50 protein-coding genes, 2 tRNA genes and 1 pseudogene (1 of these 53 running past the window's edge) are annotated in these 57,671 nt (G+C 71.5%); 38 read left to right on the top strand and 15 right to left on the bottom strand.

From position 1 onward, the window contains the following. Together GCU69_RS27185 and pepN are read right to left on the bottom strand one after the other, a co-directional pair. On the bottom strand, nt 1-674 hold the 5' portion of the coding sequence (locus GCU69_RS27185) for a hypothetical protein (protein WP_156207438.1). Its footprint begins 490 nt before the window's first position; the window shows 674 of its 1,164 coding nt (coding positions 1-674); the start codon lies at nt 672-674; the stop codon falls past the left edge of the window. Between the two features lie 155 nt (nt 675-829). Further along, on the bottom strand, nt 830-3,424 hold the full coding sequence (pepN, locus tag GCU69_RS27180) for an aminopeptidase N (RefSeq protein WP_156207437.1): 2,595 nt from the start codon (nt 3,422-3,424) through the stop codon (nt 830-832). Between the two features lie 162 nt (nt 3,425-3,586). Here pepN and GCU69_RS27175 point away from each other — a divergent pair, with 162 nt between their 5' ends. Next, complete coding sequence (locus GCU69_RS27175; protein WP_098751914.1) at nt 3,587-4,237, top strand: mycothiol-dependent nitroreductase Rv2466c family protein; 651 nt, start codon at nt 3,587-3,589, stop codon at nt 4,235-4,237. A gap of 157 nt (nt 4,238-4,394) precedes the next feature. On the opposite strand, the gene GCU69_RS27170 is transcribed toward GCU69_RS27175, so the two are convergent. Both GCU69_RS27170 and GCU69_RS27165 read right to left on the bottom strand, forming a co-directional pair. Next, nucleotides 4,395-5,036, bottom strand: coding sequence for a superoxide dismutase (locus GCU69_RS27170; protein ID WP_098751913.1), 642 nt, complete (start codon nt 5,034-5,036; stop codon nt 4,395-4,397). Between the two features lie 198 nt (nt 5,037-5,234). Continuing rightward, nucleotides 5,235-6,686 (bottom strand): amino acid permease, encoded by a 1,452-nt coding sequence (locus GCU69_RS27165; RefSeq protein ID WP_098751912.1) that lies wholly within the window; start codon nt 6,684-6,686, stop codon nt 5,235-5,237. A 454-nt stretch (nt 6,687-7,140) separates the two neighbouring features. Between GCU69_RS27165 and GCU69_RS27160 the strand changes: the two genes are divergently transcribed. Beyond that, on the top strand, nt 7,141-7,737 hold the full coding sequence (locus GCU69_RS27160; RefSeq protein ID WP_098751911.1) for a biotin transporter BioY: 597 nt from the start codon (nt 7,141-7,143) through the stop codon (nt 7,735-7,737). A gap of 97 nt (nt 7,738-7,834) precedes the next feature. Here GCU69_RS27160 and GCU69_RS27155 read toward each other — a convergent pair whose 3' ends face one another. After that, entirely contained in the window at nt 7,835-9,256 is a 1,422-nt protein-coding gene (locus GCU69_RS27155; RefSeq protein WP_156207436.1) for an amino acid permease, read from the bottom strand. Nucleotides 9,257-9,440: 184 nt separating this feature from the next. Between GCU69_RS27155 and GCU69_RS27150 the strand changes: the two genes are divergently transcribed. From GCU69_RS27150 to GCU69_RS34115, 3 genes are all read left to right on the top strand, one after another. Further along, on the top strand, nt 9,441-9,929 hold the full coding sequence (locus GCU69_RS27150) for a ribose-5-phosphate isomerase (RefSeq protein WP_098751909.1): 489 nt from the start codon (nt 9,441-9,443) through the stop codon (nt 9,927-9,929). Between the two features lie 238 nt (nt 9,930-10,167). Beyond that, nucleotides 10,168-10,977, top strand: a complete 810-nt coding sequence (locus GCU69_RS27145; protein ID WP_156207435.1) for an Fpg/Nei family DNA glycosylase — start codon at nt 10,168-10,170, stop codon at nt 10,975-10,977. Between the two features lie 396 nt (nt 10,978-11,373). Beyond that, complete coding sequence (locus tag GCU69_RS34115; protein WP_235978726.1) at nt 11,374-11,556, top strand: hypothetical protein; 183 nt, start codon at nt 11,374-11,376, stop codon at nt 11,554-11,556. Nucleotides 11,557-11,791: 235 nt separating this feature from the next. Here GCU69_RS34115 and GCU69_RS27135 read toward each other — a convergent pair whose 3' ends face one another. Further along, a complete protein-coding gene (locus GCU69_RS27135) occupies nt 11,792-13,021 on the bottom strand; it encodes a GNAT family N-acetyltransferase (protein ID WP_098751907.1) in 1,230 nt (409 codons plus the stop codon). A gap of 186 nt (nt 13,022-13,207) precedes the next feature. Here GCU69_RS27135 and GCU69_RS27130 point away from each other — a divergent pair, with 186 nt between their 5' ends. Next, on the top strand, nt 13,208-14,308 hold the full coding sequence (locus GCU69_RS27130) for a PP2C family protein-serine/threonine phosphatase (protein ID WP_235978725.1): 1,101 nt from the start codon (nt 13,208-13,210) through the stop codon (nt 14,306-14,308). 293 nt (nt 14,309-14,601) lie between these two features. Here GCU69_RS27130 and GCU69_RS27125 read toward each other — a convergent pair. Beyond that, a pseudogene (locus GCU69_RS27125) lies at nt 14,602-15,759 on the bottom strand (cation:proton antiporter); the annotation flags it as partial. A 520-nt stretch (nt 15,760-16,279) separates the two neighbouring features. After that, entirely contained in the window at nt 16,280-17,512 is a 1,233-nt protein-coding gene (locus tag GCU69_RS27120) for an acyltransferase family protein (protein ID WP_098751905.1), read from the bottom strand. Nucleotides 17,513-17,928: 416 nt separating this feature from the next. On the opposite strand from GCU69_RS27120, the gene GCU69_RS27115 reads away from it, so the two are divergent. Next, on the top strand, nt 17,929-18,123 hold the full coding sequence (locus GCU69_RS27115; protein ID WP_098751904.1) for a hypothetical protein: 195 nt from the start codon (nt 17,929-17,931) through the stop codon (nt 18,121-18,123). A gap of 185 nt (nt 18,124-18,308) precedes the next feature. Here the strand turns inward: GCU69_RS27115 and GCU69_RS27110 are convergent, their stop codons facing one another. The 3 genes from GCU69_RS27110 to GCU69_RS27100 form a co-directional block, all read right to left on the bottom strand. Beyond that, entirely contained in the window at nt 18,309-18,674 is a 366-nt protein-coding gene (locus GCU69_RS27110; protein ID WP_098751903.1) for an ArsC/Spx/MgsR family protein, read from the bottom strand. 1,475 nt (nt 18,675-20,149) lie between these two features. Continuing rightward, nucleotides 20,150-20,815 (bottom strand): YdcF family protein, encoded by a 666-nt coding sequence (locus GCU69_RS27105; RefSeq protein WP_156207434.1) that lies wholly within the window; start codon nt 20,813-20,815, stop codon nt 20,150-20,152. After that, on the bottom strand, nt 20,815-21,606 hold the full coding sequence (locus tag GCU69_RS27100; protein WP_156207433.1) for a GntR family transcriptional regulator: 792 nt from the start codon (nt 21,604-21,606) through the stop codon (nt 20,815-20,817). Before GCU69_RS27100 ends, GCU69_RS27105 begins: the two co-directional genes overlap by 1 nt. Before the next feature lie 152 nt (nt 21,607-21,758). Here GCU69_RS27100 and GCU69_RS27095 point away from each other — a divergent pair, with 152 nt between their 5' ends. The 12 genes from GCU69_RS27095 (at nt 21,759) to GCU69_RS27040 (ending at nt 28,992) form a co-directional block, all read left to right on the top strand. Continuing rightward, the gene (locus tag GCU69_RS27095) at nt 21,759-22,112 is read left to right on the top strand and encodes an SCO3933 family regulatory protein (RefSeq protein ID WP_098753454.1); all 354 of its coding nucleotides are present in this window, start codon (nt 21,759-21,761) and stop codon (nt 22,110-22,112) included. 5 nt (nt 22,113-22,117) lie between these two features. Further along, a complete protein-coding gene (locus tag GCU69_RS27090; protein WP_156207432.1) occupies nt 22,118-23,476 on the top strand; it encodes an FtsK/SpoIIIE domain-containing protein in 1,359 nt (452 codons plus the stop codon). An 88-nt stretch (nt 23,477-23,564) separates the two neighbouring features. Further along, nucleotides 23,565-23,765 (top strand): hypothetical protein, encoded by a 201-nt coding sequence (locus tag GCU69_RS27085; RefSeq protein WP_156207431.1) that lies wholly within the window; start codon nt 23,565-23,567, stop codon nt 23,763-23,765. Between the two features lie 38 nt (nt 23,766-23,803). After that, entirely contained in the window at nt 23,804-24,520 is a 717-nt protein-coding gene (locus GCU69_RS27080; protein ID WP_156207430.1) for a DUF2637 domain-containing protein, read from the top strand. Nucleotides 24,521-24,537: 17 nt separating this feature from the next. Continuing rightward, nucleotides 24,538-24,729, top strand: coding sequence for a mobile element transfer protein (locus GCU69_RS27075; RefSeq protein ID WP_156207429.1), 192 nt, complete (start codon nt 24,538-24,540; stop codon nt 24,727-24,729). An 11-nt stretch (nt 24,730-24,740) separates the two neighbouring features. Further along, nucleotides 24,741-24,935: a hypothetical protein gene (locus GCU69_RS27070; protein ID WP_098753449.1), complete on the top strand. Its 195-nt coding sequence runs from the start codon at nt 24,741-24,743 to the stop codon at nt 24,933-24,935. 11 nt (nt 24,936-24,946) lie between these two features. Beyond that, a complete protein-coding gene (locus tag GCU69_RS27065) occupies nt 24,947-25,246 on the top strand; it encodes a SpdD protein (protein WP_098753448.1) in 300 nt (99 codons plus the stop codon). 146 nt (nt 25,247-25,392) lie between these two features. Continuing rightward, nucleotides 25,393-25,890, top strand: coding sequence for a GGDEF domain-containing protein (locus GCU69_RS27060; protein WP_235978727.1), 498 nt, complete (start codon nt 25,393-25,395; stop codon nt 25,888-25,890). Between the two features lie 86 nt (nt 25,891-25,976). Then, on the top strand, nt 25,977-26,180 hold the full coding sequence (locus GCU69_RS27055; RefSeq protein ID WP_156207428.1) for a hypothetical protein: 204 nt from the start codon (nt 25,977-25,979) through the stop codon (nt 26,178-26,180). Nucleotides 26,181-26,258: 78 nt separating this feature from the next. Continuing rightward, a complete protein-coding gene (locus tag GCU69_RS27050; protein WP_156207427.1) occupies nt 26,259-27,617 on the top strand; it encodes a replication initiator in 1,359 nt (452 codons plus the stop codon). Beyond that, nucleotides 27,614-27,826 carry an excisionase family DNA-binding protein gene (locus GCU69_RS27045; protein ID WP_156207426.1) on the top strand — a complete coding sequence of 71 codons (213 nt, stop codon included), beginning with the start codon at nt 27,614-27,616 and terminating at the stop codon, nt 27,824-27,826. The genes GCU69_RS27050 and GCU69_RS27045 overlap by 4 nt, the downstream gene beginning before the upstream one ends. After that, nucleotides 27,826-28,992, top strand: a complete 1,167-nt coding sequence (locus tag GCU69_RS27040; protein ID WP_156207425.1) for a tyrosine-type recombinase/integrase — start codon at nt 27,826-27,828, stop codon at nt 28,990-28,992. The genes GCU69_RS27045 and GCU69_RS27040 overlap by 1 nt, the downstream gene beginning before the upstream one ends. 66 nt (nt 28,993-29,058) lie before the next feature. On the opposite strand, the gene GCU69_RS27035 is transcribed toward GCU69_RS27040, so the two are convergent. Further along, nucleotides 29,059-29,132, bottom strand: a tRNA-Gly gene (locus tag GCU69_RS27035). 137 nt (nt 29,133-29,269) lie between these two features. Between GCU69_RS27035 and GCU69_RS27030 the strand changes: the two genes are divergently transcribed. From GCU69_RS27030 to clpX, 5 genes are all read left to right on the top strand, one after another. After that, nucleotides 29,270-29,343, top strand: a tRNA-Pro gene (locus tag GCU69_RS27030). Between the two features lie 225 nt (nt 29,344-29,568). Next, a complete protein-coding gene (gene tig, locus GCU69_RS27025) occupies nt 29,569-30,996 on the top strand; it encodes a trigger factor (protein WP_098751902.1) in 1,428 nt (475 codons plus the stop codon). 423 nt (nt 30,997-31,419) lie between these two features. After that, entirely contained in the window at nt 31,420-32,034 is a 615-nt protein-coding gene (locus GCU69_RS27020; RefSeq protein WP_170315944.1) for an ATP-dependent Clp protease proteolytic subunit, read from the top strand. A gap of 66 nt (nt 32,035-32,100) precedes the next feature. Further along, nucleotides 32,101-32,751: an ATP-dependent Clp protease proteolytic subunit gene (locus tag GCU69_RS27015; protein ID WP_098751900.1), complete on the top strand. Its 651-nt coding sequence runs from the start codon at nt 32,101-32,103 to the stop codon at nt 32,749-32,751. Between the two features lie 181 nt (nt 32,752-32,932). After that, nucleotides 32,933-34,222 carry an ATP-dependent Clp protease ATP-binding subunit ClpX gene (gene clpX, locus GCU69_RS27010; protein ID WP_098751899.1) on the top strand — a complete coding sequence of 430 codons (1,290 nt, stop codon included), beginning with the start codon at nt 32,933-32,935 and terminating at the stop codon, nt 34,220-34,222. 112 nt (nt 34,223-34,334) lie between these two features. Here the strand turns inward: clpX and GCU69_RS27005 are convergent, their stop codons facing one another. Genes GCU69_RS27005 through GCU69_RS26995 form a run of 3 tightly spaced genes read right to left on the bottom strand, consistent with a single transcriptional unit; the run spans nt 34,335 to nt 37,230 of the window. Next, nucleotides 34,335-35,183: a hypothetical protein gene (locus tag GCU69_RS27005; protein ID WP_156207424.1), complete on the bottom strand. Its 849-nt coding sequence runs from the start codon at nt 35,181-35,183 to the stop codon at nt 34,335-34,337. A 29-nt stretch (nt 35,184-35,212) separates the two neighbouring features. Next, nucleotides 35,213-36,229 (bottom strand): hypothetical protein, encoded by a 1,017-nt coding sequence (locus tag GCU69_RS27000; RefSeq protein ID WP_156207423.1) that lies wholly within the window; start codon nt 36,227-36,229, stop codon nt 35,213-35,215. A gap of 26 nt (nt 36,230-36,255) precedes the next feature. Then, nucleotides 36,256-37,230, bottom strand: a complete 975-nt coding sequence (locus GCU69_RS26995; protein ID WP_156207422.1) for a hypothetical protein — start codon at nt 37,228-37,230, stop codon at nt 36,256-36,258. Between the two features lie 119 nt (nt 37,231-37,349). Between GCU69_RS26995 and GCU69_RS26990 the strand changes: the two genes are divergently transcribed. From GCU69_RS26990 to GCU69_RS26925, 14 genes are all read left to right on the top strand, one after another. Continuing rightward, nucleotides 37,350-39,986: a valine--tRNA ligase gene (locus tag GCU69_RS26990; protein WP_098751895.1), complete on the top strand. Its 2,637-nt coding sequence runs from the start codon at nt 37,350-37,352 to the stop codon at nt 39,984-39,986. Between the two features lie 226 nt (nt 39,987-40,212). Continuing rightward, nucleotides 40,213-41,739, top strand: a complete 1,527-nt coding sequence (gene folC / locus GCU69_RS26985) for a bifunctional tetrahydrofolate synthase/dihydrofolate synthase (RefSeq protein ID WP_156207421.1) — start codon at nt 40,213-40,215, stop codon at nt 41,737-41,739. 4 nt (nt 41,740-41,743) lie between these two features. Then, complete coding sequence (locus GCU69_RS26980; protein ID WP_098751893.1) at nt 41,744-42,118, top strand: DUF4233 domain-containing protein; 375 nt, start codon at nt 41,744-41,746, stop codon at nt 42,116-42,118. Between the two features lie 453 nt (nt 42,119-42,571). After that, nucleotides 42,572-42,985: a nucleoside-diphosphate kinase gene (gene ndk, locus GCU69_RS26975; RefSeq protein ID WP_156207420.1), complete on the top strand. Its 414-nt coding sequence runs from the start codon at nt 42,572-42,574 to the stop codon at nt 42,983-42,985. 501 nt (nt 42,986-43,486) lie between these two features. Further along, nucleotides 43,487-44,506: a rod shape-determining protein gene (locus GCU69_RS26970; protein ID WP_098751890.1), complete on the top strand. Its 1,020-nt coding sequence runs from the start codon at nt 43,487-43,489 to the stop codon at nt 44,504-44,506. 168 nt (nt 44,507-44,674) lie between these two features. Further along, a complete protein-coding gene (gene mreC, locus GCU69_RS26965) occupies nt 44,675-45,628 on the top strand; it encodes a rod shape-determining protein MreC (protein ID WP_098751889.1) in 954 nt (317 codons plus the stop codon). Nucleotides 45,629-45,631: 3 nt separating this feature from the next. Further along, a complete protein-coding gene (gene mreD / locus GCU69_RS26960) occupies nt 45,632-46,381 on the top strand; it encodes a rod shape-determining protein MreD (protein ID WP_098751888.1) in 750 nt (249 codons plus the stop codon). Nucleotides 46,382-46,436: 55 nt separating this feature from the next. Continuing rightward, nucleotides 46,437-48,800 carry a penicillin-binding protein 2 gene (gene mrdA, locus GCU69_RS26955; protein WP_156207419.1) on the top strand — a complete coding sequence of 788 codons (2,364 nt, stop codon included), beginning with the start codon at nt 46,437-46,439 and terminating at the stop codon, nt 48,798-48,800. Continuing rightward, nucleotides 48,797-49,990, top strand: coding sequence for a rod shape-determining protein RodA (gene rodA / locus GCU69_RS26950; RefSeq protein WP_098751886.1), 1,194 nt, complete (start codon nt 48,797-48,799; stop codon nt 49,988-49,990). Before mrdA ends, rodA begins: the two co-directional genes overlap by 4 nt. A 203-nt stretch (nt 49,991-50,193) precedes the next feature. Further along, nucleotides 50,194-50,850, top strand: coding sequence for a hypothetical protein (locus tag GCU69_RS26945; RefSeq protein ID WP_235978724.1), 657 nt, complete (start codon nt 50,194-50,196; stop codon nt 50,848-50,850). After that, nucleotides 50,838-51,920, top strand: coding sequence for a hypothetical protein (locus GCU69_RS26940; RefSeq protein ID WP_235978723.1), 1,083 nt, complete (start codon nt 50,838-50,840; stop codon nt 51,918-51,920). The genes GCU69_RS26945 and GCU69_RS26940 overlap by 13 nt, the downstream gene beginning before the upstream one ends. A gap of 215 nt (nt 51,921-52,135) precedes the next feature. Then, nucleotides 52,136-54,055, top strand: coding sequence for a CYTH and CHAD domain-containing protein (locus GCU69_RS26935; protein ID WP_156207418.1), 1,920 nt, complete (start codon nt 52,136-52,138; stop codon nt 54,053-54,055). Between the two features lie 253 nt (nt 54,056-54,308). Next, on the top strand, nt 54,309-56,234 hold the full coding sequence (locus GCU69_RS26930) for a TIGR03960 family B12-binding radical SAM protein (RefSeq protein WP_098751883.1): 1,926 nt from the start codon (nt 54,309-54,311) through the stop codon (nt 56,232-56,234). Nucleotides 56,235-56,478: 244 nt separating this feature from the next. Then, on the top strand, nt 56,479-57,279 hold the full coding sequence (locus GCU69_RS26925) for a TIGR03936 family radical SAM-associated protein (protein ID WP_098751882.1): 801 nt from the start codon (nt 56,479-56,481) through the stop codon (nt 57,277-57,279). The last annotated feature ends 392 nt before the right edge of the window (nt 57,280-57,671 follow it).

Genomic DNA, 57,671 nt, shown 5'->3' with positions numbered 1-57,671 from the left:
GCCGCGTCGGTCAGCCGGGCGGCGGCGTCGGCGAGCGCGCGGGGCAGGGGGGCGACCGGGACGCCGGTGATCTCCAGCGGGCGCGGCAGCCGCGCGGTCCGGACGATCCGCACATGGCCCGTCGAGCGGACCCGGCGGGAGCGCGGCACCAGCACGTCGAACCGGTCCAGGGAGATCAGCGGGGGAGCGGAGGGGAGGCAGTGCAGGGCGAGCGCCGCCTCGCCGGTGATCACCGCGGATCCGAAGGGCTCCCCGGACCCGGTCCCGGACCCGGACCCCGGTGCGCCCGTCGGGCCGTCGGGGCCGTCCGGGCCGTCGGAAAGACAGCCCCGTGTGCGGTCCGGCGCCGGTCCCGGCTCCCGCTCCGGCATCCGTTCCGGGGCCGACGGCACCCGGTTCTCCGGCCCCGGCTGTTCCGGTACGGCACGCCCCGGCGCGGGCCGCCCCGCGTACAGCAGCGCGGCGTGCAGCCGCTCCTCGCTGGTCGGCGGTCCGGGGTGGAGCAGGTAGACGCCGGGCAGGATCTGCTGCCACGGGCCGCCGGGGCGGCACCGCTCGGCGGCGGTGGCCGCCCCGACCCGGTGTTCCCGCAGCTGGCGTGCCGTCAGGACGAGCCTGCGGCCGTCGGCCGGCGGGCGGAGCGGGTGCGGGGAGAGCGGGGTGTTGTGGTTCATGACCGGCACCCTTCCCGACCGCGCGGCGCCTTCCGCCGCCTGTTACAGGCCCGTCGACAAACTCGGACAACATCGCCCCAAAGGGCATATGTTCGAGTGTCGATCACTGGCTCGGCATCTCGGGGCGGGAGCCGGTCGGGCGGCCCGCGCGCGGCTCAGCCGGCCGCCGCGGCGTCGCACTCCTGTCCGCGCAGGGCGCGCGCCAGGTCGTCGTGTGCCTCCAGCACCAGCCGGCGCAGCGCGGGCGCCGCGTCCGGGTGGCCGTCCAGCCAGCCCTGCGCGGCGTCCAGCGTCGCGCGGTCGCCCTGGAGCGCCGGGAAGAGGCCCCGCACCACGGCCATCCCGATCTCGATCGAACGCTCCTGCCAGACCCGTTCGATCGACTCGAAGTACCGCCCGGTGTACGGGGCGAGCAGCTCCCGCTGGTCCGGCTGGTCGAAGCCCGCGATGGTGGCCTCGACCAGGGCGTTGGACAGCCGGTCGGAGTCCACCACGTCGGCCCAGGCGCGGTCCTTGACCTCCCGGGACGGGCGGGCGGCCAGGCAGCGCACCTGGTGCCGCTTGCCGGACGCCGTGTCGTCGCGGGACAGCTCGGCGGCGATCTCCGCCGTGTCCGCGACACCGTGCGCGGCGAGCGGCTCCAGGAAGGTCCAGCGCAGCTCCTGGTCGACGTCCAGGCCGTCGATCTTCGCGGTGCCGGCCAGCAGGCCGCGGAGCAGCTGGAGATCGGCCGCGCTGCCCGCGCACTGCGCGAAGAAGCGCGCCCAGGCCAGCTGGTGGCCGCTGCCGGGCGGGGCCATCCGCAGCTCGCTCAGCGCGCCCTCGGCGAGGGCCCGGCCGCCCCGCTCCCGCCAGTCCGGAGCGGCGTAGTGCACCAGGGCGGACCGAGCCCAGGCGTGCAGCATCTGGAGCACCCCGATGTCGCTCTCCCGGCCCGCGAAGCTCAGCACCATGGCGAGGAAGTCACGGGCGGGCATGAGCCCGTCCCGGGTCAGGTTCCACAGCGCGGACCAGCACAGGGCGCGGGCGAGCGGGTCGGTGAGGTCGCCCAGGTGCTTGCGCAGGGTGTCGAGGGACCCCTCGTCGAAGCGGGTCTTGCAGTACGTGAGGTCGTCGTCGTTGACGAGGATCAGCTCGGGCCGCTCCGCACCGGCCAGCGCGCTGACGACCGTGCGCGGCCCGTCGACGTCGGCCTCGGCGCGGGCGTAGCGCACCAGTTCCGTGCCCTCGCGGCGGTAGAGCCCGACCGCGACCCGGTGCGGGCGCAGCCGCGGGTGCGACGCGGCGGCCTCCTGGAGGACGGCCAGCTCGGTGATCCGGCCGTTGCTGTCGTACACGGCCTGCGGGGTGAGGGAGTTGACACCGGCGGTCTGCAGCCAGGCGCGGGACCACTCGGTCATGTCGCGGCCGGAGGTCTCCTCCAGGACGGACAGCAGGTCGCCGAGGCGGGTGTTGCCGTAGGCGTGCCGGCGGAAGTAGCGGCGGGCACCCTCCATGAACGCGTCACGGCCGGCGTAGGCGACGAGCTGCTTGAGCACCGAGGCGCCCTTGGCGTAGGTGATGCCGTCGAAGTTGAGCTTGGCGTCCTGGAGGTCGCGGATGTCGGCGGTGATGGGGTGGGTGGACGGCAGCTGGTCGGCGCGGTACGCCCAGGCCTTGCGGCGGTTGGCGAAGGTGATCCAGCCTCCCTCGAAGCGGGTGGCCTCGACGAGCGAGAGGGCGCCCATGAAGTCGGCGAAGGACTCTTTGAGCCACAGGTCGTCCCACCACTCCATGGTGACGAGGTCGCCGAACCACATGTGCGCCATCTCGTGCAGGATGACGTTGGCCCGGCCCTGGTAGGAGGCCTCGGTGACCTTGCCGCGGAAGACGTACTCCTCGCGGAAGGTGACGAGGCCCGGGTTCTCCATGGCCCCGATGTTGTATTCGGGGACGAACGCCTGGTCGTACTTCCCGAAGGGGTACGGGAAGCCGAAGTGGTCGTGGAAGAAGTCCAGGCCCTGCTTGGTGACCGTGAAGATGTCGTCGGCGTCGAAGTGCCGGGCGAGCCCCTTGCGGCACAGCGCGCCGAGCGGGATCACCAGCTCCGTGCCGTCCTCCAGCGTGCGCCGGTAGGTGTCGTGGACCATGTGGTACGGCCCGGCGGCGATCGCCGTGATGTACGTCGAGATGGGCCGTGTCGTCACGAAGCGCCAGGTCGCCCCGCCGCCCTCGGCGGGCTCCGGCTCGCCCTCCCGCTCGCCGTTGCCGAGCACCGTCCAGCCGCCTGGGGCCGTGACGGCGAAGCTGTACGGGGCCTTGAGGTCGGGCTGCTCGAAGTTGGCGAAGACCCGGCGGGCGTCGGCGGGCTCGTACTGGGTGTAGAGGTAGGTCGCGCCGTCCTCCGGGTCGGTGAAGCGGTGCATGCCCTCGCCGGTACGGCTGTAGGCGCAACGCGCGTCCACGGTGAGGACGTTCTCCGCGGCCAGGTCCTCCAGGGTGACGCGGGAGCCGTCGAAGACGGCGGCCGGGTCGAGCGCGCGCCCGTTGAGGGTGACCGAGGCGACGGCGGGGGCGACCAGGTCGGCGAAGGACGCGGCGCCGGGGCGGGAGCAGCGGAAGCGGACGGTGGTCACCGAGCGGAAGGTGCGGGATGCGTGCCCGCCCGGTTCGGTCGCCGACCGGAGGTCGAGAGCCACCTCGTACCCGTCCACGGACAGCAGTCCGGCCCGCTCCCGGGCCTCGTCACGGGTCAGGTTCTCACCAGGCACGACGGCTCCTTCGCCTCGTTTGTCTGCACGTTCTGTCTCACAGTTCGAACGCTGGTCATAGTGTCATGCGGCCTCGGCGCCGAGCACGTGGGAATGGACCGGGCACGCCGCCGGTTGCATCCGGGAAAGTCCTGATGACAGCGCCGTTCGAGGAGATCTTTGATGACCGCTTCCGCTTCGCCGTCCGAGAGGACGCCCGTCGACTTCTGGTTCGACCCGCTGTGCCCCTGGGCCTGGATGACCTCGCGCTGGATGCTGGAGGTCGAGAAGGTGCGCCCGGTGGAGGTGCGCTGGCACGTGATGAGCCTGGCCGTGCTCAACGAGCCGCGGATCGACGAGCTCCCCGAGGAGTACCGCGAGATGCTGGCGACCACCGCCTGGCAGCCGGTGCGGGTCGCGATCGCCGCGGAGCGCAAGTTCGGCCACGAGGTGCTGGGGCGGCTCTACACCGCGATGGGCACCCGCTTCCACAACCAGGGCGAGGGCGCGGGCCGCGACTCGATCGCCGCCGCCCTGCGCGACGCCGGGCTGCCCGCCGAGCTGGTGGACGCGGGCGAGACCGACGCGTACGACACGGAGCTGCGCGCCTCGCACAAGCAGGGCATCGACCTGGTCGGCCAGGACGTCGGGACGCCCGTGATCGCGGTGCCCGGGGCCGACGGCGAGCAGATCGCCTTCTTCGGGCCGGTCGTCACCCCGGCGCCCAAGGGCGAGGCCGCGGCGAAGCTGTGGGACGGCACGCTGATGGTCGCCTCGACGCCGGGCTTCTACGAGATCAAGCGGACCCGTACGGAGGGTCCGATTTTCGACTGAGCAGCGGCGCCGCTCCGTCGCCCTCCCGCGACGGGAAGGCCGCGGGGCGGGAACGGGAAGGCCCCCGCGCGGTCCGTACGCGCGGGGGCCTTCCGCTGCCCCGCCGGTGAAGGGTGAGAAGACGATCACGCGGAGGGGCGGTCCGGGGCGCGGAGCGTCACGGCGCGAGCAGCAGCCCCGTGGCGCGCTCCTTCGCGGCGGTGTAGCGGGCGGCGACGTCCTGCCAGTTGACGACGCGCCACATGGCCTCGACGAAGTCCACCTTCTGATTGCGGTACTGCAGGTAGAAGGCGTGCTCCCAGGCGTCGAAGACCAGGATCGGGATGCTGCCCTGGCCGACGTTCCCCTGGTGGTCGTACACCTGCTCGACGATCAGCCGGCCGCTGACCGGCTCGTACGCCAGCACGCCCCAGCCCGATCCCTGGGTGGTCGCGGCGGCCTTGGAGAGGTGGGCCTTGAAGCGGGCGAACGAGCCGAAGTGCTCGGCGATGGCGTCGGCCAGCTCGCCGGTGCCGTCCTTCTCCAGGGGCTCGCCACCGCCGTCACCGCTCATGTTCTGCCAGTAGATGCTGTGCAGGATGTGGCCGGAGAGGTGGAAGGCGAGGTTCTTCTCCAGTCCGTTGACCGATCCCCACCGGTCCTGCTCCCGGGCCTCCGCCAACTGCTCCAGCGTGTCGTTCGCGCCCTTCACATAGGCCGCGTGGTGCTTGTCGTGGTGCAGTTCGATGATCTCCCCGCTGATCACCGGCTCCAGCGTGGAGTAGTCGTACGGCAGCTCGGGGAGTGTGTAGACGGTCATGCCCAACGCCCTTCGACATCGCTTATTGCAACTGTATTGCAAGTGCACGCTATCAGCGAGAGTGCCGGAGCGCTGGTGCGGCGGGCCGGGCCGGAACGACGAACGAGGCGGCCCCCGCGGGGGACCGCCTCGTTCCGTGATGCCGCCGCCGGACGCGCCGGGGCGTCGCCGTCAGCCCTTGCCGTCGGCCCTTTGCCGTCAGCCGTTGCCGTCGGCCGTTGCGGGTTCGCGCCGGGCCCGCCGCTGTCGCAGCAGCCCGGTGATCGCCAGCACCACCGCAAGGCCGCCGGTGAAGTACAGCTGTGTCCGCGTCTCGCCGTCGCGGACCATCAGCAGCAGGATCGCGGCCACACCCGCCAGCGCCAGCCAGGTCAGATACGGGAACAGCCACATCCGCACGGTCAGCCGCTCCGGCGCCTCCCGCTCCAGCCGGCGCCGGGTGCGCAGCTGGGCGACGGCGATGAAGCCCCACACGACCAGCACGGCAGCGCCGACCATGTTGAGCAGCCACTTGAAGACCGTGTCCGGCCACCAGTAGCTGAGCAGCACCGCGAAGAAGCCGAAGGCCGAGGAGCCGACGACCGCCCGCCGCGGCACACCGCCGGAGACCCGGCCCAGCGCCGCGGGACCGTTGCCGCGGGCGATCAGGGAGTACGCCATGCGGGAGGCGCCGTAGATGTTGGCGTTCATCGCCGACAGCAGGGCGGCGAGGATCACGACGTTCATGATCTGGGCGGCCGCCGGGATCTGGATGTGGTCCAGCACGGCGACGTACGGACCCGGGTCGACGACCGAGACGTCGTCCCACGGGATCAGGGTGACGATGACGGCCATCGACCCGACGTAGAAGAGGGAGATCCGCCACATCGCGGTGCGCACGGCCTTGGCCACGCCCTGCCGGGGCTTCTCCGACTCGGCGGCGGCGATGGTGACCGTCTCCAGGCCGCCGTACGCGAACACCGAGGCGAGCAGGCCGACCAGCAGCCCCTCCGTGCCGTTGGGCAGCCAGCCGCCGTTGCCGGTGAGGTTGGCGGTGCCGGGCGCCTCGGTGCCGGGCAGCACGCCCGCGATGGCGAGGACGCCGAGCAGCAGGAAGACGCCGATGGCGGCGACCTTCAGCGCGGCGAACCAGAACTCCAGTTCGCCGAAGTTGCCGACCGCCGCCAGGTTCGTACCGCAGAACAGGGCCATGAACAGCGCGACCCACATCCACGACTCGGTCCCGGGCAGCCAGCCGGTCATGATCGCGGCGGCGCCGATCGCCTCGGCCGCGACCGCCACGCACAGCAGCGCCCAGAACATCCAGCCGACGGTGAAGCCCGCCCAGGGGCCGATCGACCGCTCCGCGTGCACCGAGAAGGAGCCGGAGGCCGGGTGGGCCGCGGACATCTCGCCGAGCATCCGCATCACCAGCAGCACCAGCGCGCCGGAGACGGCGTAGGCCAGCACGATCGACGGGCCGGCCGCGGCGATGCCGGCACCCGAGCCGACGAACAGGCCCGCGCCGATCACACCGCCGAGGGCGATCATCGACAGATGGCGCTGCTTGAGGCCGCCGGGCAGCCGTCCCTCGGTTCCCGGGGCGGATGACGCCTCGGTGCCGGGCGGTGGCGCGGCGCTCCCGGTCGTCACCGGTGATGTCGGATTCATGGGCAATCTCGTCCAGTACGTGGAGACGGAAAGGTCGCCCCAGTGTGAAGTCATGCACCGCTCAGGACAACATCACCAACAAATGTGACCGGTATACGGACAGCGTCCTCACAAGCCCGTCACGACCGGCCGGCCGGGCCCGGCGCCGCCCTCCGGTGTCCCCACCGTCCGCTCCGAGCCGCTCTCTTTGGCGGGATGCGACAGTCGGCGCCCGGTCCGCCTCCCCGTGGCCGGCCGTCCGAAAACTTGCGTTCACCACGCGCTCGCCGTGACGAGCATCACCCCGCCCGCCACCCGTGCCACCCGCCGCCGAGGCCGTACACCACCACGGCTTTGTACGGAACTCACCAAGCCCGTGATCCCGCCTTTGTCACCGGCTGACGGTGAACGAGCGTTGACCCGTCGGCTACCGTCGCGGTGTCCGTCGTCCCTTCCCACCCCCGCGGAGCCCTCGTTGAGCACTGCCGCCGCCACCCGCACCGACCGCCCCGGCGCGGTCCTCGCCGATCTGCTCCCGGCCGCCACCGCCTCCCGCGCCCGGCTGCGCGACGTGGCGCTCGTCGCCGGCGGCGCCGCGCTGACCGGTCTCGCCGCCCAGATCGCCGTCCCGGTCCCCGGCTCCCCGGTCCCGGTCACCGGCCAGACCTTCGCCGCCCTGCTCGTCGGCGCCTCGCTCGGCGCGGGCCGCGGCTTCCTGTCGCTGGCGCTCTACACGCTGGTCGGCATGGCGGGCGTGCCGTGGTTCGCGGGCGGCGCGGGCTCGGCCTCCTTCGGCTACGTCCTCGGCATGCTCCTCGCCGCCACCGTCGTGGGCGCGCTGGCCCGGCGCGGCGGCGACCGAGGCGCCCTGCGCACCGCCGGGACGATGGTCCTCGGCTCGCTGGTCATCTACGCCGTCGGGGTGCCGTACCTGGCGCTCGCCGCGAACCTCTCGGCCGCCGAGGCGGTCGCCGCGGGCCTGGTGCCGTTCCTGATCGGCGACGCGCTCAAGGCCGCGCTCGCCATGGGCGCGCTGCCCGCCGCCTGGAAGCTGGCGGGCCGCCGGGACTGACGGCTCCGGCCGGCTCCCACCGGATCCCACCGCTGAACGGGGCGGGCGCGCGACCGTGACCACGGCCGCGGGCCCGCCCCGTTTCCGTGCGCCGCCCTCAGCCCCCGGCGGCGCGCCGGCGCCGGTTCGGATACAGGCCGCCTGCGAGCACCAGGGCGCCGACGGTCACCGACATCACCATCTGCTCCCGCCCCGTCTCGTCGTAGAACATGTAGCCGATCACAAAGACGATCAGCGCGATCGTGCCGTACGTGAGATACGGGAACAGCCACATCCGCACCGCGTGCCGCTCCGGCATCTCCCGCTCGATGACCGGGCGCATCCGCAGCTGCGAGAAGCAGATGACGAGCCAGACGAAGAGGGCCACCGCCCCGGAGGAGTTCAGCAGGAACTGGAAGACGGTGTCGGGCGAGGTGTAGTTGAAGATCACCGCGACGAAGCCGAAGGCCACCGACGCCCAGATCGCAGCCGCGGGCACGCCGCGTCCGGTGACTTCGCCGAAGCTCTTCGGCGCGTCACCGCGCCGGCCGAGCGAGTAGGCCATGCGCGATGCGGTGTAGAGGCCGGAGTTGAGGCACGACAGCACCGCCGTGACGATGATCACGTCCATCACCGTTCCGGCGTGCGGGATGCCGATGGCGTTGAGCGCCGCGACGTACGAGCCCTCCTCGGTGATCGAGGAGTCGTTCCAGGGCAGCAGCGTGACGACGAGCGCCATGGAGCCCAGATAGAACAGCCCGATCCGCCAGATGACGCTGTTGGTGGCGCGCCGGACCATCTTCTCCGGGTCCCGCGACTCGCCCGCGGCGAGCGTGACGATCTCGCTGCCCATGAACGAGAAGACCACCAGCAGCATCCCGGAGAGGATCGCGCCGGGGCCGTTCGGCAGGAAGCCGCCGTGCCCGGTGAGGTTCGCGGTGCCGACCGCGTCGGTGCCCGGCAGCAGTCCCGCCGCCGCGAGGGCGGCCACCACGATGAAGACGCAGATCGCCACCACCTTGATACCGGCGAACCAGAACTCGAACTCGCCGTAGCTGCCCACGGAGGCCAGATTCGTCCCGGTCAGCACCACCATCACCAGCAGGGCCCAGGCCCACTGCGGCACCGCCGGCACCCAGCCGGTGAGGATGGCGGCCGCGGCGGTCGCCTCGACGGCTAGCACGACGACCCAGAAGAACCAGTAGAGCCAGCCGATCGTGAAGCCCGCCCAGCGGCCCAGCGCGCGGTCCGCGTAGGCGGAGAACGAGCCCGAGGAGGGCATCGCGGAGGCCATCTCGCCGAGCATCCGCATCACGAGCACGACCAGCAGGCCGGCCAGCGCGTACGAGATCAGGATGCCCGGTCCGGCGGCCGCGACGCCCGCGCCGGAGCCGACGAACAGCCCGGCCCCGATGACACCGCCGATCGCGATCATGGACAGATGGCGGTTCTTGAGTCCGGCCCTGAGGCCGTCCCCTGCGGGCTCCGGCCCGCCGTCGGGTCCGGACGTCCCGCCGGTGACCGTCGCTTGCGCGCTCATACGTTCCCCAGGAAGGTTCGGAAGAAGGACTTCCGCATTCAAACGCAGGGAAAAGGCGATACGGAACCCATGATTCCGTATCATTGCCTGCGCTTTACCGGGCACATCGCAGGCCGGGGCCCCGCCGACGCGGCGAACGCCACCCGGGGCCCGCGCGACACCGGGGCCGTGCCACACTTCCCCCATGCGCGTGTACCTCGGCTCCGATCATGCCGGTTACGAACTCAAGAACCATCTCGTCGAGTGGCTCACCGCCCACGGCCACGAGCCGGTCGACTGCGGCCCGCACATCTACGACGCCCAGGACGACTACCCGCCGTTCTGCCTGCGCGCCGCCGAGCGCACCGCGGGCGACTCCGAGAGCTTCGGCATCGTGATCGGCGGCTCGGGCAACGGCGAGCAGATCGCGGCCAACAAGGTCAAGGGCGTCCGCGCCGTGCTGGCCTGGAGCGAGCAGACCGCCGCCCTCGGCCGCGAGCACAACAACGCCAACGTGATCAGCATCGGCGGCCGGATGCACAGCACCGAGGACGCGGTGAAGTTCGTCGAGGTCTTCCTCGCCACCCCGTACTCCGGCGAGGAGCGCCACTCCCGCCGCATCGACATGCTCAGCCTGTACGAGAACACCGGGAAGCTGCCCGCGATCCCGGACCACCACCCGCGGCAGGACTAGCGGCAGGACCGGGGGCGGTCCGTCCGGCGGAAGCCGCGCGGCGCCGCGGGATCCGCCGGCACCCCCCACCGGGTGACGCGGCGTGCCCCGGCCGCCGCGTCGCCGCAATAGCTTGGAGGCCCCGAGGGGACCCGCGGCGAGGGGAGTCCGGCGTCCTGCGGCCGCAGGCTACGGACCCCGCCTCCCCCGGACCCGCGGAGCCCCACCCGACCCACCAGCGCACGGAGCCGGACCGGACATGCCCGAAGGGCACACCATCCACCGACTGGCCGCCGAACACCGCACCCGGTTCGGCGGCCGGCCCGTACGCGCCTCCAGCCCGCAGGGCAAGTTCGCCGACGGCGCCGCCCTCGTCGACGGCCAGGTGCTGGAGACCGCCGAGGCCCACGGCAAGCACCTCTTCCTCGGCTTCCCCGGCGACACCTGGGTCCACATCCACCTCGGCCTCTTCGGAAAGCTCGGCCTCGGCCCGGCCCCCGCGCCGCCGCCCACCGACACCGTCCGGCTGCGGCTGCGGAACGACGAGCACTACGCCGACCTGCGGGGCCCGACCGCCTGCGCGCTGCTCACCGGGACCGACAAGCAGGCCGTGCACGACCGGCTCGGCCCGGACCCGCTGCGCCCCGGCGACGACGGGGAGCGGGCCTGGCGGCGGATCAGCCGCAGCCGCAGCAGCATCGCCGGACTGCTGATGGACCAGAAGGTCGTGGCGGGTGTCGGCAACGTCTACCGCGCCGAGGTCCTCTTCCGGCACGGGATCGACCCGTACCGCGCGGGCCGGGATCTGAGCCGTGCCGAGTGGGACGCCGTCTGGGCCGATCTGCGCGCACTGATGCGGGAGGGCGTGCGGAACAACCGGATCGACACCGTCCGTCCCGAGCACACCCCCGAGGCCATGGGCCGGCCGCCGCGCGTCGACGACCACGGCGGCGAGGTCTACGTCTACCGCCGCGCGGACAGGCCCTGCCACATCTGCGCGTCACCGGTCCGCACCGCGGGCCTGGCCGCACGCAACCTCTTCTGGTGCCCGACCTGCCAGAGAAGCTGAGCGGACCGGCCGTGCGGGGCGCGGCCGGACGACTGGAACCCGTGCGGGTCGCGGCTGGACGGCCAGGGCGTCTCTGGGGGATCCTTCCCGGCCTCCGAGGGGTCAGTGATGCGTGCGCTCCGGGGGTGGCGAGTGCGGGGTGAGTTGTCTGAAGAGCCGGTCATGACGGTGCCGAGCGACAGCAGCTCCGACGAAGGCGGCATGGCCAATGGCGCATGTCCCATGGCTGCCTCGGGTATGACACGTGGCCCATGGCCGCATCGGAACGATGAAGACCCGGCCGGGCCGGCGCGAGGATGTCGTCGCGATCCTGCTCTCCGGAGCCGGGAGTCTCCGCGAGCCGGGCCCGGAGCCGGGAGTCTCCCCGAGCTGGGCTGCAAGAGCTACGTGGTCGGCATGGCCGCCGATGACCCGGACACCATCGTGGTCATGGAGGTCCGGCAGTCGAAGGACCCCCACGACGCCTCTCCGCGGTTGCCCGAGGCCAAGGAAACGATCGCTGCCGCCATGCCCATGCTCACCGGCAGATTCAGCAGTCGCGAGCCGGTTGTTGCGGGCGGCCCCGGCGCCGACGATTGACGGATCACGGTTGGAGCCGGAGGAAGACGGCTGCGACGGGGAGGGCGGCCGGGTTTTCGCGGTACCAGAACGCCTCCGCGTCGATCACCCGCCGGTGATCCGTCCACCGCCCGCCCCGACGAGGCGTCCGGTCCGGGTAGTAGCGGCTCGATCAGGCCCCATGGGGCATCGGTGGAGCCCCCCACGAACACCCACACCACATCAGTACGACCATCCGATATCCATCAGGCACGGCCTAGAACCCGTGCGGCAGCCAGGGCGCGACATCGCCCAGGAAGGCGCCCGACGCCTCCGCGAGCGCCCCCTGCCGCAGCTCGCGAACCCGCCCCGCGCCGGCCAGCGCGCCGAGCGACACCCCGCCGAGGAAGGCCGCCCCCAGTTCCCGTACGGACAGGGCCAGCTCGGCCGGGTCGCCGGTGCGCTCGCAGGAAGCCCCCTTGGCGTCGCCCGAAATCCGCCAACGACCCTCGTTCCAGGGACAGAACGGGTCCGACACGTCCAGCACGACATCCACCGGCCGCGCGTACGTCCGGGTCTCCAGCGCCGCGCCCAGCTCCACCGGCCGCACGTGCAGCCCGTCGCGCACCCGCACCGAGCAGCGCCGTACGTCCGAGACCAGGTGCAGCACCGGGTCGTCCACCGGCCGGTTGCGGGTCGTCAGCCGCGAGGTCAGGTCGAGGTCGAACAGATGGCGCCACAGCGCGGCGTACGCCGCCGGGTCCAGCGCCTCCAGGTCGCGCAGCTGCACGATCCCCTTCGGGCCCTCCGCGTCCCAGTCCGGCTTCACCGCGTAGCGCGCGTAGCCGACCGTCTCGCCGTCCCGCTCCGCCAGCACGCACTGCAGCGGCGAGGCGCCGGCGCGCTCGCTCTCCGGGTCCAGCACCGGAAGGCGGGCCCAGCCCGGGCGCCGGGCGAGCATCCCCGGCCGGACGGGCACCCGCCGGGCGTAGACGGCCTCGCACCGCTCGACCGCGGCAACGGGATCCGAGATCCGCAGCCGTACGCCGTCCGTGCCCTCCGGTACGGTCAGCCGGACCCGGGCGGTGTCGATGTCGAGGGACATCTGCTGGGTGCCGATGCCGTAGCCGAACCGGCCGTAGATCGCCGGTTCCGAGGCGGTGAGGACCGCGAGCGGCTCACCTCCGGACCGTACGTCCGACAACTGCCGCCGCATCATGGACGTCAGGATCCCGCGCCTGCGGTGGGTCGAGGCCACGCTCACCATCGTCACACCGGCCGCCGGGACCACGGAGCCGCCGGGAACCGCGAGCCGGAAGCTGAAGGCGCCCGCCGTCCCCACGCACGCGCCGTCGTCCCAGACACCCAGCGAGCGCTCGGTCTCGGTCAGGTCGTTCCAGAGGGACCGTTCCTCCGGCGCCTCCGGAATGCCCCCGAACGCGAGTTCGAGCTGTCCGTACCATGCGTCCCACTCGGTCTGCCGGAGCACGCGGAGTTCGGTCGTCATGATGCATGACTATCAGCCGACCCCCGTACGGGCGAGCGAATTTCGAGCGAGAATGCGTGCACCCAGCGGGTGTACGGCCGGTATCGGAGGGTAATGGCGCGCGGTGAATCGACGCGCCGCCGAACGGGTGGATAGGGTCCCGGTGAAATGGCACGCGACGCGGGAGTGGAGACGCCGACGGCCCGAATGCGCAGATCGACGCACCGGGCCAAGATCAGGCTGCGCAAAGCGGCCGTCGACTACTTCCGCGGCGACGGCTCCGACTGGATCGCGCTGGCCGCGCTGCTGCTCACCGTGCCGGCCATCGCGGCCGCCACGGTCGCCGACCCCATATGGTGTCCGCCCGCCGCGCTCGTCCTGCCGATCATCGCCGCCGGACTGCTGCTGCGGCCCTCCAGCCTGCTGCTCCTCTACGCCGCCGCGGCCGCGGCCCTCATCACCGAGGCCGCGCTGCTGGAGCCGCAGGACTCCGGGCCGCTGGTCACGCCCGGCGACATCCTGGTGGTCGGCGCGGTCGGTTTCGCGGGGCTGATCATCGCCCAGTTCCGCAGCCGGGTCGGCGTGCCCTGGCGGCGCGGCGGCACCATGCTGTTCGACCTGCGGGAACGCATCCGGGTGCAGAGCAAGCTGCCCGGCCTGCCGAAGGGCTGGCACCGGGAGATGGCCCTGCGGCCGGCCGGCGGCCAGTCCTTCTCCGGTGACTTCGTCGTCGCCGCCCGTACGAACGGCGGCCGCACGCTGGAGGTCGTCCTCACCGACGTCTCCGGCAAGGGCATGGACGCCGCCTCGCGGGCCCTGCTGCTGTCCGGTGCCTTCGGCGGGCTGCTCGGCTCGCTGCCGCCGCACGCCTTCCTGCCCGCCGCCAACGGCTATCTGCTCCGGCAGGACTGGGACGAGGGCTTCGCCACGTCCATCCATCTCGTCCTGGACCTCGACAGCGGGGACTACGAACTGCTCTCCGCCGGGCACCCGCCCGGGCTGCAACTGGTGGCCGGGACGGGCCGCTGGGAGGAGAAGGGCGCGGAGGGCCCGCTGCTCGGGGTGTACGACGGCGCGCAGTTCGACCCGGTCAAGGGCACGCTGCGGCCCGGTGACGTGCTGATGCTGTTCACCGACGGCCTCGTGGAGGCCTCGGACCGGGAGCTGAGCGAGGGCATCGACCGGCTGACCGGCGAGGCCGACCGGTTCATACAGGGCGGTTTCCAGGGCGCCGCCTGGCATCTGATCGAGGCCGTGGCCAAGGACGTCAACGACGACCGGGCCCTGCTCCTCATCTGCCGGGACTGAGCGGCCCGGCGGGCGCCGGGCGCGCACCGGGCGCCCGGTGCCCGCGGGGCCGCTCAGCGGACCGTGCTCTCCGGCAGCTTCCGGCCCCCGTCCCCGGCAGGCGCCCCGTCCTCCCCGTCCGTCCCCTTCTCGCCGTCCGCGGTGTGGCCGCCGTGCTTCCCGGTCTCGCTGTGCCCGCTGTGCCCGCTGTGCCCGTCGTGCCCGCTGTGCCCGCTGTGCCCGCCGTGCTCGCTGTGCCCGCCGTGCTCGTCGTGCCCGCTGTGCTCGCTGTGCCCGTTGTGCTCGCTGTGCTCGCCGTGCTCGCCGTCCGCCGGGCGGCCGCCCGGCAGCATCCGGGCCAGCCAGTGGGACCGTCCGGCCGCCAGCGGCCCGAGCACGGCCATGATCAGGACGTACCCCGCGATGAACGGCGACAGCCGCTCGTCCAGCCCGGCCACCGCGGCCATGGTCGCGAGGATCAGCGCGAACTCGCCGCGGGCGACGAGCGTGGTGGCGACGTTCGCCGCGGGGCTCGCCCCGAAGCCGTAGATCCGGGCCGCGACCAGACCGGAGAAGACGTTCATCACGACCGTCACCAGCACGGCCACCAGCACCGGCCACAGGACGACCGGCAGGTCCCCGGGGTCGATGGACAGACCGAAGGCGAAGAAGAAGATCGCGCCGAAGGCGTCCCGCAGCGGGTGCACCAGCTCCCGGATCCGGTCACCGGAGGTGGTGTTGCCCAGCATCAGGCCGACCATGAAGGCGCCGATGGCGTCGACGACACCGAAGACCTCCGCGATCCCGGCGACCAGCACGGCGGCCCCGACGAACGAGATCACCAGCAGCTCGTTGTCCCGGGTGTCGATCAGCCGGCCGATGACCTTCAGGCCCCAGCGCGCGGCCACGGCCAGCAGCATCAGGAAGCCGAACGCCTTGCCCATCTGGACGGCACCGGACACGAGGTCGTCGGCGCCGGAGATCACCGGCTGGAGCGCGGCGAGATAGACGGCCAGGAAGATGTCCTCGACCACGGTGATGCCGAGGATCGGCTTGGTCTCCCGGTTCCCCATCCGCCCCATGTCGACCAGCACTTTGGTCACGATCGCGGAGGACGAGAAGCCCAGCACGCCGGCGAGCAGCAGCGCCTCCGAGGTACCCCAGCCGAGCGCGAAGCCGAATGCCAGTCCGGCTCCGAAGTTCAGGGCCACGTACGACGCCCCCGCGACGGCCATCTTGCGGCCGCCGGTTTTCAGGTCGTCCATGTGGAACTCGAGGCCCAGATAGAAGAGCAGCATCACCAGCCCGAGGGCGGAGAGCATCTCGAGGTCGTGCGGGTCCTCCAGCAGGACGAAGCCGGGGATGTTCGGCCCCAGCAGGATCCCCGCGAGGATGAACAGCGGGATGGTCGGCAGCCCGATGCGGCGGCCGATCCGGGCGAAGAAGGCGGCGGCGACGAAGGCGCCGCCCATCGCCAGCAGGGTGTCCGCGTGTCCCACGGTCACCACCCGCCGGAAGGCGTCGCGAGCATCGCGCACGCCGGGCGGCGGTACGGACGGGGGCGGCTGCGGGCGCGGTCACGGGGGTGTGTGCGGTGCGGACGAATGGTTCCTCCCGGAGAGCTGGGGGACGGGCTCTCGGGTCAAGTGCCGTCCGGCTGTTGGTCAAGGGCACACCAAGGAGTCATCAAGGGCGCGTTAATGGTTAGCTTAGCAAACGACTTTCGCGGAACCTGGCGCCTGCCGTGAAGAGGCCGCCGACCTGGGCTTTCACCGTGGGAGATCCGGTCGCCCCGGGCGTTCGCGGCGCGCCGGCGGCGAGCGGCACCGCAAACGCCGGGCAGGCCGGGGAGGGGCCCCGGCGGGACGGAAGACCCGGCGGGAACGGAAGGCCAGGCGGGAACGGAAGGCCAGGCGGGAACGAAAAGGTGCGCCCCCGAGAGTGATCTCGGGGGCGCACCGTAAAACTGCCGTACGGGGTGGAGGCGGCGGCTCAGCCTCCGCTCTCGCGGGCCCCGGGCGACCCGGCCGTCCTGCCGCCCTGTCCGGCCCCGGGCTTCGCCCGGCCCGGTGCCAGCTCGGCCGCGTCCTTGCGGAAGGCCCAGGTCATCTTGGGTTCCATCGCGAACCGGAACATGCGCTGCACCGGCGGCGTGCAGAGCACCGTGATGAGGGCGGCCGCGAGGAACGTCACCACGATCGCGCCCCACGGCGTCTCCACCCAGGACACCTCGTACCAGTCCCAGAAGCGGGACCCCTTCGCCAGGAAGCCGTGCAGCAGATAGCCGTACAGCGTGCCGGCGCCGAGGACCGTGAACCACATCTGCCGGCGCGGGACCCAGGCGAAGAAGGCGCAGGAGAGCAGCATCGAGCAGCCGAAGAGCGCGAGGGTCATCACCGGGCCGGACCACCACGGCGCGGCCAGCTCCTGCACGCTGTCGCGGTGGTAGAACCACGCGGAGGCCATCCGCGGCGCCGCCCAGTAGGCGAACACGACTGCACAGGCGAAGAGCGGCACCGACAGCATGCGCACCTCGCGGCGGCGGAACAGCTGGAAGTGCTCCGGCTTCATGCACAGGCCGACCACGAAGAACGGCAGGAACTGCAGCACGCGCTGGAGGTCCAGGTCGTCGCCGATGTCCGGGGAGACCGACGCCAGCACGGCCACGGCCAGCGCCAGCGGCACGGGCCAGCGCACGACCTGCCAGATCGGGGTGGTGATCCGCCAGGCGAACAGCGCGATCAGGAACCAGGTCAGATACCAGGGGTCCAGCAGGCTGACCGGATGGCCGGGATCGTCGTCAGCGACCCGCTTGAAGAGGCTGTAGGCCGTCTCGAAGAGCACGTACGGGACGACGACGCCGGTGATCAGCCGTTGCAGCCGGTCCGGCCGCATGTCGAAGCTGCGGGAGAAATATCCCGAGACGATGATGAACGCCGGCATGTGGAAGGCGTAGACCACCATGTACAGCGCTTCGGCCGCCCGGCTGTGGTCGGTGAGCGGTTCCCAGGCGTGACCACAGGCGACGAGCACGATCGCCAGGTACTTGGCGTTGTCGAAGAACGGGTCACGCTTCTTGGGCTTGCGGTTTCCGGCCTCCGGAGTGGGGGATCCTCTGCCGGGGGCCGCGTCCGCCGGACGCGGCCGCGAGTCCTGGGACGCCGCCTCCTGGGCCGGAGGGAGGGGAGTCCGCTGATGGCCGTGCGGGCGCAGCGTGTTGGTCACGAGGCCTCCCCGCAGGAGAGGCCCCGGGAGTGGCACCGAAACGTCACTGCGCGCGTGGGGGTCGAGGCAGCGTGGAACATCTGAGGCACCATAGCCGCGCCGGGCGTCATCCGTAAAACCTCTCTCAATGACTTCCCGGAACTCCCCCGGGCGTCCGGCACCGGCTGCGGGCGCCGGTGAACTCGGCGGGCCGGGACGGCGTCTCATGAGAAAGATCACCCCATGGCGGGACGAAACCGCCGACCGTTTGCCCGAGGGGGCAGCACGGGCATAGGGGTGGCGTGAACAGTTGGCCGACGAGATGTCAGCGGGGAGCGGCCCCACCCGCGTTGGTGGCACGATGGTCCCGGCGTGGGGTGTGCGGGGCCGCACTTCCGGGGCCGGTTATGCCGTTCCGACCGAGGGTGTGATCAGTTGTGGTCATTTCGCTGTCTGCTGTGCTGGTGCTGGCGATCATCCTGATCGTGATGATCAAGGGCAAGTCGCTCAAGGCCGGTCCGGCCTTCGTCGCCGTGCTGTTCGGTTTCTTCCTGGCCTCGACGGGCATGGCGCCGTCGATCAACAGATTCCTCGACTCGATAGCCGACACCATCAACCAGATCAACTTCTGACCCGGCGGAGCGCACCGGTCACGGCGGCCCCCCGGCGGGCCGCCGCCGCGCGCCGGGACCCGGACGGGCGCCTCCCCGGCACTCCCGGGCGCGACCAGCGCCGGACCCGGCGTCCCCGGATTCCGGGGGGCTCCGGAACCCCGGCGTCCCGGCGTCCCGGATCCGAGCGGGCCCGCGCGGACTCCTCAGCGGCCCCGGACGATCGCGTCCCGTACGGCGTCCTCGTTGCGGGCCACCGACGCGCTCCCGTCGTCAGCCGTGATGATCGGCCGCTGGATCAGCCTCGGATGCGCGGCCAGCGCGGCGATCCAGCGTTCCCGCTCCGCCGGTTCCCGCGGCCAGCCTGCGATCCCCAGCTCCCCGGCGACGGCCTCCTGCGTCCGTGTGATGTCCCACGGCTCCAGCCCCAGCCGGTCCAGCACCGCTCGCAGCTCGCCGGCGTCCGGCGGGTCCTCCAGATAGCGGCGCACGGTGTAATCCGCCCCGGCCTCGTCCAGCAGCTTCACGGCGGACCGGCACTTCGAGCACGCGGGATTGACCCAGATCTCCATGCCGCGCAGCCTAGCCGCGCACGCGGAACGCCCCGCAGCCCTCACAGCCCTCACAGCCTCCGCCGCATCCGCCGCTTCCGCGCCGAGCGCGGGCCGACAGGGCCCGGAGACCCGGAGGCACAGAGCGCAGAAGCCCCAGAGGCTCCAGCCCCGGAGGCCACACGGAGCGCCGAGCCCCAGAGGCTGAGACGCGCTGAGACGCACAGGCACAGGAGCACGTCGGACGCACGCGCGTACGGGCCATACGGGCGCGCCGACGCACGCACGGGCGCACGGGCGCACGGGCATACGGCCGGCACGCACGGGCACGGAACCGCCCGCCGCGGCACGCTGGTCGGCAAGGTCGGCGTACGCCCGCACGCACGGGCACAGACGATCCGAGAGGGCGCGCGGGCCGCCCGCGGCGCCGGGACAGGCGCAGGGGCAGGCACACGGCAGGCACACTGCACGGCACGGCACGGGCACGGAGAGGCGTACGGGCAGGCGTACGGGCAGGCGTACGGGCAGGCGTACGGGCAGGCGTACGGGCAGGGACGCGGAGCCGGAAAAGCCTCCGGCCCGGTCCCCGCGGGGACCGGGCCGGAGGCCGTGGAGCGGGCGACGGGAATCGAACCCGCGTAGCCAGTTTGGAAGATCGCGTATGCGGATGCCCCATGACCTGGCAAGACGCTGACCTGGGGTTAAGTCCTAGAGATTCCCTTGTTCCCCGGGGCTCCCCCCGGCGTACCCGTGGCACGGGCACGCCGGGGGCACGCACCTCGGTTCAGAGGTAGGGAGTGACGAACGTCACGGCCCAGCCTACGATGGGGAGCAGATTCGTCACGAGCTGGAGCATTTGGGCGCGACGAATTCGGCGAGAAGATTCGCCGATGGTTGCTCGCGAGCAATGTTCTGGTAGATTGCGCATCAGAAAGTCATTACACGCGGTGCAATGACTTTCCGGTTGGTCATCGTGGCATTTCACGAAGATCCTCCAAGCTAGAGTGCGGCGCTGCCAGGTCCTCCACGACGTGGGCAGGGGCCGCCTTTGGCATGCCTTAAAACAGGCATAGGCGGCAGAGTAGCAGAGGCGGCAACAACCCACCCTGCGCAAACAGGTTTCGCCCGCCTGGTCCGGCCTGTAGGCACCGCGGGCGGCGTGGAGAGACTTTGGGCTGGAGCTGCCATGGGGCGAGAGATCGGGGCCCCGTAAGCTGACTGCGACTCGGGCAGCACCTAGCCTGCCCGCAAAGCCCGATGTGGGGCCCCGATCTTAGAGGCTCGCCCCATGGTGGCTGCCTAAAGTCTCGGAGCGCCGACCGCCCCAGCCACAGACGGTCCCGTATGAACCTCGGCCCTGGCTCTTCGCCTCTTGCCAGCGCGGCCGGGCGGACCGGGCCGGAGCGGGGCGCAGACAGGAGCGTCGGCCCGGGGGAGCCGGGCCGCGCGCGACGAGCGGCAGCGAGGAGCCTTGAACCCGTAGAGAAGGTTTTTACTCAACCTGCCGCTGCGGTGCCGGGTACCAGTCGGCTGGTGTAGCCCTGGGTGCACAGTCGCTCGTACGCGGCCACGACGTCCGGCGGGATCGGCTGGCTGATCATGAAGCCCTGTTCGGGGTAGATCAGCAGGCGTTGCAGGGAGCCGACGAGCATGTCCACCACCAGGCGCTGATCCCCGATGGACTCGACGTACGCGTCGAGCGACATGGGCGTGGAAGCGCTGATGAACTCGACCGACGGCCAGAGTTTGCGTGCCGTGGCGTAGACCCGGCGCTCCTCGTAGGGCTTGCTGATCAGCAGTGCGGACGTGACCTCGACGCCGTGCTCTTCGAGTAGCGCGCGGGTCAGGCTGATGTTCTCGCCCGTGTTGCGCGCGTGCGGCTCCACGAGCACCGCCGACGCCGGTACGCCCAGTTCGAGCGCGCGTTCCCGGTAGTGCACGGCCTCGCCGCGGGGCATGCGTTCGCGCGTCGTGCGGCTGGTGGCTCCGGTGAAGACGATGAGCGGCATCATGCCCCGCCGGTACAGGTCCACGGTGGTGTCGGCCACGCCGAGGTCGTGGCTGCCCAGACCGATGCCGACCGAGCACGGTCGCGGCTCGTGGTGCATCTGCTGGTAGTCCCACAGCAGCTGCACGTCGTCGCGGACCCGTGCCGGGATCATCAGTCCTCCTGCGCGGCCTTCGCCGAGTCGGGCACCTTGAAGTCGTACTCCCACGCGAAGCGCGAGGCCGCGTGGACGCCGATCGCGTACTCCACCACGGTGCCATCAGCCGTGTACGTCGTCCGGTGCAACTCCATCACGGGCTCACCGGCCGGCAACTGGAGCTGCTGCACCTCGTCGGGAGTCGGCACCCTGGCGAACAGCTCTTCCTTCATGTGGTCGATCTCGTATCCGGCGTCGTAGAGCACGCGGAAGCCGCCGCCCCGTCCGGCCGGCCCCGGCGTCGGGTCCACGATGCGGGTGCCCTTGACGTGCTCGGGCCGGTAGTAGCTCGTGAGCGTGTGCGTCGGCTGCTCGCCTTCCTTCACCAGGCGGGCTCGCGCGTACACCTTGGCGCCGACGGGGACGCCGAGCGCTTGGGCCACGTCCGGGGCTGCTTCGAGTTGGCTGACCTTCTGGGTCTGCTCGTTGCGGCGGTAGCTGCGCCCCGAGGCCACACGGTCGGCGATGAACGCCACCTCGTCGCCGTCGCGCCACTTGGCCTTGTCGTACCGGGCGATGCCGAGGCGCTTCAACGGGGTCTGATGCCGGACGACCGTGCCGTGGCCTCGCGAGGACGTGACCAGGCCCTCGGTCTCCAGCGCTTTGTACGCGGCGTGAACCGTGGACTTCGACCCTTCGCCCGCTTCCACCAGGTCCCTGATGTGCGGCAGCTGCTCGCCAGGCGCGTACTCACCGCTTCTGATGCGCTCTGCCAGCCGGTCGGCCAGTTCTCTCCACTTCGGTGCCACGCAGGACTCCTCTCAACGAATCCAGTCAAACACACAGTCCCAGGATTGACAGTCCTAGGACTGCGAGGCATGCTCTCAGTGGGCCCGCAGTCCTAGGACTGAGAATGGCGGGCGCCGATTGCTGCTGCTCGAATCCGAACCAGGGAGCTTCCATGTCGTCGTTCAAGATCGACCTTTCGACCGCCGTCGTGTTCGTGGCCGTCGAGCCGAAGCACAAGGTGATCAGCAGGGAAACGGGCGAGATCGCCATCGACCGGGAGACCGGCGCGAAGATGATGACCATCGGGCTGACGGTGGCCGACGAGGGTCAGGCGGACCTCTACACCGTGAGCGTCCCGGAGACGGGCATCTCCTCGGGCCTCGTGCCGGGGATGCCGGTCGCGGTGACCGGACTGCGGGCGCGGGACTGGGAGAACACCTTCAACGGCGAGAAGCGGTTCGGCATCGCCTTCCGTGCGGTGGCGATCACCCCGCTGAACCCGGCCGCCGCCGGGGCTGAGGGCTGAGCGTCATGACCGAGACGCTGATCTTCGTGCTGGTCCTGGTGGCCGGGGTGCTGGTGCTCCGGTGGCTGCGTCCGGCCTGGTACTGGACGGCCTTCGGCATCGTCTTCGCGGTGACGCGGGTGCTGCTGCGCTACCGGCCGGTGATGGAGGCGTGCGGCCTGACGGTCGGGCCCGCTCGCTGGCGTCTGGCGCTGGCTCGGGCCACGCGTCAGGACATGCCCGGACCGCGTTCGCCTCGCATCCTGCGGGTGCGTCCGACCCGGACCGGACTGGTGCTGCGGTTGAAGATGCGCCCCGGTCAGGACGCGTTCGACTTCTCGGCCTCGGCGGACCGGCTGCGGCATTCCTTCGGGATGCACGGTGTGGTCTCGCGTGAGATCCGTTCGGGTGTGGTGGAGCTGGCCATGACCGGGTTCGACGTGCTGCGGAAGGTGCAGATGCCTGCTGCCGAACGGGGCACGCTGCGGGTGCCGGTGGCCCTGCGGGATGACGGGACGGTCCACTACCGGGACTACCGGCAGGTGCCGCACGCCCTGAACCTCGGCGCGACACAGTCGGGGAAGTCTGTCTATCAGCGCCGGTTGGTGGCCGAGCTGGCCGCGCAGGATGTGGCGCTGGTCGGGATCGACTGCAAGCAGGGCGTGGAGCTGGCGCCGCTCGCGCGTCGGTTCTCCGCGCTGGCCGACAACCCCGACGACGCCGCCGAACTGCTCGACGCTCTGGTGGAACGGATGGCCGACATCTACCGGATCATCCGGGCCGAGCAGCGCATCAGCGCCGACGTGCCGGATGCCGAGACCACCGCCGACATCTGGGGTCTGCCGGAACACCTCCGCCCGGTGCCGATCGTGCTCCTGGTGGACGAGGTCGCCGAGCTGGCCCTGTTCACCACCAAGGAGGAAGAGAAGCGCCGGGACCGGATCATCACGGCGCTGGTGCGGCTGGCCCAGCTCGGCAGGGCCGCCGGCATCTACGTCGAGGTGTGCGGGCAGCGGTTCGGCTCCGAACTGGGCAAGGGCATCACCATGCTCCGGGCCCAGCTGACCGGGCGGACCGCCCATCGGGTCAACGACGAAGCGTCGGCGAAGATGGCGTTCGGCGACATCTCCCCGGATGCCGTGCTGGCCACGATCCAGATTCCCGAGGATCGGCCCGGTACCGCGATCGCCGGTGACTCCTCCGGCGGCTGGGTCCGCACCCGGACCCCGTTCACCTCGCTGCGGCAGGCCGTGGCCGCCTGCAACGCGCACGCGGACCGCACGCCGGAGCTGGCTGAGCTGGCGCCGTTCCGGCCGGTGCTGCCTCCGCTCAAGTCGGCCAAGCTCCCGGCTCCGGCAACCGAGTCGGCCCCGGCTCCGGCCTGAACCCTCTCCGCCTTATCCCGGTCGGCGTGACCGCCTTCGCGCCGTGTCCCTACCCCGGCCTTGCCCGAACCCAGCGAAAGGACCCGCCATGGCCGCCGCGAGGAAGACGACCCGCAAGGCCAAGCCTGCCGACCGCGAACCGCGCTGCCCGACATGCCGGAGCACCGGCTGGGACTCCGAACCGATCTACGTCGGCCCTCTCGGGCGGCACCGCAAGGTCGGCAACGTCGAAGCGATCTGCTCGCGCTGCCTGGGCTCCGGGATCGACCCCACCCCCGACCGCTTCTGACCCACCCCGGCACCACCTCACCAGGAAGGAGATCCGTGATGCGCCGCTACCTCGCCCGGCTGGATGCCGTGCTGGTGCAAGCCGTCATCGCCGGTGCCCTGTCCTTCGCCCACCTCCACGACATCGCCGCCGCCGCCGGACAGGACGGCTGGAAAGCCTGGGCCTACCCGATCAGCGTTGACCTGCTGCTGGTCGCCGCCTGGCGCCGCCTCCGGCTGCTGCGGGCGTCCGGCGGCGCCGTACGGGCGGCCTGGCTGTGGTTCGCCGTCGCCCTGGCCGCCTCCCTCGGCGCGAATATCGCCACCGCCGGACTCCTGGACCTGAACGACGTCCCGGACTGGCTGCGCATCCTCGTCGCCGGATGGCCCGCGCTGGCCTTCCTCGGCGGCACCCTCCTCGCTCACTCCCCGGCCGACGAGTCCGCGCCGGAGCCCGTGACCGAGGTGGAGCAGGTCGCCGCCCCGGTTCGCGTCGAGCCGACAACCCCGCCGGCCACTTCCGCGACCGAGCTGGAGCCCGCCCCGGAGGCCGAGCCGGAGCCGCTGCCCGAACCGGTCGACGCCCCGGCCAAGCCCACCACTCCGGTCCCGGCTCCGGTCGCTCCGGCGGTCCCGGCCGCGCTCGTCGAGCACGCCCGCAAGGTCGCCGACGCCCACCGCACCCGCACCGGCTCACCCATCGACACCGACACCCTCCGCGCCCGGCTCGGCGTCCCGCCGCCACTGGCCGACGCCATCGCCGCCCAGCTCACCTGACCGAGAGGAGACCCGACATGCCCGCCCGCGACTTCTTCCACGCCCTGATGCGGATCGGCTTCGTACAGATCGGCACCCACCGCGACCGCCACGGCCACACCAAGCACGCCGCCGTGTGCACCAACGACCGCTGCGGCTGGTCCGCCGACTACTCCAGCCAGACCGCCGCCCAGCTCGCCGCCCGCACCCACCGCTGCACCGCCCGATAGGAGCCGCCGCCATGACCGTGCACCTGCCCCTGATCGTCCTCGTCGGCCTCATCGGCTACTTCGGGATCAAGCTCATGCGCCCGCCGCTGTGGCTGGTCGTCGTGCTTCTCCTGGGCGGCTTCCTGCTCGCCGACACCTTCCTTGCCCCGGCCATCGAGGGCGCCGCCGAGACCGGCACCGACGTGGTCAACACCACGACCAAGTAAGGAGACCTGCGATGTTCCGTCCCAAGTACCCGACGCCCGACACCTACACGATCACCACCGCTGCGGCCCCCGCTCCGGCCCCGGCCGCCGACCGGGCCCCCGCGGCTGCGACCGACCCGGCTTCGGCCCCGGTCGTGCGTCCGGCCGTGCAGATCACCCCGGCTGCCGTGGCGACCGGCGCCGCCGCCGTCCTCGTCGTCGGCACGGTCCTGGTCTCCATGCTCCTGGCCGTCGCTGTCACCGCCGGGTCCGTCGCCGTACTGGCCGTGGTCCTCCGCTCCCTGCACAACGGCCAGACCTTCAAGCGCTGACCGGTCCCGGCGTGGGCGCACAAGCCGCCAAGCACCCCGCCAACGCCGGGACCACTGCAACCAACCGCCATCACCGGGGAGAAGACATGCAGCTGCACGAAGTCGCCACCGTCGCGCCGTTACTCGGCTGAGCCGTCCACACCGGCATACTCACCCGCCGCCTGGCCTCCGCCCGCCGCGATCCGCTGACCGGCCTGCACACCCGCGCCGGATGGACGAGTCGCGCCGAACGCCTCATCGGCCGGCACCCCGAGACCGCCGCCGTCCTCCTGGTCGACCTCGACCACTTCAAGGACCTCAACGACACCCACGGCCACGCCGCCGGAGACGCCGCCCTAGTCGCCACCGCCGAACGCCTGCGCACCTGGTCCAGCCGTCTCCACGGAATCGCCGGACGCCTGGGCGGAGACGAGTTCGTCGCCGTCGTCTGCCACCTGCCCGCCGACGGCACCGCGGGGCTCACCGCCGAACTGCACCGGCCACTGCCCTACCGGGACACCCGCCTGCCGCTGGCCGCGTCCGTGGGCCTGTGCCGCGTCGCTGACCTCCCGCTGCCCGTCCTCACCGACGCACTCAGCGCCGCCGACAACTCCATGTACCTGGCCAAGGGACACGGCCGCCGGGGAATCCACCCCGGCCGCTGACCGGCCACCGGGTGGCGCACAAGCCGCCAAGCACGCCCGCCACCCGGGGCCGTCCCTTCCAACCGCAATCGAAAGGAACCCACATCATGCCCCAGCCCGCCTCTGCCCGTACGCGCCGCTGCCGCGACTGCGACGGCTTCCCCGTCGTCGCCATCGACACCGGCCGCCTCCACCCCGACGGCACCCGCGTCACCCTCCGCGTGGTCTGCCGCGCCTGCCAGGGCACCGGCACGGCCCCCCTCGGACCGCTCCTCCACGCCGCCGCCACCGCCGTCTTCCCCCGCCGCTGAACCACCCGGCTGGGGCGCCCTCGCCTCACCCCTGCGACCGGCGCCCCGGCCCTCCACGCGCCGAAAGGAGGTACCCCCATGCCCGAAACCACCGCCCCGCCGGCCAAAGACCTCGCCTTCCTCGCCGGTCTCGGCAACCTGCCCGACCTCGTCGGCCAGCTCCGCACCCTCGGCGGCTGCACCACCCCGATCCGCCTCGACGGCTACCGCACCGAGCAGCAGATCAACACCCGCACCGGCGAACTCGGCCGCGTGCTGCACCACCTGGAGTCCACCGACCTGCCCGCCGGACAGCTCCTGGTCCGCTGCAACAACCGTCGCGCCACCCGCTGCGCCTCCTGCGCCGAGGTCTACCGTCGCGACACCTACCAACTGATCACCGCCGGACTCAAAGGCGGCAAGGGCGCCCCCGAACGGGTCGCCACACACCCACGCGTCTTCGCCACCTTCACCGCCCCCGGCTTCGGCCCGGTCCACAACCGCCCCGCCTCCGGCCGCTGCCGCTGCGGCACCCGCCACGACCAGGACGCACCCGAGCTGGGCACTCCGCTGGACCCGGACACCTACGACTACGAAGCCGCCGTCCTGTGGAACGCGCACGCCTCCGCCATCTGGGCACGCTTCACGATCTACCTGCGCCGCAAGGTCGCCAAGCTCGCCGGGCTCACACAGCGGGCCTTCCGCGACCACGCGCGCGTGTCCTTCGCCAAGGTCGCCGAGTACCAGAAGCGCGGCGCCGTGCACTTCCACGCCGTCATCCGGCTCGACGGCCCCGACGGCGGCGATTCCCCGCCCCCGGCCTGGGCCACCGCCGAGCTGCTGACCGACGCCATCCGGGCCGCCGCCGCTGACGCCGAAGTACCCGGACCCCTCATCGACGGCCGCGCACACACCTTCGCCTTCGGCCGCCAGCTCGACATCCGCACCATCCGCACCGCCGACCTCGACGGCGGCACCGAGCTGACCGACCGGGCCGTCGCGGCCTACATCGCCAAGTACGCCACCAAGGGAGCCGAGACCGCGACCGGAACCCTGGACCGGCCACTGCGCTTCCTCGCCGAGCTGGCCCGGATGCGGCTGACCGAGCACGCCCGGCAACTGATCCGCACCGCCTGGGCCCTCGGCGGCCGCAGAGACCTGGAAGACCTTCGACTCCGGGCCTGGGCTCACATGCTCGGCTTCCGGGGCCACTTCTCCACTAAGACCCGCCGCTACTCCACCACCCTCGGCGCACTCCGCACCGCCCGCGCCGAATGGCGCCGCCTCCAAGCCGCCATCGCACGCGGCGACGCCGACATGCCGGCCGACCCCGGCAGCGAAGAGACAACCCTCGTCCTCGCGCACTGGACGTTCGCCGGAACCGGCCTCCCACGCGGTGAGGAATGGCTCGCCGCCGCCTTCACCCCCAACGACACGGAAGGAGAGAGCACGTCATGAACGAAGACCGGTACCTCAGCGTCGGCCAGGTCGCCGAATTGCTCGGCAGGACTGTCCGCTTCCCTCGACGGCTGATCGAAGAGCGGCGCATCACGTACGTCAAGGTCGGCCGTCACGTCCGTATCCCGGAGAGCGCCGTACGCGAGTTCATCGCCGCCAACACGGTGCAGCCCCGCCGCTCTGCTCTCACCCTCCGGAGGGCTGCCTGATGGCCGGGAAACGCCGCCCCTACGGCCGGATCCGGAAGCTGCCTTCGGGGCGCTATCAGGCCCGTTACGTGACTCCGGACGGGCAGCTCCGGCCCGCGCCGCACACCTTCCGCACCAAGCGGGACGCTGACGACTGGCTGGCCGACCTCCAGACGCAGCTTCGCCGCGGGGACTGGCACGACCCGGACGCCGGTCGCGTGACGCTGGGGGAGTACGCCGGGACCTGGATCGCTGAGCGAGGCCTGACCACTCGGACGGCAGAGCTGTACCGGTCGCTGCTGCGGCTGCACCTGGTGCCGACCTTCGGGGCGGTCGCGGTCTCCGACATCTCGCCCGCCGCCGTCCGGAGCTGGCGCGCCGCCCGGCTCGCCGCCGGTGTCGGCCCCTCGACGGTGGCCAAGGCGTATGCCCTGCTGCGGGCCGTGCTCGCCACCGCCGTGGAAGACCAACTGATCCGGCGCAACCCGTGCCAGATCAAGGGCGCGAGCAACCCGCCGACCCCCGAGCGGCCGACCGCCACCGTGCCCGAGGTGTTCGCCATCGCCGACGCCATTCAGCCGCGTTACCGCGCGCTCGTCCTCATGGCGGGGTTCCTCGGCCTGCGCTGGGGTGAGCTGATCGGGCTGCACCGCCGTGACGTCGATCTCGACCGCGGGGCGGTCCGCGTGCGCCAGGCCGTTGCCGAGCTGACCAACGGACAGCGGGAGATCAAGGCGCCCAAGAGCGAGGCGGGCAAGCGCACCGTGGCCATCCCGGCCGCGATCGTCCCGGACCTGCGTCGGCACCTGGACCTGTTCGCCGGGCCCGGATCGGCCGGCCGGGTCTTCCTGGGGGCGAAGGGAGCGATCCCGCGCCGGAACCACTTCAACCGGCTGTGGCACAAGGCCTGCGCCGAAGCGGGCATCACCGGACTGCGCTTCCATGATCTTCGTCATACCGGCAACACCCTGGCCGCCTCGACCGGGGCCAGCACTCGCGAGCTGATGTCCCGGATGGGCCACAGCACCGCCCGTGCCGCACTGATCTACCAGCACGCCAGTGCCGAGCGAGACCGGCTGATCGCCGACTCCGTGAGCGGCCTCGTGGACCAGGCGCGCAAGCTCGCTACGGGGGCGCACAAGGCTGATGAGGAGCTGGAGGGGCACGCAGGGGGCACGACCGGCTGAACACGCCTCTGGAGACGACTCAGGGCCAGGCGGAGAGAATGATCTCTGACCTGGCCCTGAGCTGTGTGGAGCGGGCGACGGGAATCGAACCCGCGTAGCCAGTTTGGAAGACTGGGGCTCTACCATTGAGCTACGCCCGCGCGCGCCACGCATCGGAGTGATCGCGGCACGGTGTGCATCGTAGCGGGTCCCGGCGGCCCGGCGCACACCCGATGCCCGGCGCCGCGGTGAGGGGCGCCGCTGTGCTTGCGGCCATGTACCCTACGTGTCGCACCAGCGGGGTGTGGCGCAGCTTGGTAGCGCGTCCGCTTTGGGAGCGGAAGGTCGTCGGTTCGAATCCGGCCACCCCGACCGTCGCCGTCCGCAGCCTCTCCGTGCCGGCGGTGCTGTCCGGCCTGCCACCGTGGCCCCCGCTCGGGTTAGGGGGGCGATACCGCTTGCGGTTACTATGCAAGCTGCGTGCCTGTGTCCGTCTGTGTCGATCTAGATGTCGATCCGAAGCATGGGGCGCCATCAGCGGGGATTCACACAGGCTCCCCGCAGAATCCCAGAAGTCAGCCCCAAGGAGACCGAACCGTGAAGAGCGCCGTGGAGAACCTGAACCCGACCCGGGTTCGGCTCACTGTCGAGGTGCCCTTCGAGGAGCTCAAGCCCAGCCTCGACGCGGCGTACAAGAAGATCAACCAGCAGGTCTCGGTGCCTGGCTTCCGCAAGGGCAAGATCCCGGCCCGGGTCATCGACCAGCGGTTCGGCCGCGGAGCTGTGCTGGAGGAGGCCGTCAACGACGCGCTGCCGAAGTTCTACACGGACGCGGTGAACGAGGGCGAGCTCAACCCGCTCGGCCAGCCCGAGGTCGACATCACCGAGCTGAAGGACGGCGAGCTGCTGGCCTTCACCGCCGAGGTCGACATCCGCCCGTCCGTGGAGATCCCGGACTACTCCGGCATCGAGGTGACCGTCGACGCCGTCGAGGTCTCCGACGAGGAGGTGGACAAGGCGGTCGAGCAGCTCCGTGAGCGCTTCGCCTCCACCACCCCGGTCGAGCGCGCCGCCGCCGAGGGCGACGTCGTGACGCTCGACCTGGAGGCCAAGGTCGACGGCGAGGTCCTGGAGGACGGCGTCGCGAGCGGCGTCAGCTACACCATCGGCTCCGGCGAGCTGCTCGACGGCATCGACGAGGCCGTCACCGGCCTGGAGGCCGGCGGCACCGCCACCTTCACCTCCGAGCTCAAGGGCGGCTCCGCCCAGGGCAAGGAGGCCGAGGTCAAGGTCGACGTGACCGCCGTCGCCTCCCGTGAGCTGCCCGAGCTGGACGACGACTTCGCCCAGCTCGCGAGCGAGTTCGACACCCTCGAGGAGCTGCGCGCCGACAGCCGCAAGCGGCTGGAGCAGTCGAAGCAGTACGACCAGGCCACGCAGGCCCAGGAGAAGGTGCTGGACGCCCTGCTGGAGCTCGTCGAGGTGCCGATCCCCGAGAAGCTCCTCGAGGACGAGGTCAAGACCCGCAAGCACAACCTCGAGCACCACCAGCTCGGCCAGATGGGCCTGGACCTGGAGGGTTACCTCAAGATCCAGGACAAGACCGCCGAGGAGTTCGACGCCGAGCTCAAGGAGCAGGCCGAGAAGGGCATCAAGACGCAGTTCGTCCTGGACGAGCTGGTCAACAAGGAGAAGCTGTCCGTCGGCCAGGAGGAGCTCACCGAGCACCTCATGCGCCGCGCCCAGTCCTCCGGCATGAGCCCCGACCAGTTCGCCCAGGCGGTCGTCGAGGGCGGGCAGGTCCCGATGCTCGTCGGCGAGGTCTCCCGCGGCAAGGCCCTCGCGGTGGTCGTCGAGGCGGCCACGGTCAAGGACAGCAACGGCGAGGTCGTCGACCTGGACGACGAGGACGAGACCGCCGAGACGGTCGAGGCCGCCTCCGCGGACTCCGGCTCCGACGCCGCCGAGGGCGGGAAGGCCGAGCCGGCAGAGGAGAAGCCGGCCGAGGAGAAGAACGAGGCCTGAGCCCCGTCCTCCGCGGTCCCACGGACCCTTGTGTCGGCAGGCCCGGACGCGTCGCGCGTCCGGGCCTGCCGCGTATCCGCACGCCGTCCGCAGCCGTCCGTCCGCACGCTGCCGGTCCGCCGCCGTCCGTCCGTCCGCCGCCGGTCCGCCGTCCGGCCGCCTGCCGCGGACGCGCCGCCCGGGCGCCGCGGCCCGCGGTCTCCGGTGTGCCCGCGGGCCTGCGCTCACAGCGAACAGTTGACAATGCGGGATGGCGCCCGCCGACCAGCGCGTTAGGGTCCGTAGACAGGAGGGCAGGGGAGTGTCCGTAAGGCACCCGAGGGTGCCGGACGGCCCGGGACGCAAGGCCCGGAGCCCCGCCCGCAGAAGTACCAGAAGACGCTGAGACGGCGCGCGGCCGTCGAACTACGAGCAGGTGGATACGTGACGAATCTGATGCCTTCCGCCGCCGGCGAGCCGACCTTCGGTGGCCTTGGCGACCAGGTCTACAACCGGCTGCTCGGGGAGCGGATCATCTTCCTCGGCCAGCAGGTCGACGACGAGATCGCCAACAAGATCACGGCGCAGCTGCTCCTCCTTGCCGCTGACCCCGACAAGGACATCTACCTGTACGTCAACAGCCCGGGCGGCTCGATCTCGGCCGGCATGGCGATCTACGACACCATGCAGTACATCAAGAACGACGTGGTCACGATCGCGATGGGCCTCGCCGCCTCGATGGGCCAGTTCCTGCTGAGCGCCGGCACGCCCGGCAAGCGCTTCGCGCTCCCGAACTCCGAAATCCTCATCCACCAGCCCTCCGCGGGCCTGGCCGGCTCCGCCTCGGACATCAAGATCCACGCCGAGCGGCTGCTGCACACCAAGAAGCGGATGGCGGAGCTGACCGCCTTCCACACCGGTCAGACCGTCGAGCAGATCACCCGTGACTCCGACCGCGACCGCTGGTTCTCTGCCCAGGAAGCCAAGGAGTACGGCCTCATCGACGAGGTCATGACCTCCGCCTCGGGCGTTCCGGGCGGGGGCGGCACCGGGGCCTGAGCCCCGGACGCCACCGCGCAGCCGGCCCCCAGTCCACTGATCGCCACCAGGACGGTGAACACCCACATGAGCAAGAACCCCAGCGGCCGCTACGAGGGACCCCGCGCCGAGTCCCGGTACATCGTGCCCCGCTTCGTCGAGCGCACCTCGCAGGGCGTCCGGGAGTACGACCCGTACGCGAAGCTGTTCGAAGAGCGCGTGATCTTCCTCGGCGTGCAGATCGACGACGCCTCTGCCAACGACGTCATGGCGCAGCTGCTGTGCCTGGAGTCGATGGACCCCGACCGGGACATCTCGATCTACATCAACTCGCCCGGCGGCTCCTTCACGGCGCTGACCGCGATCTACGACACGATGCAGTTCGTGAAGCCCGACATCCAGACGGTCTGCATGGGCCAGGCGGCCTCCGCCGCGGCCGTGCTGCTCGCCGCCGGCACCCCCGGCAAGCGGATGGCGCTGCCGAACGCCCGCCTCCTGATCCACCAGCCGTACAGCGAGACCGGCCGCGGCCAGGTCTCCGACCTGGAGATCGCGGCCAACGAGATCCTGCGGATGCGGCTGCAGCTGGAGGAGCTGCTGGCCAAGCACTCCACGACGCCGATCGAGAAGATCCGCGACGACATCGAGCGAGACAAGATCCTTACCGCGGAGGAGTCGCTCGAGTACGGTCTGGTGGACCAGATCGTCTCGACGCGGAAGAGTTCCGCTTTCGCATGACGCGATGACCCCCTTGGACCGAGTCGGTCCAAGGGGGGCCCGGACGGGGGGCCCGGCAAGGTACCGTCGGGAGGGGGCATCGGGCCGTGACGGAACCACCGCGTCGCGGTTTCCGGACAACCCAGACAGGCACCAGGGTCCGAAAGATCAGGGCGGATCCCAGGCGAAGGGGAAGCACCTCGTGGCACGCATCGGTGACGGCGGCGATCTGCTCAAGTGCTCGTTCTGCGGCAAGAGCCAGAAGCAGGTGAAGAAGCTCATCGCAGGCCCGGGTGTGTACATCTGCGACGAGTGCATCGACCTCTGCAACGAGATCATCGAGGAGGAACTCGCCGAAACCTCCGAGGTGCGCTGGGAAGAGCTTCCCAAGCCCCGGGAGATCTACGAGTTCCTCGAAGGCTATGTCGTCGGCCAGGAGCCCGCGAAGAAGGCGCTCTCCGTGGCCGTCTACAACCACTACAAGCGGGTCCAGGCCGGCGAGAACGGCGGTCGTGAGGGCCGGGACGACGCCATCGAACTGGCCAAGTCCAACATCCTGTTGCTCGGCCCGACCGGCTCCGGCAAGACCCTGCTCGCGCAGACGCTGGCCCGGATGCTGAACGTCCCGTTCGCGATCGCGGACGCCACCGCGCTGACGGAGGCCGGCTATGTCGGCGAGGACGTCGAGAACATCCTGCTCAAGCTGATCCAGGCCGCCGACTACGACGTCAAGAAGGCCGAGACCGGGATCATCTACATCGACGAGATCGACAAGGTCGCCCGGAAGAGCGAGAATCCGTCGATCACGCGGGACGTCTCCGGCGAGGGCGTCCAGCAGGCGCTGCTGAAGATCCTGGAGGGCACCACCGCCTCCGTCCCGCCGCAGGGCGGCCGCAAACACCCGCACCAGGAGTTCATCCAGATCGACACGACGAACGTCCTGTTCATCGTGGGCGGTGCCTTCGCCGGCCTGGAGAAGATCATCGAATCCCGGGCGGGCGCCAAGGGCATCGGCTTCGGCGCGACGATCCGCTCCAAGCGGGAGATCGAGGCCAGCGACCAGTTCCAGGAGGTCATGCCGGAGGACCTGGTGAAGTTCGGGATGATCCCGGAGTTCATCGGCCGGCTCCCGGTCATCACCTCCGTGCACAACCTCGACCGCGAGGCGCTGCTCCAGATCCTGGTCGAGCCGCGCAACGCGCTCGTCAAGCAGTATCAGCGGCTCTTCGAACTCGACGGTGTGGAGCTGGACTTCGACCGCCCGGCCCTGGAGGCCATCGCCGACCAGGCGATCCTGCGCGGCACCGGCGCGCGGGGCCTGCGCGCCATCATGGAGGAGGTCCTCCAGTCGGTGATGTACGAGGTGCCGTCCCGCAAGGACGTCGCCCGGGTCGTCATCACCGAGGACGTCGTGCACTCCAACGTGAATCCGACCCTCGTCCCGCGGACCCGCGGCGGCGAGCCGGGGGAGCGGCACGAGAAGAGCGCCTGACCCACCCGCCGCCCGGCGGCACGGAACACGAAGGGGCGGCCCGGACGCGATGTCCGGGCCGCCCCTCACGTTTCCCCCGCGGGCCCGCCGTGCGGTCCGCGTACGGCGGCCGCTACTTCGGCTGCACGGTCTCGTCCCGCACCTTGGAGACGGTGTCCGCGTACTCGTCGAGGTTCACGGAGTCCTCCGACGTGTAGTCGGGGGAGACCACGGCGACCACGGCCATGGTGGAGTTGTCCGACCAGGCACAGGCCGGCATGTACAGCTCGCCCAGGCCCTGGGTGGCCTTCAGCACCTGGCAGCTGAGGACGTCGTCACCGCTGCCGAAGTCCTTCGGCGACTGCACCACTTCGGCACCCTGGCCCTGCGCCATGCCGTCCAGGGCGTCCTTGCGGGTGTCCGCGGGGTCCGAGTCGATGTCGCCCCAGGCGCCGGACAGGATCAGCGCGCCCTTCGTGGCGTCGCCGCCCTGCGTGTACTGCGCGACCACTGCCGTGCCGTCGGAGGGCAGTTCGTCCTGGAGCATGTCGCGCTGCTGCTGGAGCTGGGAGGAGTCCGGCGCCTTCTCGTAGTCCCCGTCGAGCAGGGTCTGCGGCGCCGTGAGCTTCTCGGTGCCCTCCGGGCCGCCGAGCATCGAGACGACACCGAAGCCGACCACCAGCAGGACGACGAGGGCACCGGCGGCGATGCCGATGATCGCCCCCTTGCCGAGCCCGCGCGACGGCGGCGGGGCCTGCGGCGGCCAGGGCTGGCCGCCGGGGGCGCCCGGTGCTCCGGCCGGCGGGTAGCCGTAACCGGGACCGCCCTGCGGCGGTACTCCTGCGTGGCCCTGCGGGCCGGGCTGCGCGCCCTGCGGGTAGCCGTAGCCGGGCTGCTGCGGCGGCGGGCCGGCGGCGTACGGGTTGTGCTGCTGTCCGCCGTCGTACGGGCCGGACGGCGGCGGAGGCTGCTGGTGACTCACGGTTCCCCCTCGGGGCGTGCTGCTGGTGGTTACTTCTTCTCGACGCGGACTTCGTCGCGGACCGCGACCGTCTCGACCGAGAGTTCTTCGGTGGTCATGACCTTCCCGGACGCCTCGGCGCCGGCGATGGACGTGAGCTGGTGCTGGACGATGCCGAGGGCGCTGGTGTCGCCCCAGACGCAGTAGGCCACCTCGGCCTTGATCCGGGACTCGCCCTCGCCCTGGACGCCGGTCTCGGCCTTGCACTTCATGACGGCGCCGTCGAAGCCGCCGGGGGAGTACTCGGTGACCGGGGTGACCGTCTCGGTCTCGGTCCCGGCGGCGGCCTGCGCGTTCTGGTCCTCGATCTGGGCGAAGAGGGCGTCGACCGACTTCTCCGGGTCGTCGACCCGGCCGTGGACGCCGATGACGTACAGGCTCTGCTTCTGCGAGTTGCCGTAGACGCCGGTGGCCTGTTCGGCGTTCTTCACGCCCAGCCTGTCGGCCGTGGCCTTGTCGGCGAGGCCCTCGTCCTTCGCGGGGTCCGCGCCGGTCGGCTGCTTGGAGTACTCGCCGTCGAGAAGCTTCTCGGGCATCTTCAGGGTGTACGGGGCGACTTCGCCCCGCGCCGGCCCGCCGCCCGGGCCGCCCTTCCCGTCCGGGCCCCCGGAGCCGTCACCGCCGGTGAAGAGGACGGCGCCGCCGACGACCGCGGCGACCGCGACGACGGCGCCGGCGACGATGCCCACGGTCCTGCCCCTGCCGCTTCCGCCGCCGGTGGGCGGGGGCGGGGGCATCCGGCCGTACGGCGGCTGCTGCCCGTACGGGAGTTGCTGCCCGTACGGGGGCTGCGGGGGCTGCTGGGTGTACTGGCCGGGCTGCTGGGGCTGGGCGTACGGGTTCGGACCGGGCTGCGGGTAGCCGTAGCCGGGCTGCGGCGCGGGCCCGGCGGGCGGCTGCTGCGGGTAGCCGTAGCCGGGCTGCCCCTGCTGCGGCTGACCGTGGGGACCGGGAACGGGGCCCGGCTGCCGCGGCTCGCCGTAGGGACCCGGCTGGTGCTGGCTCATGGCGGTGGAGGTCCTCTCGGCTGCCGTTACTTCCCGATCTTCACGCGGGCGTCGGCGCGCACCTCGGCGGCCGTCTCCGCGACCCCCTCGACGTCCGCCTTGCCCGCGATCAGCGCGACAGGATCCATCACCATGACTCCGCCGACGGTGCTGGAGTCGGCCCAGATGCAGACCGGCAGCTCGGCGTGGTCGATCGGGACGTCCGGGTCGTCCACCGTCGTCTTGAACTTCTGGCACTTCATGACGGCGCTGCCCAGGCCGTCCGGCTCCACCGACTCCGGACTGCCGAGGACCTCGACGTCGCCCTGCTCCTCCGCGGACTTCTGGATCACCACGAACATGGCGTCGATGACCTGCTCCGGGTTCTCCACCTCGCCCCAGACGCCGGTCAGCAGCATCTGCTTCTTCGACGCGGTCTGGTACTCGGCCTGCACCGGGTGCGGGTCCGTGACCCCGGGAAGGGCCTGCAGCGAGTCCTTCTCCCCGGCGGGCAGGTCGGAGTCGTCCTTGCCGGCGCCCTGGCGGTCGAACTCCTCGGCCACCTTCTGCGGGGTGGTCAGCTTGTGCGGACCGTCGTCCTCGGCGGGGCCGCCGCCGGTGAAGAGGACGGCGCCGCCGACGACCGCGGCGACCGCGACGACGGCGCCGACGACGATGCCGACGGTCCTGCCCCTGCCGCTTCCGCCGCCGGTGGGCGGGGGCGGGGGCATCTGGCCGTACGGCGGCTGCTGCCCGTACGGGGCCTGAGCGCCGTACGGGGCGCCGGGCTGCGGCTGCTGCTGCCCGTACCCGGGCTGCTGTCCGTACCCGGGCTGCTGCGGCCGGCCGTACGGATCGGGGCCGGGCTGCGGTTGGCCGTAGCCGGGCTGGGGAGGAACCTGGCCGGGCGGCTGCTGCGGATAGCCGTAACCCGGTCCGCCCGCCGCACCGCCCGGGCCGTAGGGTCCGGGCTGTCCGCCGCCGTACGGTCCCGGCTGCGGTGGCGGCTGGTTGTGGCTCATCTCTCCCCCTGGTCTTCGCATCTGCGTGGGCTCACATCCTTCCTGACGACTTACGCGGGCTTTACCCCGGGGCGGCAACGGGTTCGTAACAGCGGTGTTCCGGCCCTTAGACTGGCGCCGTGAGCGACAACACCCAGCGCCCCCGCGGAGGGGCCCACACCAGCGCCCCCGTTGATCTGCCGACCCAGTACGCGCCGGCCGACGTAGAGGGGCAGCTGTACGAGCGCTGGGTGGAGCGGGGTTACTTCGAGGCGGACGCCAAGTCCCCCAAGGAGCCCTACGCCGTCGTCATCCCGCCGCCGAACGTCACCGGTTCGCTCCACCTCGGCCACGCCTTCGAGCACACGCTGATCGACGCCCTCACCCGCCGCAAGCGCATGCAGGGCTATGAGGCGCTGTGGCAGCCCGGCATGGACCACGCGGGCATCGCCACGCAGAACGTCGTCGAGCGCGAGCTGGCCAAGGAGGGCAAGTCCCGGCACGACCTGGGGCGCGAGGCGTTCACCGAGCGGGTCTGGAAGTGGAAGGCCGAGTCCGGCGGGCAGATCTCCGGCCAGATGCGCCGCCTCGGCGACGGCGTCGACTGGTCGCGCGAGCGGTTCACCATGGACGAGGGCCTGTCCCGCGCCGTCCGGGCCATCTTCAAGCGGCTCTACGACGACGAGCTGATCTACCGCGCCGAGCGCATCATCAACTGGTGCCCCCGCTGCCTGACGGCCATCTCCGACATCGAGGTGGAGTACCAGGACGACGAGGGCGAGCTGGTCTCGATCCGCTACGGGTCCGGTGACGCCGAGGTCGTCGTCGCGACGACCCGTGCCGAGACGATGCTCGGCGACACCGCCGTCGCCGTCCACCCCGGCGACGAGCGCTACCGGCACCTGGTCGGCACCGAGATCGAGCTGCCCCTCACCGGCCGCCGCATCCCCGTCGTCGCCGACGAGCACGTCGACCCGGAGTTCGGCACCGGCGCCGTCAAGGTGACGCCCGCGCACGACCCGAACGACTTCGAGATCGGCCGCCGGCACGACCTGCCCAACCTCGCCGTGATGGACGAGCACGCGGTCATCACCGCGCACGGCCCGTTCCAGGGCCTGGACCGGCTGGAGGCCCGCTCGGCGATCGTCGCCGCGCTGCGCGCCGACGGCCGCATCGTCGCCGAGAAGCGTCCGTACACGCACTCCGTCGGGCACTGCTCGCGCTGCAAGACGACGATCGAGCCGCGGCTGTCCATGCAGTGGTGGGTCAAGGTCGGCCCGCTCGCCAAGGCCGCGGGTGACGCGGTCCGCGACGGCCGCGTCACGATCCACCCGCAGGAGATGGAGAAGCGCTACTTCGACTGGGTCGACAACCTCCACGACTGGTGCATCTCGCGCCAGCTCTGGTGGGGCCACCGCATCCCGGTCTGGTACGGCCCGGCCGGCGAGGTCGTCTGCGTCGGACCGGACGAGGAGCCCCCGTCCGGCGAGGGCTGGCGGCAGGACACGGACGTCCTGGACACCTGGTTCTCCTCCGGCCTGTGGCCGTTCTCCACGCTCGGCTGGCCCGAGGAGACCGAGAGCCTCGCGAAGTTCTACCCGAACTCCGTCCTGGTCACGGGGTACGACATCCTCTTCTTCTGGGTCGCCCGGATGATGATGTTCGGCCTCTACGCGATGGACGGCACCCCGCCGTTCCACACCATCGCGCTGCACGGCATGGTCCGCGACCAGTTCGGCAAGAAGATGTCGAAGTCCTTCGGCAACGCGGTCAACCCGCTGGACTGGATGGACACGTACGGCTCCGACGCCGTCCGCTTCACCCTGGCCCGCGGCGCCAACCCCGGCGTCGACGTCCCGATCGGCGAGGACTGGGTCCAGGCCTCCCGGAACTTCGCCAACAAGATCTGGAACGCCACCCGCTTCGCCATGATGAACGGCGCCACGACCGAGGGCGAGCTGCCGGACGCCGCGCTGCTGCGGCCCGAGGACCGGTGGATCCTCTCCCGGCTGAACACCGTGGTCGCCGAGGTCGACGCGTACTACGAGGACTACCAGTTCGCGAAGCTGTCCGACACCCTCTTCCACTTCGCGTGGGACGAGGTCTTCGACTGGTACGTCGAGCTGTCCAAGACCACCTTCCAGGCGGGCGGCCCGGCGGCCGAGGTCTCGCGCCGGGTCCTGGGCGAGGTCCTCGACGTCACGCTGCGGCTGCTGCACCCGGTGATCCCGTTCGTCACCGAGACCCTGTGGACCACGCTCACGGGCCAGGAGTCGGTCGTCGTCGCCGACTGGCCGGCGGACTCCGGTTTCCGCGACACGGCCGCCGAGCGCGAGATCGAGACCGTCCAGCAGGTCGTCACCGAGGTCCGCCGGTTCCGCGCCGACCAGGGGCTCCAGCCGGGTCAGAAGGTCCCGGCGCGGCTCGACCTGACCGGCACCGGGCTGGCCGGGCACGAGGCGGCCATCCGCGCCCTGCTGCGGCTCCAGCCGGAGGGCGAGGGCTTCACGGCCACCGCGACCCTGCCGGTCGCGGGGGCGACGGTGGCGCTGGACCTGTCGGGGGCGATCGACGTCGACGCCGAGCGGAAGCGTCTGCGCAAGGACCTCGCGGCCGCGGAGAAGGAGAAGGCGCAGGCCACGGCGAAGCTGGGGAACGAGGGCTTCCTCGCCAAGGCGCCGGACCACGTGGTCGGGAAGATCCGGACGCGGCTGGCGACGGCGGAGGCCGACATCGACCGCATCGCCGCGCAGCTGGCCACGCTTCCCCCGGCCTGAACCGGCCTGCCGGATTACGCCCGGGGGCGCCGCCACGGTGCCCCCGGGCCCGGAGCCCTCGCGCCCCCGGGCAGCGGGCGGGCGGGATGCCGGCACCTCCGGCGCACGGCACGGAGGGCGGCGGCGCGCCCGCGTCTCGCGCGTCCGGGCAGCGACCGGCAGCGGGCCGGGCACATCCGGGAGCGCCGGGAGACCCGCGCCGGAGGCGACTCCGTAGACTGGTGGCGTGAGTGAGCACGTCCCGCACGAGGACCCCGACCCCGACGACCCGACCGGCGACTCCTTCGAGGAGATCGTCGGCGCGGAGACCGACCGCGACCCGGATCTGGCGGTGATCGAGGCCGGCAGCCGCACGCTCCGCACGCAGGCGGGACCGCCCGAGGGCGACGGCATCCCCGCCCGGCCCCAGGACCCCGAGACCGACCGCGCGCTGCGGGAGGTCGAGAGCGAACTGCTCGCCCGCTGGCCCGAGACCAAGCTGGACCCGTCGCTGGTGCGCGTCGAGGCGCTGATGGACCTCCTCGGCGAGCCGCAGCGGGCGTATCCGTCGATCCACATCACCGGCACCAACGGCAAGACCAGCACCGCGCGCATGATCGAGGGGCTGCTGACGGCCTTCGAGCTGCGGGCGGGCCGCTACACCAGCCCGCACGTGCAGTCGATCACCGAGCGCATCAGCCTGGACGGCGCCCCGGTCGCCCCGGAGAAGTTCATCGAGACGTACCGGGACATCAAGCCGTACGTCGACATGGTCGACAGCACGCAGGAGCACCGGCTGTCGTTCTTCGAGGTGCTCACCGGCATGGCGTACGCCGCCTTCGCGGACGCGCCGGTCGACGTCGCGGTCGTCGAGGTCGGCATGGGCGGCAGCTGGGACGCGACGAACGTGATCGACGGACAGGTCGCGGTGGTGACGCCCATCGACCTCGACCACACCAACCGGCTCGGCGGCACCCCCGGCGAGATCGCGCGCGAGAAGGCCGGGATCGTCAAGGAGGGCGCGACGGTCGTGCTGGCCCAGCAGCCGGTGGACGCCGCGCAGGTGCTGCTGAAGAAGGCCGTCGAGGTGGACGCCACGGTGGCGCGCGCCGGCATGGAGTTCGGCGTGGTGAGCCGCGAGGTCGCCGTCGGCGGGCAGTTGCTGACGCTGCGCGGCCTGGGTGGTGAGTACCCGGAGCTGTTCCTGCCGCTGCACGGCGCGCACCAGGCGCAGAACGCGGCGGTGGCGCTGGCGGCCGTCGAAGCGTTCTTCGGCATCGGGTCCGAGCACGCCCGCACCCTGGACGCCGAGACGATCCGGACGGCGTTCGCGTCGGTCGTCTCGCCGGGCCGGATGGAAGTCGTACGGCGCAGCCCGACCGTCGTCCTGGACGCGGCGCACAACCCGGCCGGGGCCCGTGCCGCGGCGGCCGCGGTGAGCGAGGCCTTCAGCTTCAGCCGGCTGGTCGGCGTCGTCGGGCCGTCGGGGGAGAAGGACGTACGGGGGCTGCTGGAGGCCTTCGAGCCGGTGTTCGCCGAGGTCGTGGTGACCCGGAATTCGACGCACCGGGCGATGGACGTGGACGAACTGGCGGCGATCGCGGTCGAGGTGTTCGGCCAGGACCGGGTGCAGGTCGAACCGCGGCTGGACGACGCCCTGGAGGAGGCGATCACCCTCGCCGAGGAGGAGGGTGAGTTCTCCGGCGCCGGTGTGCTGGTGACCGGTTCCGTGATCACCGTGGGCGAGGCCCGGCTGCTGATGAGGAGGGGCTGACCCGATGCGAACCCTGTGTGCGAGCACGCTGATCGGTGAATTCTTCGTGATCGGCTTCGCGGCGCTGGTCGCCGTCCGGATGTACGACGTGCCGGACGGCACCGTCTGGACGGTCAGCGGTGTCGCGATGGCGCTGTGCGTGCTGCTGTGCGGGGCGCTGTCGCGGCCGGGCGCGGTGCCGGTCGGCTGGGTCCTCCAGGCCGCGCTGATCGCGAGCGGCTTCCTGGTCCCGGTGATGTTCTTCCTGGGCGCCTGCTTCGCGGCGCTGTGGTGGGCGTCGGTGCACTTCGGGGGCAGGATCGACGAGGCGAAGGCGCGGTTCGCGGCGGGCGACGGCGCCGGGGCGGCGGCCGGCGAGCCGGAGACCGGGCGGGCCTGAGCGCGGAACCGGTGCGGGCCGTCTTGAGCCGGCCGGCGCCGCGGCGGTGCGAGCGGGCGTGGGCGCGGAGCCGGTGCGGGCGGTCTCGGGCCGTCGGGGGCCGGTGGATGCGTGTCGGGTGCTGCCGGGCGCGCCGCCGGGTGCGCGTCGGTTGCCGGTTGCCGGTTGTCGGCGTGCGCTGCGGGACGCCGGGAGCGGCCTTCACCTCCCGGGCGCCGTGTGGCCCGGGCTCCGTGAGACCGGGCTCCGTGTGACCCGGGTGGCGCCGTGAGACCCGGGGGGCCCGGTGTGACCCGGGCGCCGGGCGGAGCCGGGCCGGGGAGCCCGTGTAGCCTCTTCCCCACCCACCCCCGCGCACGTCCGGGGGTGTCCCCGCCCCGGACCTCGTCCGGTGGCCCCGCCCGGAACACGCCCGGGGAACAAGCAGCCCGCATGACCGAAGGAGCCCGCACCGTGAGCCAGCGCACGCTCGTCATCCTGAAGCCGGACGCGGTCAGGAGAAACCTGATCGGCGAGGTCGTCGGCCGTATCGAGCGCAAGGCGGGCTGGACGATCAGCGCGCTGGAACTGCGCACGCTGGAGCGCGAGGTGCTGGAGCAGCACTACGCCGAGCACGTGGGCAAGCCGTTCTACCCGCCGCTGATGGACTTCATGACCTCCGGTCCGGCGGTCGTGCTGATCGTCGAGGGCGAGCGGGTCATCGAGGGCGTACGGGCGCTGGCCGGGCCGACGGATCCGATCGCGGCCGCGCCGGGCAGCATTCGCGGTGATTTCGGCACGATTGTCCGCGAGAATCTGATCCACGCCTCGGACTCGGAGGAGTCCGCCGAGCGCGAGATCAAGATCTTCTTCCCGGGCGCGGCCTGAGCGCCGGAGCCGAGCACGCGGGCGAAGTCCGGCGCGCGGGCAGGGCCGGGCCCGTGAACGCGGGTCCGGGCCGGGCCGGGACCGGGTTGGACCGGGCCGGGCGCGCGGGCCGGGCAGCGCTGCGCGCAGCCGGGCGACGCCGCGCATCGTGGCCGAGCAACGCCGCGCATCGCGGCCGGGCAACCCCGAGCAACCCCGAGCAGCATGACCGACAATCTGATCAGTTGTCAGCTGTAAGTGTTCCGTGACCTGGGGCGACCGAAAAAAATCGGTCGCCCTTTGGCATATGCGAGCACCGGGTTGGGAACGCATCACTCCGACACGACGTCACCATTACAGAGGTGGGCGGGCGTTCCGCGGACAATGGCGGAGGGCCGTCGCGCGGCTCAGCCGCGGGCGAGACTACGATGGAAGCTTCCACGCGCATCGCGCCCATCCCGCCTTACCTGTAAGCCACCATCTCCAGCTGGGAAGGCCAGACATATCCTCATGGGGAACAACATGTCGTTCATCGGCCGTGACATGGCTGTCGACCTCGGCACCGCCAACACGCTGGTGTACGTCCGGGGCCGCGGCATCGTCCTCAATGAGCCTTCGGTCGTCGCCATCAATACCAACACCGGCGGGATCCTCGCCGTGGGCGCCGAGGCGAAGAAGATGATCGGCCGTACCCCCGGCAACATCGTCGCGGTCCGCCCGATGAAGGACGGCGTCATCGCCGACTTCGAGATCACCGAGCGGATGCTCCGCTACTTCATCCTCAAGATCCACAAGCGGCGTTATCTGGCCCGCCCCCGTGTCGTGGTCTGTGTGCCCTCCGGTATCACCGGGGTCGAGCGCCGCGCCGTCATCGAGGCGTCCACCCAGGCCGGTGCCCGCCAGGTGCACATCATCGAGGAGCCGATGGCCGCCGCGATCGGCTCGGGCCTGCCGGTGCACGAGGCCACCGGCAACATGGTCGTGGACATCGGCGGCGGCACCACCGAGGTCGCCGTGATCTCTCTCGGCGGCATCGTGACCGCCCAGTCGATCCGGGTCGCGGGCGACGAGCTGGACAACGCGATCATCCAGCACATCAAGAAGGAGTACAGCCTGCTGCTCGGTGAGCGGTCGGCCGAGAGCATCAAGATCACCATCGGTTCGGCGTTCGACTCCGGCGAGGACGAGCACACCGAGATCCGCGGCCGTGACCTGGTCAGCGGACTGCCGAAGACCGTGGTGATCTCCTCCGCCGAGGTCCGCAAGGCCATGGAGGAGCCGGTCAACTCGATCGTCGACGCGGTCAAGACCACCCTCGACAAGTGCCCGCCCGAGCTGTCCGGCGACGTCATGGACCGGGGCATCGTGCTCACCGGCGGCGGCGCCCTGCTCCGCGGCCTCGACGAACGGCTCCGCGAGGAGACCGGCATGCCCATCCACATCGCCGAGGACCCGCTCGACTCCGTCGCCCTCGGTTCCGGCAAGTGCGTGGAGGAGTTCGAGGCGCTCCAGCAGGTGCTGGACTCCCAGCCGCGCAGATGAGACCCCGGCGAATCGCCGCGCGGGCGGTCCCCGTCCGTGCGGCGCTCCGGTTGATATACAGACACCGAACACACCCCACCCGACACAAGCCACACATCTCCTGACGACCGGGCGCGACCGCGACATCGGTGGCCGGCCGGTCCAGACGAGGAAGGCACGCCGCCGCACGTGAGGGACACACGAGAGAGCCGGCTGCTCCTGGTGCTGCTGATCGCCATCGCGTTCGCTTTGATCACGGTGGACATCCGCGGCGGCGAGGAATCACCGCTCGACGGCGCCCGGGAGGTCGCCGCGTCGGCCTTCGGACCGGTGGAGAACGGCGTGGCCGCGGCCGTCGATCCGATCGGCAACGCCGTCGGAGCGGTCCGCGACTCCGGGGAGCGGCACAGCCGCATCGCCGAGCTGGAGCGTGAGAACACCGCCCTGAAGCTGAAGCTCGGCAGCGACGACCGCACCCGCAGCCGCGCCCGGGAGCTCGACAAGATGCTCAAGACCGCGGGCGCGGGACAGTACGGCGTCAAGGGAGCCCAGGTGATCGCCATAGGAGCGGCCCAGGGCTTCTCCTGGACGGTGACCATCGACGCGGGCAGCGACGACGGCATCAAGAGCGACATGACCGTGCTGAACGGCGACGGACTCGTCGGCCGGGTCACCACCGTCGGCCCGTCCACGGCCACCGTGCTGCTCGCCAACGACCCCGACTTCACCGTCGGCACCCGCTTGGAGAAGAGCAACGAGCTGGGCTTCGCCACCGGTCAGGGCGGTCGTGACCTGCGGGTCCAGCTGCTCAACGGCAAGGCGGTCGTCAAGAAGGGCGACCGGCTGGTCACCTTCGGCTCGCACGGCGACCAGCCGTTCGTGCCGGGCGTACCGGTCGGGGAGATCACCCGCGTCGACCCCTCGAACGGCGACCTCACCCGTACGGTGCAGGTCCGGCCGTTCGTCGGCTTCAGCCGGCTCGACATCGTCGGCGTCGTCGTCCAGCCGCCCCGCGAGGACCCGCGCGACACCGTGCTGCCGGAGAAGCCCGCGAAGCCCAAGCCCGCGCCCACGGTGACCGTCACGGCCACGCCCACCGCCGGCGGCTCGGACGACGCCGCCAACGCCCCCGACGGGAACTGACCGATGCGCCTGAACCGGATCCTGCTCTCCGCGGCCCTGCTGGTCGTCGCGCTCGTGCTCCAGGTGAGCGTCCTCGCCCGGCTGCAACTCCCCGGCGCCGTCCCCGACCTCACGCTGCTCGTCGTCCTCGGCCTCGCGCTCGTGTACGGGCACACCGCCGGCGCGCTCATCGGCTTCGCGGCCGGCCTGCTGGCCGACCTGGCGCCGCCCGCCGACCACGCCGTCGGCCGCTACGCCCTCGTGCTGTGCCTGATCGGTTATCTCGCCGGCCTGGTGAAGCCGGAGAGCGGCCGGGTCCGTTCGGCCACCGGTCCGCTGCTCGTCGTCGGCGGCGCGGCCGTCGGCACCACCCTGCTGTACGCGGGCGTGGGCGCCCTCGTCGGCGACACCGCCGCGCGCCAGGTCGGTCTGGCCGGGCTGGTCGGCACCGCCGCCCTCTACGACCTGCTGCTCGCCCCGTTCGTCGTGCCGCTGGTCATGGCGGTGGCCCGGCGCACCGAGCACGACCCGCTGGCCGAGTCCTCGGGCGGCGGCGCGGGCGAGAGCACGTACGGCGGCTGGCAGACGGCGGGCACCGGGCTGAGCCTCGGCGGCGGCCGCCGGGGCGGACGGTTCGGCGGGCGCGCGAAGGGTGTCCTGAGCGGCCGGTCCGGCGGCGCGGCACCCACGCTGGGCGGCGGCAGCGGCAGAGGGCTGCTGGGCCGCCAGGCCCGGGCACGGGCGGGACGCATCAAGGGGGTCAAGCGGCTGTGACCCGTCCCGTACCGGAGGCAGGAACGCCGACAGCACCACTGGAGGGGGCAGCCCTGTGAGCAACATCCCGGAGACCGGACGCACCTCCCGGGTCACCATCCGGCTCGTCGCGATCCAGATCCTGGTCTTCTCCCTCCTGGCGACCCTCGGCGGCCGCCTCTGGTTCCTCCAGATCCGCAACGGCGACGAGTACACCGCCGAGGCCGCGGGCAACCACGTCCAGCAGGTCGTGCAGCCCGCCGTGCGCGGCTCGATCCTCGACGCCCGCGGCGTACCGCTCGCCGACAACGAGACCCGCCTCGTCGTCTCCGCCAGCCGCACCGAGCTGATGAAGATGGACGACGACGGCGAGGCCGTGCTCGCCCGGCTCGCCAAGGTCCTGGGCATGAAGCCGAAGGACGTCTCGGACAAGGTGCGGCTGTGCGACGCGGAGACCGAGCAGCCGTGCTGGAACGGCTCGCCGTACCAGCCCATCCCGATCACCGACGAGGCCACCACCCAGCAGGCCCTGGCGATCCGTGAACGCTCCGAGGACTTCCCCGGCATCACCGCCGAACCCACAGCCGTACGCCGCTACGCCGCTCCGGCCGGCGCCACCACCTCGCAGGTGCTCGGCTATCTCTCACCGGTCACGGACGAGGAGATCAAGAAGGCGGAGAACACCGACTCGCCGTTCCTCCGCTCCGACCAGGTCGGCCGCTCCGGCCTGGAGCGCTCCTACGACGAGTACCTGCGCGGCAAGGCCGGCGTCACCCGCTACGAGGTCGACAAGCTCGGCCGGGTCATGGGCCAGACCCAGAGCGACCCGGCGGTCGCCGGGCACAACGTCATCACCAGCATCGACGCCCGCGTGCAAGCGGTCGCGGAGAAGGAGCTGGAGAAGGCGATGAAGGAGGCCCGCAAGCAGTTCGACGACAACACCGGCCGCAACTACGAGGCGGACGCGGGCGCCGTCGTCGTACTGGAGTCCAAGACCGGGCGCGTGGTCTCCATGGCGTCGAACCCGGACTACGACCCCAACGCCTGGGTCGGCGGCATCTCCGGCAAGGACTACGCCGAGATGACCGACAAGGAGTCGAACTACCCGCTGCTGAACCGGGCCATCCAGGGCCAGGCGGCGCCCGGCTCCATCTTCAAGGTCATCCCGACCGCGGCCGCCGTCAAGGCGGGCTACGACTTCAACGGCCGCTATCCCTGCACCAGCTCGTACAGCATCGGCAACCAGGTCTTCAAGAACTTCGAGTCGCAGGACCACGGGGCGATCAACCTCGGCAAGGCCCTGGAGGTCTCCTGCGACACCGTCTTCTACCGGCTCGCGCACCAGGAGCACAAGCGGGACGGCGGGATGAACCCGAAGAAGGACGCGAAGGACTGGTTCTACAAGACCGCCCACGACTTCGGCCTCGGCAAGAAGACCGGCATCGACCTCCCGAACGAGGTCACCGGCCGGGTCCCCGACCGCCAGTGGAAGAAGGACTTCTGGGAGGCCAACAAGGACAGCTGGTGCGAGAAGGCCAAGGACTGGCCGGAGAAGAAGGACTACGTCACCAAGCTGTCCCGGGAGAACTGCCTCGCGGGCATGAAGCTGCACGCCTACGACTCGGTCAACTACTCCATCGGCCAGGGTGACACCCTCGTCACCCCGATCCAGATGGCGACGATCTACTCGGCCATCGCCAACGGCGGCACGCTCTACGACCCGTCCGTCGGCAAGGCCGTCGTCAGCCCGGACGGCAAGTCGGTGGAGATGATCGAGCCCGAGCCGCACGGCAAGCTGCCGACGAGCAAGAAGACGCTCCAGCAGATCGACGGCGCCCTGGCGGACGTGGCCACCGCGGGTACCGCGGCCTGGCGGTTCCAGGGCTGGCCGCAGGACAAGATCCCGATGCACGCGAAGACCGGTACGGCGGAGGTCTACGGCAAGCAGACCACCTCGTGGTTCGCGACGTACACCGAGGACTACACGATCGTCATGACGATCTCCCAGGGCGGCACCGGCTCCGGCGCCTCCGGTCCGGCGGTGCGCAACATCTACAACGCGCTGTACGGGGTGGACGAGAAGGGCAAGATCGACAAGAGCAAGGCGCTGCTGCCGAAGCCGCAGACGGAGCTGCCGGAGATCCGCGAGGACGGCTCGATCAAGTCGGCGCCGGTCGAGAAACCGGCCGACGAGGAGGACGCCGCCGGCGAGGAGGACGCGTCCGGCGGAGGCGGGGACACCGGGCCCGCGGACGGGACGGACGGCGGTGACGCGGCGGTGGACCAGGCCGGCGCGGACCGGGCGGCCGGCGACCAGGGGGCGTTCGACCAGGCAGCGGCGGAGCCGGACGCGGAAGCGGACTCCGGCCAGGATCCGGCGGCGGACGACCACGGCGCAACCGATGACGCGGACCAGGCAGCACGAAGGGAAGACGAGTGACCGGGCACGGCTTCTCGATCAGCCGCTACACCCCGGACCAGGGCGTCTGGGGCCGGCTGACCGCGCGCGACTCACTGGTCCGCCGGATGGACTGGCCGATGCTGGCCTCGGCGCTGCTGCTCTCCGGGCTCGGCTCGCTGCTGGTCTGGTCGGCGACGCGGAACCGTACCGAGCTGAACAACGGGGATCCGTACGACTATCTGATCAAACATACGGTCAATGTGGGCATCGGCCTCGCCCTGATGGCGGGAACCGTCTGGCTCGGCCACCGGACACTGCGTGGCGCCGTCCCGGTGCTCTACGCCCTGTCGCTGATCCTCATCGGGCTGGTCCTGACGCCGCTCGGCACCACCATCAACGGCTCGCACGCCTGGCTGGACGTCGGCGGTTTCTCCCTCCAGCCGTCCGAGTTCACCAAGATCACCATCATTCTCGGGATGGCGATGCTGCTGGCGGCCCGCGTCGACGCCGGCGACCGGATGCACCCGGACCACCGCACCGTCGTCCAGGCGCTCGCGCTGGCCGCCGTACCGATGGCCATCATCATGCTGATGCCGGACCTGGGCTCCGTGATGGTCATGGTGGTGATAGTGCTCGGCGTGCTGCTCGCGTCCGGCGCGTCCAACCGCTGGATCATCGGGCTGATGACGACCGGGGCCGTGGGCGCCATCGCCGTGTGGCAGCTCGGCATCCTCGACGAGTACCAGATCAACCGCTTCGCCGCCTTCGCCAACCCCGAACTCGACCCCGCCGGTGTCGGCTACAACACCAACCAGGCCCGCATCGCCATCGGCTCCGGCGGCCTGTACGGCACCGGGCTGTTCAACGGCACCCAGACCACCGGCCAGTTCGTCCCGGAACAGCAGACGGACTTCGTCTTCACGGTCGCCGGTGAGGAACTGGGCTTCCTCGGCGGCGGCCTGATCATCGTGCTGCTGGGCGTCATCCTGTGGCGGGCCTGCCGCATCGCCCGCCAGACGACGGAGCTCTACGGCACGATCGTCGCGGCCGGCATCATCGCGTGGTTCGCCTTCCAGTCGTTCGAGAACATCGGCATGACGCTCGGCATCATGCCGGTGGCGGGCCTGCCCCTGCCCTTCGTGTCGTACGGCGGCACGTCGATGTTCGCGGTCTGGATCGCGGTGGGACTGCTCCAGTCCATCAAGGTGCAGCGGCCGTTGTCGGCGTAACCGCTCCCTGAAGCCCTCCAGGCTCTGTGCACCTCGCCGGGCCTCGGCCACCGGCAGGGCTTGCGGCGCCACCGGACGGGGAGGCGTCGAGCCGGCTGCTTGAACTGAAGGCTCCACGGCCAAGAGAATGCTCGCACAGGACGCGACACTGCTCGCGTCCTGTCTTTTGGGACGCCAACCGCCTCGTACAGGAGATGTTGACTGTGTCGCGCCGCCACCTGCCCACCGCCGTCGGCGTCATCGCCGGCACCCTGATGCTGATGACCGCTTGCGGGAGTGGCGGGAACGAATCACAGGCCGGAGACAAGATCGAGGGCGCCGATGACGGCAAGAAGACATCGGCATCGCCCGATCCTTCCGATCCCTCGTCGGCGGAACGCCCCGATGTCAGCGTTCCGGAGGACTACGAAATGCTCTTCGACTGGACGGCGCCCTCGGATCCCGAGCAGCGGGCAGCGCTGAACGACGCGGCCAATTACCTCCGGTCCATCAAGCACGGCATCATGAAGCAGGACGCGGACGATCCCGCGTACAAGTTCTATTCAGTACAGGCTGCCAGCCGCTACGCGCGTACCCAGATCCAGAAATGGGTGGACGGCGGGTACACGGCGACCGGTACCGACCGCTACTACCGGCCCGAGTTCTCCGAGTCGGAAGACGGAGTCCTGATCACCTTCTGCCGGAACCAGGCGAAGGCGTACAGCAAAGAGATCGAGACAGGAAAGGTTCACCGCACTGAGGAGAGTCTGAGCAGCTTCCAGAAGTTCAGCATCGTCATGAAACCCAAGAGCGCGTCCGATGAGGTCTGGCAGGCGCAGCAGATCGAGGTGGAGGGAGAGGTGGAGGAATGCCGGGCCTGACGGGAGAAGGCATGTCCGGACGGCGCGGCGCAGTCGGAATGGTCGCGAGTCTGCTGCTGATCTCGTCTGCCGGCGTTGCCCAGGCCGACGAGCTTCCGGACGGAACGACCAAACCTCCCCGAGGGGATGTGCAGGGGAACGACCTGATCTCGTCGGTCTCCCGGACGAAAATCGAGATCGAGTCTCCGGGAGGAGGAACCCGGGAGGTCCCGACGGGGCGGTTCACCTCCTCCGACCCCGATTGGGAGCCTCCGGCGTGCTGGTACGAGCCCGTGATGACTCCGGAGCAGCTCAAAGCCGGCACTGAGAAACTGGGCCGTGAGGGGGGTATGGGCGCGGTCAACGCGCACGAATGGTGGACCGACGGACTCTTCGTGGACCACTACAAGGACGGTAAGCCGGACGACGGCGTGCCCGGTTATGACAATTACAACCTCGGCAAGGACGGCATGTGGTGGCGCAGTGTCGTCCGCGAGGGACACGAGGACGATGTCCGGGCCTGGGACTGCGACAAGGTCATGTTCTGGGCGGACGCGGGGGAGATTCCCGACGACCCGCACACCATTTCGCCGAAGATCCTCGCTGAATACGCGTACGACAAAATTCCGGTGCCGGAAACCGAGGTCGAGATGAACCCGGACGGCAAGCAGACCGTGAACCTGCCCACCTGGATGTGGTTGGACGAGACGACGTTCAAACCGGTCGAGGTGACGGCGCGCCTTCCCGGAACGGGGCTGTGGGCGACCACGACGGCCAAGCCGGTGAGCCTGCACCTGGACCCGGGGACGAAGGACGTCGAGCTGCACCCCTCTTCGGGCGAGTGCCGGATCAATGACAAGGGAGACATCGGTGCTCCCTACAGCAAGCAGGACGGCGAAGGCGATCCGCCCTGCGGCGTCACGTATCTCCGCTCCACCCCGGACGGGCAGCGGCCGTACGAACTCAAGGCGACGTTGACCTGGGAGATCGAGTGGGAGGGGTCCGGCGGCACGGGTGGAGACCTGCCCGACGGAACGTTCGATTCCACAACCCCGGTGACGGTCCGGGAGATCCAGGCGATCAACCGTTGACCAGTGTTGCGGCGGCGTGCAGTCCGGCCGGGCACCAGGAACCGTCAGAGGATCCCGGAGCCGGGACCGCACGCGCGTGTTCTGGCTGCGGTGCTGCGGTGTGCGGCCGGCACCACAGCGACTCGTCTCGCGGAATCTCCCGGGGCGCTCACGCGCCTCCCCGCCGGCCGGTGCGAGGGGTGCACAACGGGGCAACTCCTGACTAAGTTCGGTGCATGGCGGCCACGGTGCGGGAGATCGAGCGCAAGTACGACTTCGGCGGTGACGGCGGTGACGGCGGGGGCCGCGGGCTGCCGGATCTGAGCCCGGTGCCCGGTGTGGCCGCCGTGGAGCGCCGCGAGCCGGCCTCCCTCGACGCCGTTTACTACGACACCGCCGACCAGCGTCTCGCCCGCCGGCACGTGACCCTGCGCCGCCGCACCGGCGGTGGTGACGCGGGCTGGCACCTCAAGCTGCCCGTCGGCCCCGACACGCGGGACGAGATCCGCGAGCCGCTCTCGGACGCGGTTCCGGCCGTGCTCACGGCACTGGTGCGGTCCCGGATCCGGCGCGCCGAACTCGTGCCGGTCGTGCGGCTGCTGTCCGAACGGGATGTACGGCATCTCGTACGGGCCGACGGCGCCCTGCTCGCCGAGGTCAGCGTGGACTCCGTCACCGCGCGGCGGCTCGACGGCGACACAGCGCGCGGCGGCGAGAACGCGGGCGACGGCGAGGACGCGGCCGGGGGAGGCTCCGGCGGTGGGGAGGAGATCCGCTGGACCGAGGTCGAGGTCGAGCTTGCCGACGGGGTCGAGCCCGGGTTTCTCGACCTCGTCGAACGGCGTCTGACCGCGGCCGGGCTGCGGCGCTCCGAGTCCGCCTCCAAACTCGCCCGCGCCCTCGCCGGCACCGCTCCGCCCCGTACCGTTCCGCCCGGCGCCGCGCACTCGGACGGACCGGGCTCGCCCGGCGCCGTTCCGCCCGGCGCCGGGACCTCGGGCCCCGGTTCGCCCGGTACGGCGGCCGGCACTCCGCTCCCGGGCACGGGGACTTCGGGCACGGGGACTCCGCGCACGGAGACGACCCCGGGCACGGAGGCGACCCCGGGCACGGAGGCGACCCCGGGCACGGAGGCGACCCCGGGCACGGAGGCGACCCCGGGCGCCCCGAAGCGGCGCACCCCGGTCCCCGGCGCCCCCGCCCCGGGCCGGCCGCCCCCGTACACCGCCGGCGACCACGTCCTGGCGTACGTCCGCACCCAGGTCGAAGCCGTCGTCGCCCTCGACCCCGCCGTCCGGCTCGACACGTACGACTCCGTGCACCGCATGCGCGTCGCCACCCGCCGGCTCCGCAGCGTCTTCCGCAGCTACGGCAAGGTCCTCGACCGCTCCGTCACCGGCCCCGTGGCCGAGGAGCTGCGGTGGCTCGCGGCCGAACTCGGCGTCGACCGGGACCGCGAAGTGCTCACCGCGCGCCTGCGGGAGCGGCTCGGCGAGCTGCCTCCGGCGCTGGTCACCGGGCCCGTCGAGTCGCGGCTGCGCGCCTGGTCCGCCGCCGGGCGCAGTGCCTCGCGGGAGCGGCTGCTCGCCGTCCTCGACGGCGACCGCCATCTCGGCCTGCTCGACGCCCTCGACGCGCTGCTCTCCCGGCCGCCGCTGCTGCCCGGCGCGGACCTCCCGCCCGGTGACGTACTCCCCGGCGCCGTTCTCCGCGACCACGACCGGCTGGCCGTCTGCATCGACCGCGCGCTCGCGGCGCCCTCCGGGCCGGACCGCGACCTGGCCGTGCACGACGCGCGCAAGGCCGCCAAGCGGGTCCGGTACGCGGCCGAGGCGGCGGCGCCCGCGCTCGGCAAGCCCGCCAAGCGGCTCGTACGGCACATGCGGGAGCTCCAGGAGCACCTCGGCGGCCATCAGGACAGCGTCGTCGCCCGCGAAACCGTCTTCGAACTGGCGGCCCAGGCGCACGCGGCCGGGGAGGACTCCTTCACCTTCGGGCTGATGTACGGACGCGAGGAGCGGCGGGCGGCGGACGTCGAGCGCGCCCTGCCGGCGGTGTGGTCCGCCACGGCCCCGGAAGCACACCGCGCCGCCCTCAGCTCCGCCACGGCCCCGGCCGGACACCGCGCCGCCCTCAGCCCCGGCACCGGCGGCTGACCGGTTCGGTGCCGACACCCGACCGGTTCGGCACCGGCGGCTGACCGGCCGGCCCGGGGCCCCGCCGGGACCGGCTCGCAACGCCCGCCCGCAACGCCCGGGCCCGCTCGCCCCGGGGGGAGCGCCCCGCCCCCTCCGCCCCGCAAGCGGCCCGGTCCGGCACCGGCGCCGCAGACGGTACGCTGGATGGTCACCCTTCCCCTGCCGTCGGCGGGGGGCGACCGTAAACCAGCTCCTCATGAGAGACGCCGCGATGCCTGTCGAGTCGGTCTTCCCGCGCCTGGAAGCGCTTCTCCCGCACGTTCAGAAGCCCATCCAGTACGTCGGAGGAGAGCTCAACTCCACCGTCAAGGACTGGGACGCCTGTGACGTCCGCTGGGCGCTCATGTACCCGGACGCGTACGAGGTGGGGCTGCCCAACCAGGGCGTCATGATCCTCTACGAGGTCCTCAACGAGCGCGAGGGCGTCCTCGCGGAGCGCACCTACAGCGTCTGGCCCGACCTGGAAGCGCTCATGCGCGAGCACGCCGTGCCGCAGTTCACCGTGGACAGCCACCGTCCGGTGAAGGCCTTCGACGTGTTCGGCCTGAGCTTCTCCACCGAGCTGGGCTACACCAACATGCTGGCCGCCCTCGACCTGGCCGGCATCCCGCTGGAGGCCGCCGACCGCACCGACGACGACCCGGTGGTCCTCGCCGGCGGCCATGCCGCGTTCAATCCCGAGCCGATCGCCGACTTCATCGACTGCGCGGTCATCGGCGACGGCGAGCAGGCCGTGCTCGCCATCACCGAGATCATCAGGGCCTGGAAGTCCGAGGGCCGCCCCGGCGGCCGGGACGAGCTGCTGCTGCGGCTGGCGAAGACCGGCGGCGTGTACGTCCCGAGGTTCTACGACGTCGAGTACCTGCCGGACGGCCGCATCGCCCGCGTCGTCCCCAACCGCTCCGGCGTCCCGTGGCGGGTGTCCAAGCACACCGTCATGGACCTCGACGAGTGGCCCTACCCCAAGCAGCCCCTGGTGCCGCTGGCCGAGACCGTGCACGAGCGGATGTCGGTGGAGATCTTCCGCGGCTGCACCCGCGGCTGCCGGTTCTGCCAGGCCGGCATGATCACCCGCCCGGTGCGCGAGCGGTCCATCACCGGCATCGGAGACATGGTCGAGAAGGGGCTGAAGAACACCGGCTTCGAGGAGGTCGGCCTGCTCTCGCTGTCCTCCGCTGACCACAGCGAGATCGGCGACATCGCCAAGGGCCTCGCCGACCGCTACGAGGAGGACAAGGTCGGCCTGTCCCTGCCCTCCACCCGGGTTGACGCCTTCAACATCGACCTGGCCAACGAGCTGACCCGCAACGGCCGCCGCTCCGGTCTCACCTTCGCCCCCGAGGGCGGCTCCGAGCGCATCCGCAAGGTCATCAACAAGATGGTCTCGGAGGAGGACCTGATCCGCACGGTCGCCACCGCGTACGGCAACGGCTGGCGCCAGGTGAAGCTGTACTTCATGTGCGGCCTGCCCACCGAGACCGACGACGACGTGCTCCAGATCGGCGACATGGCGGTCAACGTCATCGCCAAGGGCCGCGAGGTCTCCGGGCGGAACGACATCCGCTGCACCGTCTCCATCGGCGGCTTCGTGCCCAAGCCGCACACCCCGTTCCAGTGGGCGCCGCAGCTCTCCGCCGAGGAGACCGACGCCCGGCTGGCGAAGCTGCGCGACAAGATCCGCGGCGACAAGAAGTACGGCCGCTCGATCGGCTTCCGCTACCACGACGGCAAGCCCGGCATCGTCGAGGGCCTGCTCTCCCGCGGTGACCGCCGGGTCGGTGCCGTGATCCGCGCGGTCTACGACGACGGCGGACGCTTCGACGGCTGGCGCGAGCACTTCTCCTACGACCGCTGGATGGCCTGCGCCGGGAAGACGCTGCCCGCGCAGGGTGTCGACGTCGACTGGTACACCACCCGCGAGCGCACCTACGAGGAGGTCCTGCCCTGGGACCACCTGGACTCCGGTCTGGACAAGGACTGGCTCTGGGAGGACTGGCAGGACGCGCTCGACGAGACCGAGGTCGAGGACTGCCGCTGGACCCCGTGTTTCGACTGCGGCGTGTGCCCCCAGATGGACACCGAGATCCAGATCGGTCCGACGGGCAAGAAGCTGCTGCCGCTCACGGTCGTGAAGTAGCGCCCGGCCCGCCCCGCACGGGCCCGACCGGCGAAGCCCCCGTCCCCGCGGCGGGGGCTTCGGCGTGCCCGCGCCGGTCCCGGCCCGCTTGCTCTCCGTAATCCTTTCGGGGCCGCTCGGGGCCCCCACCGGGGCGCGGGCCCTCCGCGGCCACGTACCCTGGGGCGGTAGGACGACCGTACTCTTGAAGGACTGAGCAGCCCTGGGCAAGCGACAGCCCGAAGGCCCGCCGCCCGCACCCGCGGTGCAGCGCATCCGACTGCGCTACACCAAGCGCGGCCGCCTCCGGTTCACCAGCCATCGCGATTTCCAGCGTGCCTTCGAGCGGGCCCTGCGCCGCGCCGAGGTGCCGATGGCCTACTCGGCCGGCTTCACCCCGCACCCCAAGGTGTCGTACGCCAATGCCGCACCCACCGGCACCGGCAGCGAGGCCGAGTATCTCGAGATCGCCCTCACCGAGCCCCGGGACCCGGAGAAACTCCGGGTGCTGCTCGACGAGTCCATGCCCCGCGGGCTCGACCTGGTGGACGCGGTGGAGGCCCGCACGACGGGCCTGGCCGACCGGCTCCAGGCGTCCGTGTGGGAGCTGAGGCTCGACGGAGTGACCCTCCAGGAAGCCCGGGGCGCCGCCGAGGCCTTTCTCGCGGCGGACTCGGTGGAGGTCGAGCGGCGTACGAAAAACGGCTTGCGCACCTTCGACGCGCGGGCCGCAGTCGTACGTCTCGAAGCGCTCGAAGGACCGGCTGATAGGCCGGGCGACACCGCCTGTGCGATACTGCGCCTGGTAGTGCGGCATGCAACACCTGCCGTGCGACCCGACGACGTCCTGTCCGGCCTCCGAGCTACGGCCGACCTGGCGCCGCCGGTCCCCGCAGCGGTGACCAGGCTGGCGCAGGGGCTGCTCGATGAGGAGACCGGCACGGTGACCGACCCGCTCGTGCCCGACCGCGAGGTTGTCACGGCCGCCCCACCCACGGCCGCCGGACAGACCGCCGCGACGGAGGCACCGCCCGCAGGCGGAGTGGCGCAGGAAGGTACCGCGTAAGGGACGGCCGTCGACGCGCAGTCGACGCACCAGGGAGCCACCCGGGTCCGGCAGCGCATTGACCAGGAGACTTTCGCCGGTGTCGTCCCCACGGGACCGGCGAGTGAGACAACAGCTCCCGTGCGGCGCCCGCGCCCCGGACAGCGGCACCGCGCACATCACGCGGGCCGTGCCGGAACAAGACGCGGCGCCCGGGAGCGTGACGGGAGAACCGCCCGCATGCTCGAGCCCATTGAGCCCACCGAGCCGAACGAGGCAGCGCCCACCGGCGCCGCCGGGAACAGCTCCGGAAACAGCTCTGACAACAACAGCCCCAGCGACACCCTGCCGCCGCGCCGGCGGCGGGCCGTTTCCCGGCCCGCCGGGCCGCCCGCCGCGCAGACGGCCGAGAC

Source organism: Streptomyces lycii (genome assembly GCF_009735685.1).
GTDB classification, from domain to species: domain Bacteria; phylum Actinomycetota; class Actinomycetes; order Streptomycetales; family Streptomycetaceae; genus Streptomyces; species Streptomyces lycii.
The sequence above is the reverse complement of the archived record's forward strand: the minus strand, read 5'-3'. Positions and strand labels throughout refer to the sequence as shown.

Coding starts and splice junctions, on each gene's coding strand:
- GCU69_RS27105 (WP_156207434.1), bottom strand. CDS start 20,815: ATGATCCCGGCACGGGTCCGCGACGACGTGCAGCTGCTGTGGGACTAC.
- GCU69_RS27080 (WP_156207430.1), top strand. CDS start 23,804: ATGCGCCGCTACCTCGCCCGGCTGGATGCCGTGCTGGTGCAAGCCGTC.
- GCU69_RS27095 (WP_098753454.1), top strand. CDS start 21,759: ATGTCGTCGTTCAAGATCGACCTTTCGACCGCCGTCGTGTTCGTGGCC.
- GCU69_RS27175 (WP_098751914.1), top strand. CDS start 3,587: ATGACCGCTTCCGCTTCGCCGTCCGAGAGGACGCCCGTCGACTTCTGG.
- GCU69_RS26995 (WP_156207422.1), bottom strand. CDS start 37,230: ATGAGCCACAACCAGCCGCCACCGCAGCCGGGACCGTACGGCGGCGGA.
- GCU69_RS27045 (WP_156207426.1), top strand. CDS start 27,614: ATGAACGAAGACCGGTACCTCAGCGTCGGCCAGGTCGCCGAATTGCTC.
- GCU69_RS26970 (WP_098751890.1), top strand. CDS start 43,487: ATGTCGTTCATCGGCCGTGACATGGCTGTCGACCTCGGCACCGCCAAC.
- GCU69_RS27130 (WP_235978725.1), top strand. CDS start 13,208: ATGCGCAGATCGACGCACCGGGCCAAGATCAGGCTGCGCAAAGCGGCC.
- GCU69_RS27055 (WP_156207428.1), top strand. CDS start 25,977: ATGCCCCAGCCCGCCTCTGCCCGTACGCGCCGCTGCCGCGACTGCGAC.
- GCU69_RS27050 (WP_156207427.1), top strand. CDS start 26,259: ATGCCCGAAACCACCGCCCCGCCGGCCAAAGACCTCGCCTTCCTCGCC.
- GCU69_RS27155 (WP_156207436.1), bottom strand. CDS start 9,256: ATGAGCGCGCAAGCGACGGTCACCGGCGGGACGTCCGGACCCGACGGC.
- GCU69_RS27070 (WP_098753449.1), top strand. CDS start 24,741: ATGACCGTGCACCTGCCCCTGATCGTCCTCGTCGGCCTCATCGGCTAC.
- GCU69_RS26940 (WP_235978723.1), top strand. CDS start 50,838: ATGCCGGGCCTGACGGGAGAAGGCATGTCCGGACGGCGCGGCGCAGTC.
- GCU69_RS27000 (WP_156207423.1), bottom strand. CDS start 36,229: ATGAGCCAGCACCAGCCGGGTCCCTACGGCGAGCCGCGGCAGCCGGGC.
- GCU69_RS27085 (WP_156207431.1), top strand. CDS start 23,565: ATGGCCGCCGCGAGGAAGACGACCCGCAAGGCCAAGCCTGCCGACCGC.
- GCU69_RS27110 (WP_098751903.1), bottom strand. CDS start 18,674: ATGGAGATCTGGGTCAATCCCGCGTGCTCGAAGTGCCGGTCCGCCGTG.
- GCU69_RS27065 (WP_098753448.1), top strand. CDS start 24,947: ATGTTCCGTCCCAAGTACCCGACGCCCGACACCTACACGATCACCACC.
- GCU69_RS34115 (WP_235978726.1), top strand. CDS start 11,374: ATGGCCGCCGATGACCCGGACACCATCGTGGTCATGGAGGTCCGGCAG.
- GCU69_RS27090 (WP_156207432.1), top strand. CDS start 22,118: ATGACCGAGACGCTGATCTTCGTGCTGGTCCTGGTGGCCGGGGTGCTG.
- GCU69_RS27075 (WP_156207429.1), top strand. CDS start 24,538: ATGCCCGCCCGCGACTTCTTCCACGCCCTGATGCGGATCGGCTTCGTA.
- GCU69_RS27040 (WP_156207425.1), top strand. CDS start 27,826: ATGGCCGGGAAACGCCGCCCCTACGGCCGGATCCGGAAGCTGCCTTCG.
- GCU69_RS27145 (WP_156207435.1), top strand. CDS start 10,168: ATGCCCGAAGGGCACACCATCCACCGACTGGCCGCCGAACACCGCACC.
- GCU69_RS27165 (WP_098751912.1), bottom strand. CDS start 6,686: ATGAATCCGACATCACCGGTGACGACCGGGAGCGCCGCGCCACCGCCC.
- GCU69_RS26935 (WP_156207418.1), top strand. CDS start 52,136: ATGGCGGCCACGGTGCGGGAGATCGAGCGCAAGTACGACTTCGGCGGT.
- GCU69_RS27150 (WP_098751909.1), top strand. CDS start 9,441: ATGCGCGTGTACCTCGGCTCCGATCATGCCGGTTACGAACTCAAGAAC.
- GCU69_RS27135 (WP_098751907.1), bottom strand. CDS start 13,021: ATGACGACCGAACTCCGCGTGCTCCGGCAGACCGAGTGGGACGCATGG.
- GCU69_RS26980 (WP_098751893.1), top strand. CDS start 41,744: ATGCGAACCCTGTGTGCGAGCACGCTGATCGGTGAATTCTTCGTGATC.
- GCU69_RS26930 (WP_098751883.1), top strand. CDS start 54,309: ATGCCTGTCGAGTCGGTCTTCCCGCGCCTGGAAGCGCTTCTCCCGCAC.
- GCU69_RS27015 (WP_098751900.1), top strand. CDS start 32,101: ATGAGCAAGAACCCCAGCGGCCGCTACGAGGGACCCCGCGCCGAGTCC.
- mreD (WP_098751888.1), top strand. CDS start 45,632: ATGCGCCTGAACCGGATCCTGCTCTCCGCGGCCCTGCTGGTCGTCGCG.
- GCU69_RS27170 (WP_098751913.1), bottom strand. CDS start 5,036: ATGACCGTCTACACACTCCCCGAGCTGCCGTACGACTACTCCACGCTG.